Here is a 57,671-nt window from a genome sequence, read left to right as displayed (position 1 = left end):
CACGCAGCACGTCGCCGGCCGGCGACGCCGCGGCGGAGGCGACGGTGTGTATGGAGGCGGCCGTGTGTGCGGAGTCGGCGGACAGCGCCGGGGCGGTGGCCGTCATGGGGACGGCTCCCAGGTCCAGTTCAGGATCTCCGGCAGGTCCAGGCCGTGCAGGCCGATGTAGCGGTCGTGCTCGACGAGCTTGTCCTGCATCAGCTGCCTGAGGTACTCGCCCCGGTCCCCGAGACCGGGTACCCGGTCGATGACGTCCTGGACCAGGTGGAAGCGGTCCAGGCGGTTCTGTACGCGCATGTCGAAGGGTGTGGTGATCGTGCCCTCCTCCACATAGCCGCGCACGTGCAGGTTGCGGTTGGTCCGGCTGTAGGTGAGCCGGTGGATGAGCCAGGGGTAGCCGTGGAAGGCGAAGATGATGTGTTTGTCCCTGGTGAACAGCGAGTCGTATTCGGCCTCGGTGAGGCCGTGCGGGTGGCTCGCCGCGGGCTGGAGCTTCATGAGGTCCACGACGTTCACCACGCGGACCTTCAGTTCCGGCAGGTGTTCGCGCAGGATCGACACCGCGGCCAGGACCTCCAGCGTGGGAGTGTCCCCGCAGCAGGCCAGCACGACGTCCGGCTCGGTACCCTGGTCGTTGCTCGCCCACTGCCAGACCCCGGCTCCCTTCACGCAGTGCCGGGCCGCATCCTCGATGGAGAGCCACTGGGGCATCGCGCGCTTGCCCGCGACGATGACGTTGACGTAGTGCCGGCTGCGCAGGCAGTGGTCGGCGACGGACAGCAGGGTGTTGGCGTCCGGCGGCAGGTAGACGCGGACGATGTCGGCCTTCTTGTTGACGACGTGGTCCAGGAAGCCCGGGTCCTGGTGGGTGAAGCCGTTGTGGTCCTGCTGCCAGACGTGCGAGGTGAGCAGGTAGTTGAGCGAGGCGATGTCCCGGCGCCAGGGCAGCCCGGCGGTGACCTTCAGCCATTTGGCGTGCTGGTTGAACATCGAGTCGACGATGTGGACGAACGCCTCGTAGCAGTTGAACAGGCCGTGGCGGCCGGTGAGGAGGTAGCCCTCCAGCCAGCCCTGGCTCTGGTGCTCGCTGAGCATCGAGTCCAGGACCCGTCCGGACGGTGCCAGGAACTCGTCGTTCGGCAGGGTCCGTGCGTTCCACTGCCGGTCGGTCACCTCGAAGACCGCGCCCAGGAGATTGGACAGGGTCTCGTCCGGGCCGAAGATCCGGAAGTTGCGCCGGTCGGTGTTGAGGGCGATCACACTCCTGAGGAACTGGCCCAGGACGGCCGTGTCCTGGGCGTCGACGGCGCCGGGGGCGGGCACGTCCACGGCGTGCACCCGGAAGTCCGGCATCCGCAGGTCGCGCAGCAGCAGACCGCCGTTGGCGCGGGGGTTGGCGCCCATCCGCCGGTCGCCCTTCGGCGCCAGCTCGGCCAGCTCCGGCAGGAGCCGGCCGTCGGCGTCGAACAGCTCCTGCGGCCGGTAGCCGAGCAGCCAGCTCTCCAGCCGGGCCAGGTGCTCGAAGTGGGCGGCGTCCACCAGCAGCGGCACCTGGTGCGAGCGGAAGGTGCCCTCGTTCGCCAGTCCGTCGACGGTCTTCGGCCCGGTCCAGCCCTTGGGCGAGCGCAGGACGATCATCGGCCAGCGCGGCCGGGTCCGGTCGCCGGTGTCGCGGGCGGTGTTCTGATTGCGCCGGATGCCCTCGATCGCCTCGTCCACCGCGGCGGCCATCAGCCGGTGCATCTCGGCGGGCTCGTCGCCCTCGACGAACAGCGGTTCCCAGCCGCAGCCGCGGAGGAACTGCTCCAGCTCCTCGTGCTCGATGCGCGCCAGGATCGTCGGATTGCTGATCTTGTAGCCGTTCAGGTGCAGGATCGGCAGGACCGCGCCGTCCCCGACCGGATCGAGGAACTTGGTGGAGTGCCACGCGGTCGCCAGCGGACCGGTCTCGGCCTCGCCGTCGCCGACGACGCAGGCGACGATCAGGTCCGGGCTGTCGAACACCGCCCCGAAGGCGTGGCTCAGCGAATAGCCCAACTCCCCGCCCTCGTGGATCGACCCCGGCGTGGTCGGCGCGACGTGGCTGGAGATCCCGCCGGGGAACGAGAACTGCTTGAACAGCTTCTTCAGCCCGGCCTCGTCCTCGCTCACATCGGGATAGACCTCGCTGTAGCTGCCTTCCAGATAGGTGTTGGCCACCAGCGCCGGGCCGCCGTGACCGGGGCCGGCGACGTAGATCATGTCCAGGTCGTACTCCTTGATGGCCCGGTTCAGGTGGACGTAGATGAAGTTCTGGCCCGGCGTCGTGCCCCAGTGCCCGACCACCAGGGGTTTGACGTGGGACAGCTCCAGCGGACGGCGCAGCAGGGGGTTGTCGTAGAGGTAGAGCTGGCCGACCGAGAGATAGTTGGCGGCGCGCCAGTAGGCGTCCATGGCGTCCAGGAGTTCCGTGGACGGGGCCGTGGTGCTCATGCGTCATCCTGATTCGGTAGGGCTGACGCCGCCTCGCGGGCCAGGAAGGAGCCGAGCTCGCCGATGGTGCTCATCAACGGGGCCGGGAAGACGACCGTGGTGTTCTTGTCGACGCCGATCTCCACCAGGCTCTGCAGGTTGCGCAGCTGGAGCGCGAGCGGGTGGGCCATCATGATGTCGGCGGCGGTGCCCAGGGCGTCGGCGGCCAGCGCCTCGCCCTCGGCGGCGATGATCTTCGCGCGCTTCTCCCGCTCCGCCTCGGCCTGGCGGGCCATGGCCCGTTTCATGCTGTCGGGCAGCTGGATGTCCTTCAGCTCCACCAGCGTGACCACGACGCCCCACTCGACCGTGGCGACGTCGAGGATCTCGCGGATGTTGACGTTGATGCGGTCGGTCTCCGACAGGGTCTCGTCCAGCGTGTGCTGCCCGACGACCTTCCGCAGCGTGGTCTGGGCGATCTGGTTGATGGCCGACTGCACGTTCTCGATCGCCACCACCGACTTCTCGGCGTCCACGACCCGGTAGTAGGCGACCGCCGAAACGTCGACGCTGACGTTGTCGCGAGTGATGATGCCCTGGGACTGGATCGGCATGGTGACGATCCGCAGGCTCACCCGGTGCAGGATGTCGATGACCGGCACGATGACCTTGAGCCCGGCGCCCTTGACCCCGACGACGCGCCCGAGGCGGAACAGGACCGCCTGCTCGTATTGCTTGACGACCTTGACGGCGAGCGCCAGATACAGCACCGCCAGAACGACGACGATGACGGCGATCCAGGCGAACAACATGAGTGGAGTCCTTATGTGCATACTGCGGGAACGAGCCGGTCGGGGAGGGGAGTGAGTGCGGTCCGGCTGCGACGGAGCCGGCGGACGAGTTCGTCCACGCCCCAGACGACGACCGGGAACGGGGCGACGACGGCCAGTTGCGCCGGGCTCAACGCCGCTGTCCCGAAGACGTGCTGCAGCGGCGGCGCGTAGATCACCGCCGCGGTGAACAGCAGCTCGAAGGCCAGCCCCCACAGCAGCAGGGGGTTGGATCGCAGGCCGACGGCGAACAGCGAGGCGCGGTCGGTGCGGGCCGCGAAGGCCGTGCCGATCTGGCAGGCGACGATGCCCGCGAACGTGATCGTCGTGGCCTGGAGATAGGCATGGTGCAGTGGAGTGCCGCCGCCGGTCGGGTCGCCGGAGTGCCACCCTGCCCACCACAGGGTGAAGAAGAACGCTGCCATCACCAGCGCCGCCGAGACCGATCCGAGCAGGGCCCAGGCGCGGAAGAGCAGCGCGCGGTCGACGAACTTGCGGACGTTGTCGAACACCCGCCGCCCGGCGTCGACCGTGACGACGATGGTGGCGAAGTCGTCGTCGGTCAGCACCATCGTCGCGGCTTCCCGGGCGACGTCGGTCCCGGATCTGCCCATCGCCACGCCGATGTCCGCGTGCCGCAGCGCCGGGGCGTCGTTGACACCGTCACCGGTCATCGCCACCACCTCGCCGCGGGTGCGCAGCGCCTCACAGATCCGGAGCTTCGCCTCGGGGGACGCGCGGGCGAACACGATCTCGCCGGCTTCAGCGAGCACCGCGTCCAGCCCGGCGTCGGTCAGCCGGTCCAACTCCTGCCCCGTCACGATGCGGCCGCCCTCGCCTCCGATACCGACCTGCCGGGCGATCTCAGCCTCCAACGCGCCTTTCGTGTGGCCGGCGGCGGTGTCGCCGTCCACGTCGATGGTCGACATCCGCTTCAGGCGTGCGTCGGCGGTCGTGCAGGCTGCCGCGGCTTGGGTGAGTGCGCGGGCCCGCGGATCGTCGACCGGAGCCGTGGCTTCGAGTTCGGCGCCGGTCAGCCAGAGCTTGGTGACGCGCATCCGGTTCTCGGTGAGCGTTCCGGTCTTGTCGGTGCAGATCACAGTGGTCGATCCGAGCGTTTCCACCGCGGACAGCCGCTTGACGACAGCGCCTTGCCGCGCGAGTTCGCGTACTCCGCCGGCCAGCGCCAGGGTGATCCACGTCGCCCGCCGCACCTGACGCTCCAGCGGGCTCCGCTCGGTATCCACACGCTGGGACAACGCCGCGATATGTCCCAACTCGGTGTGCATGCCGGTGCGGGCCACCACCGCGGTCGCCTCGCCGCCGGTGCACGTGGAGCCGCTGAAGACCAGATCGTGCGCCTCCAGCAGCGGACCGGGTACCGCGGCCGCCTGCCCGGAGCGGCTCACCGGCTCCGACTCGCCGGTCAGCGACGACAGGTCCAGCAGGACGTCCCCGTCGATGATCCGCGCGTCCGCGCTGACCCGGTCGCCCTCGGCGACGACCAGCACGTCGCCGGGAACCAGGTCCCGGGCCGCGATCTCGCCGCGCACCCCGTCGCGCACCACTTTCGTCGTCGCGGGCAGGAACGCCGCGAGCGCCTCGACCGCGCGCTCGGCCTGCATCTCCTGCACGAACGCGAACCCGGCGTTCAGCAGGATCACGGCCACCACCGCGATCGATAGCGCCGACGTGCCGCCCACCCGCGCCAGCACCGCCGCGACCGCCAACAGGATCGCCAGCGGCTGGGTGAACTGATCGAGCAACTCCCGTGGCCACCGCCAGCCGCCGCGACGAGCCAACTCGTTCGCGCCGTACACCAACCGGCGCCGCGCGGCTTCGCGTTCTGACAGCCCCTTCGGCGAGGTACGCAGATCCCGGAAGAGCTCGGCCAGCGGCCGGCGCTCATCGACGCTCTCGGCCGTGTCGTTGTCGTCAGGTACGGCCTGGTTGTCGACGGGTGTCGTCGCGGTGGCGGTCATTGTCGCTCTCCTCGGGGCTGACCATGGCGGGGTGTCTGACCGATCAGCGAGGCGAGCCGGCCAGGACGGCGCGGGCGTGTGCGGCGTGGTCCGCGGACACCAGGACTTCGAACCGGCCGGGGACGATGGCGCTCTGCGCTTGGACGTAGGCCGGGTAGGAACCCAGTGACGCCTGCTCACCGGGAGCTCGGGCGCGGGTGTTCCGCATGCCGGCTGAGGTACTGGTGTTGATCATGAACGGCTCCAGGCGTCGTCGGGGTTCGAGCTGTGCGGTGCGGTCTTCGAGCCCTGCGAACCCGTCGACTCCGACGGCGGTGCGCGAGGCTTCTTCGCCGGTCTGATCTGATATGACGGCTGGATGAGCAGCACGTCGTACGCGGATCGCTCGCAGCTACCTCCGCGCAGCCGCCTGAGGTGTACAGGGACGCGTTGCGCTGACGCCCGGGAACGGGGCCTCAGCGGTGATGGGCGGCGCGACCGTAGACACGGCGGCGATCGCATGAAGAGCGGGGTGACGGCGAAGTCTCGCCGACCGCAGGGGTCTTGCTCAGTCGCGACACCATGCGTTGCTGGTGCGCTGATAGAAGGCGACGGATAGACGGTCACCGGGGACCTGAGCGACAACGCCATCCTACGCCGCTCGCCACCACCTGTAACCGCCGACGATGCCGACCTGTCGGATGCCATTCGAGATCCATGCTTGGTCCGGCCCTGCCTACCGGTCGCGGGTCGCACGTTTGGTCCACGCGTTCCGGGTACAGAGGGGCGAGGAAGAACATCGGAGAGCCTCCGCACCGGAGCGTTCGCCCGCCTTGAGGCTGCCGCTGCGGGGTCTGATGAACCGCGCTACACAAAGGAGCGAACGCGCACGTTCGCTGCCGCCGTCCTCGTTGTGAACGTCGCGATCATGGCGCCCGGTGCCGTGGTCGGATTCAACAGCCCTGGTCAGGAGGCGCAACTACCGACCATGGCCGAGGCATACCTGGCGGTCGGGTCCACCCGGCGGGCCGCCCGCATCGCTGCGGGTGCCACCCGCCGCGCCAGGTCCGTCGGCCACGCCCTGCCTCTCGCCGACGCATTGCGGATCCGAGCGCTCGCTGTAGCGAGGTCACAGGACAGATCGACAGCGAAGAACAGCGTAGAGGAGGCCTTGGGCCTCGACTCGACGACCAAGGGATTAAGAGCGCTGCTCCGGGAACCGGAGGTCAGCCCATCGCCATCTGTGGCGGCGGTGACGGTTGTGGCTCTGGAACGAGGCGTTCAGACTGCCTTGTTTGAACATGGCTTGAGATTCGTGCGGGTTGAAAATGCCGGAGGTTCAAACCGTGACAGCAGCGTCAGCGGACTCTTTGCCTGCAAGAAAGACTCAGAGGCTTGAACTCGTCTCCGAGTTCAAGCCTCTGACCTGCGACGTTACCGTCGAGGTACTCCGTCGCTACTCGAACCGCCCAGATCTCTACGGACCCCTATCTGACGTGGTCAAACGCATCGATGCGAATGATCAAGGCGACGAACCAGGGGTTCAATCAACCGGCACCGGAACCGGTCTGACCCCCGTCCGGCAACGAGTGGACGTAGACCTATCCAAGATCGTAGAGAGCTTCCGCTCTGGTGTCGTCATCCATGAGTTGGCCGCCCAATTCGGCGTCGGTCCCACCACCGTGAAGCGCATCCTCAGGGAGGCAGGCGCACGACGGATGGACGTGAATCAGGACGAGATCGTCGAGAGCTTCCTGTCCGGAGTCATCATCCGAGAGCTAGCCGAGCATCACGGCATTAGCGTCGCGACGGTCAAACGAGTCTTGCGGAAGCACGGAGTGGGGAAGAAGAACCGAAGATAAGGGGCTCCGCAATCGTAGCCCATCATCTATGCCCGCTCGCGAAGACACCACCATCCATCGATCACGGTTCAAGTGAGTCAGGGACGACGACCCGCTCAGTCGGCCGCCGTCCAACAAAATAGATTAACCAAATCTGCCAACTCGGGGGCAGCTCAACCCGACACAACTGGCTTATGGACTTGACCGCCACCAGGTCACCGACCTCGGGAATGCGCAGTGGGCTTCGCTTGGCGTCAATGGGCAGGCAAGCATGCTAATTAAAATGAATAGCTAAATGTAGAGAGGAATGCATACGCCCAAACGATGAACGCACAGCTCAATATAAGCCAGCCCATATTAGCCAAACGTAGCGTGTGAGAAACTCGCCTAAATCGATTTAAGGTGCTAAAGCTCAGCAAGGCGGAAAGCAGGCAAAGGATCCAGGATGCCATCATCGCGAAACTATGCGCCGCACCGGATGCTGCCGTGTCGGTAGCTGTCCCGATGATGGCAAGCGCTCCGAAGACGCTTGGCAGCCAGCTGATATATTTCGCATACTTCATAGGCATGTCCATTTTAATGGATTGACTGCCTTTGATCAACGCTATTAACTCTATCGGTCAAGGTCAAATAGAGAATTGGGCGTCAGCCCCGGCCGCTTCTGAGCAAAACTGCTCAGGTGGCCGAGGACTGACGCCCACCGAAAGAGGGGCTCCCTTCCGGTTACTGGTCAGCCGACGCGAGTAGCGTCGTCTGATTATTTAGATGCCGACTACAGGTGGCCCTGCTGGAGCACCGCCTGGTAGATGGCATTCTGCCCGGCCGGGGTCGGGTGGAATGGCGCGGGGTTGTTGCCCCCGGAGTAGTTGATGGACGGCCCGTACATCCACGGGTCGTTCGAGCACCACTGGTGGCCCGCCATCACGTTGCTCAGATCGATCAGGCTAACGTTCAGGTTCGGGTCGTTGGCCTGAGCGTAGTTGACCTCGCTGTTGATGTTGGCGTTGAGGCTTGTGAGCGCGTTTACCAGCCACGTTTGCTGCGGTGATTCAATTCCAACACCGGGGAACGTATTACCCAGGTGACCGCCGTCGGTGTCGACGCAGTTGCCGATGAACGCACTCTGGAACGGGTCGTAGTAGTTCGTGACCAGCACCCGCAGGGTCTGACCAGACGGCAAGTCCTGTCCGGCACGCCGATTCAGCTCAGCGAGCGCGGACCGGAGATCGGCCTGCTCGATTCCGAGCTGAGAGCTCAACAGGCCGGAGTCGTCTGATGAACCGCATTTCGCACCAGGCAGGTAGCACTGCGTGACCCAGTTCGCGAAGGTGACATCGTTCGCCCCGATGGTGAGGGTGACGACGGTCGGGTTGTGGCTGTCGAACGTCGAGTTCACCGGTTCGCAGTCGGAGCACAAGCCTCCGAGCTGCGTGGGCGTGAAGCCGTCGGCGAAGTTCTCGTTGTCGAGGATGCCGCCGCTTTCGAGGCCGCTGTTTTGCAGCACCGATGCTCCGGAGCAGGCCATGTTGTAGACCTGATAGCCGTTGGCCTGAAGCAGGCGGCTGTAGGCGTAGTCCGTCTGATGGCAGTCCTGGTAGTTGGCTCCTGTTGCCGAAGTGGTGTCCGTCCAGGTCGGAGCGTTGGGGTTGCTCTGGAACCACTCAGCGGTGGTCGGGTTCCAGATGAAGCCGTAGTTGATGCCTTCACCGGCGGCCACGCTGTCGCCGAGTGCGACCAGGTTGCCTTTGCTGGCGACCGGACCCAGCCCGGATACCTTGACGACCTTGTTTTGGCTGGGAAGCGAGACATAGAGGTTGTCGGCTCCGTCGAAGGCCATACCGCCTTCGGTGGTACCGACGCCAACCACGTCGCGCATGTAGCCGGAGGTGTCGACCTTGCGGATGACGCCATTACTGACGCCGCCGAAGTAGACCTCGCCGATACTGCTGACGGCGATAGGCCCTTGGGTGCTGATACCGGCGTTGACTGCCAGCCCACCAGAGCCGTAGTCGCTCCAGCTTCCGCTGCCGGCCACCTTGTGCAGCTGCATGCGCGACTCGCTCAGGTCGATCCGGAAGATGACCGGACCGCGCCAACCGGGCGCCATGTCGAAGAAGTAGATCGAGCCACGAGAGAAGCTCACGAACTGGGGAAAGATGCAGGCTCCGAGAGCGGCCGCACCATCGCTGGCGTAGTAGTTGCAGGTAGCGCCGCCGGACATCCCGGCGATGGTTGTAACCTGCTTGGTCGCGGGATTCCACGCCTTAAGGCTGTTGCCCTCCCCGAAGTAGACGGTGCCGTCGTCGCCGACGGTCGCGCTGTTCGCGTTGACGCTGACACCAAAGCCGTCGCCGTCGCCCGGGGAATAGTTCCCCGTGACTTTGCCAGCCACGTGCGCCTGCACGCCGGTGTTCCATGCCTGGTCCAGCCAGCCACCGTCGTTGAAGTAGGCGGAACCACCAGGGGCGGCGGCGAGCCACGTGGGATTGCACATGCCGAAGTCGAGACTCCAGGTGTTCCCAACGTTGTTGGCACTGCACACGCTGCCGCTACCGACTGCGGTGCTGATGGTCCCGCTTGTGGTCACCTTGCGGATACGAAGGTTGCCAGCGTCGACAACGTAGACGTTGCCGGCGCTGTCCGTAGCGAGGCCCTTGGGCTGGTTCAGCTGGGCGCTGGTTGCTGCTCCGCCGTCGCCGCTGAAGCCAGCCGTTCCCGTACCAGCGAAGGCGCTGATGGTGGGAGTGGTAGCCGAAGCTGGCGATGAGGCCAGGACTGGCACGATGGTTGACGCCACCAGTATGAGTGCGGCGCTGACTGCGCGCCATCTGTGGTCGTGAGGTTTCACGACACATCCCTTCAATAGAAGAACGTCCAGTGCGGAATTGCACGTGGACTTAAGCGAATATGAGGGAATATCGAGTGAATGTAAACACCTTGATTTCTTGCTAAGCTAGAAGCCTCTCTTTACGATTGGGGATTCCCTCAGAGCTTGTTCGCTCCCGAAACCATCCCGTTCGTGGTCGATGGTCGGTGCGAAGACCGACCATCGACCGACCACCCAGCTTGTCCCTCTGCTCCTGATCAGCTGTTCTCAGTACACTGCGTTTGCCAGGCACAGCCAGAGGGGGCAGACGTGTGAGCACCGAAGAGACCAGGTCAGAGGCAGACGCCGTACTTCCTGAGCAGCGGGTCGGTACAGCCCTGCGGGAAGCTCGCGAGTCAAAAGGCGTCTCACTCCGAGCACTATCGAAGAAGCTGGGCTACCACTCGCACACCACCTTGTCGGGGTACGAGCGGGGTTCGGTCATGCCGCCCGAACACGTCGTTCAGGGTTATGAGCGTCTGCTCGACTTGGAAGTGGGGGCGCTGACGGATGTGCTCGAAGCCGCCTGCATTGAGCAGCATGGGGACGCTTGGACTAAACGACGCGCTCATATACCGATCTCGTTTGATGAGCCAGAACCGAAAGCCCAGGGTCATCAGAGGGTTGTGACGGGCAAGCGAGCCATAATCGTCGGTGGCATCTTGGCTCTCCTTCTCGCCGGAGGTATGAGCGTCTTGCTCTTTCGTCACCAGCAACAGCCAGGCCAACTCGCGCCAGACGGCAGCGATCCCGTCGCAACCAACTGTGCTGTCGGTGCTGTCAGTTCTTACACCGTGACCGTCTACGATCCACCGCAGCGTGAGGCGGGCGTATTCGAGCTCCGTTCAAACGCAAAGTGCGGTACGAGCTGGGGTCGGTTCACCCAGTCGCAGCCGTTGCCCGCTACGCCACCCTTGGTGTTCGAGATTGACATGTTCCGCCCAGCCGACGGCAAATCGGATCACTTCTCCATCGCCTACGACGGGACCCATCCGACCTACTACGGCGACATGCTGATTAGTCGCGGGGCGTGCGTCTACGCAACCCTGACGCTGACGCGTGGAGGAATAAGCCTCCCACCCGTCCGGACTGAATGCATGAAGGCCAGTGAGTAGAGGTGGCTTACTGAGATAACGGCTAGCGACCCGTTCCCCCATGCCCCACAGTAGGAGCAGCCTCACTCAGACTCTCGCCCTATCGCAGCCGTGGTCGAGCCGGCACCCATGCGATCAAGAAACGGTGTACTTAGATGGACGACCAGCCTCAGCCCGACGTCGCCAGCGATGACGAGGACGCACCTCGTGGCGTTCTCAACGGGATCATGCATGATGCGGCCATCGCTGGGATCGAGCAGGGCATGAGCATGGAGGATGCCGTCAGCGCCGCTACCGAGGCGTTGATGAACGCCCTGCCTGGGCTGGTCGACACCACGTCAGCGTCACTTCACCAGGGCAAGCCCGGCCTCGTCAGCTACCTCAACGAGGAGCGCGCGAAGCTCGTTGACGTCATCGAGACGCAGTGGGGTTCGGCCCTCATCACCTACGAGGCGGCAGCTTATGTCTCGTATGAGCTCGGAGCCAGCATTCGCCAGGCGTACAACGAAGACAAAGATAGTGGGGACACGGCGGCCGAGGTCGGGTTCTTGCTGCACGGGCGAGCCTGCACCGTGGCGGGCGAAGTGCTTTGCCTCATGCGCAACGGCTACAGCGACGGTGCTATCGCTCGTCAGCGGACGCTCCACGAGATCGCGGTGGTCATGAGCGTCATCATGGACAACCCGGGACTGGACCTAGCGGAACGCTATCTCGACTACTCATTCGTTGAGCAGTGGAAAGACATGGAGGAGTACCAACAACACGCGGAGGCCCTGGGACGTGCGCCGTTTAGCGACAGCGAAGTCGCTGCGCTCAAGCAACAATACGACGGCGTCCTCACGCGTTGGGGAGCTCAGTTCCACAAACGTCACCAATGGGCGGCGCCGCTCTTTGCGAACAGCAAGAGCATCGAGTTCGGACAGCTTGAGGACCTGGCGGGGCTTGGACATCTCAAGCCGTTTTACCGGCTGTCGAATCACTATGTGCATGCCGGGCCGCGGAGTGCTGTGCTCAACCTGTACAACGTGCGCGGCAGGAGGTCGATTGGGGCAGGTGCGCGGGCCGACACCGACATCGGTGAAGTTGGTCACGGCGCGCTGACCAGCTTGCTCCAATGCACCGTGCCGCTTATCGCGCGGGACGGCGTGGTGTCGAACGATCCTGACACGCTGCTTGCGATCAAGTGTATGCAGCGTCTCGTTGACGATGCAGGGACAGCGTTTCAGCGCTCAGCACTGCGCAGGTAGGCGGCGACCGGGGACCACGAAGGCAGTAGGGCCACGCTAGACCAGCGGCTCAGACTAATCCGCCGCCGCCGGCCAGCGTCTACAGGTCCGAGAGCTTCACGCACTGCCGGTCTCCTGAGGTGGAAACGGTATCTCCACCAAGACCGCCCTGCCGTACTGGTCGCCGAATACGCTCCAGGTGCTTGCAAGCGCCGCTACGATAGCCAGTCCGCCGCCGGCCGTGACGTTGTCTTCGGCTACGGGGAGCACCTGGGGCGTCGTCAGACTGCCCGCATCGTCGACGCGGACTTGCCAGCGATTGGTGAAGGCCGCGAGGTGGATGGTGAACGTGCCGCCCGGCTCGCCACTGGCTGTATGGAGAATGGCGTTAGCAGCCAGCTCTGAGACGATTTGGACGACATCCTCATGACCTGGCGTCTTCTGGAGCATCCCTGCTGTGAGTTGCCTGATCTCATGGAGGTAGATAGGCATTCCCGGATACGACGCGGACCAATACGACATCGTTAGCCCTCCGCCTGGAGCCGGGCGGCAATGATGGCCTCGAATCGGACCCGGTCTTCGGCGGTCACGCTGGTGCAGTCACGGCCGTCTTCGCAGCCGTATACGTCTTGGACGATGTCCCACTCAGGCTCGATCACCTCAAAGCGCTGACCCTCAAGCTCGACGGTGCGGTTCCCCTCCAGCACGCGGCGCTTCGCCGTGGCGACAGTCAGCGGATTGAGCCCGACACCATGGCGGCTCAGCGCCTGGATGATCTCGGGCACCGTCCCTCTGGTGATAGGGAGCGAGCCGTGTTCCTCGTTCGTCACGCTGCCACCTCCGCCCAGACGACCTTGCCGGAGGTGCCGGCACCGCGGGGCGTGTAGACGCCCCAAGCCGCCGCCAGCGCTTCGACGAGCAACAGGCCACGGCCGGTCTCGTCCATATCCTCGGCGTGCTGCACAACCGGTCGCTGAGGATCCCTGTCCCAGACGTCGAGGCGAACCGTCCCGTCTCCAGCACGCACCATTACGAACAGCACTGCCACGTTCTCCGCCGGGAGTGGGACTGGCGGTCCATCCACACGGCCGGTGGCTCTGGTCCCGTTCGTCACGAGTTCGGAGACGATCAACAGAGCCGTCTCGGCGGTGGTCTGCGAGATTCCGGCGACGTAGCTGGCCTGGGCGACGAACGCTCGCGCCACCCCGGGAGCCGTCGGCAAGGCGGCCAAACGCAGAGTCCGACGGACGATGAATGGAGATGGTTGAGCCGGGCAGTTCGGCGCCGGGGAATGGGCCGGTCGGCGATGCATCAAGAGATGAGCATCAAGGGCCGGATGTGAATGGCCTTCGGTCATGACGGTCTCCGGGGGTGAGATCACGTTGTCGTGTCCCACCGTCCCGGCCGGGGTGTCTCACCGATATGACGATCCGCGTATCGGCCGTATACACCCCTGTCATGCGTTCCTGGGATACGGTCTGACCAGGCGCAATACACTTCCCGTGACGACGTCGACACGGGCCGGTCAGGGGACGATCCCACATGAATAGACCACAGGTGCGGTACTGCGGTTCGTGCGGCACTCGGCTTGCTCGTGATAACTCAGACGTCCTATGTGCGGCCTGTTTGAAGCAGCGGCGCGAACTGGCCGAGCGGGCGCCGGTCGTGCCGTCCGACTTCTGGGCCATCGACCAAATGCGTGACGCACTGGCCAGTTGGCACATGGGCCGCGTGATTGCCGCCTTCCGCAACCACCCCTTCCACGGCCGACCTCTGCCCCAAGCGGTGGTGGCCGGCTGGGTGGGCATCTCACAGGTGCAGCTGTCGCGTATCGAGACGGGACCGGCACTGAAGGACCTCGACCGCCTGATGCAGTGGGCGCGAATCTTGCAGGTTCCCACAGAGTCGTTGTGGTTCAAGCTGCCGGAGGCACCAGCCGCCCCGGTGCCGGCGCCCGCGGTGCCGATGCAGTTCGGCTCCAGATCCGAAGCTGAGCGTGAGCACAGCGACGGCGGGGATCTGCCCGCCATGCAAGCCTTTCGCCTGGCGGATCGTCAGGTAGGCGGCGGTCACTTGTATGCGAACGTCGTGCGCTACCTCGAACGCTCCGTTGCCCCGCGGCTGTTCGGCATGAGTCGAAGTTCTGAGGTGAACGTCTTTAGCGCGGCAGCTGCCCTCACCGAGATGGCCGGCTGGATGGCCCACGATGTTGGCAGAGACGAGCTGGCTCGGCAGCACTTCGACCGAGCTCGGTCGCTGGCCGCGGCCAGCGCTGACGTTGAACTGGAAGCGCACATCCTTGCCAGCCTCAGCCACCTGGCGTACGAGCAACACGACCTAGCAGAAGCCGTAGGTCTGGCCCGGACCGGGCAGCAAAGAGCTACTCAGGGGCCGACCAGTCCCGTCGTTGCCGCGAGGTTGTTCGCGATGGAGGCTCGGGGACTGGCCGCCCGGGGCGAACGGCAGAGCTGCGTCCAGGTGCTCGACCAAGCCCGCGTCACGCTCGCCGCTGCCCCGGGCGGGCAGGTGCCTTCGGTCTGGGTGAGCGCATTCGACCCGGCAGCTCTCGCCAGCGAGGCTGCCGACTGCTTCCGTCAGTTGGGCGTGCTGGATGAAGCCGAGCGAGAAGCCCGAGAAGCCGTAGCGCTGCGGTCCGGCGACCGTGCTCGGAGCCGGGCGCTCGGGCAACTGACGCTGGCCGAGATCCACGTCGCACAGGGGCGCTATGACGAAGCCTGTGCGGTGGGCTCTGAGGTGCTTGACGCCACCGGCGGCTTGAGTTCGGTGCGAGTGCTTCGGCAGTTGACTCAACTGCAAACCCGTCTTGCACCGGTCGCATCCACGGCGACGACGGACTTTGCTGGACGGCTTGGCGCTGCTCTGGGCGAGCGAGCGTGGTGGTACACCTGGGCTCAGGATGTAACAGACAGCGAAAGAGAGCCCGGCAACCATGGTGGACCAGAACGACCCTGAAGCCTGGAACGCGTACCTGGCGGAAGGCAATGCCAAGCAGGCCCGCAAGCGGGTGGCAGCGGACGTCATCTTCCGCGACGCCGAAGGGCGCGTCCTGCTCGTAGACCCGACGTACAAGCCGGACTGGGACGTGCCGGGCGGCATGGCAGAAGCCAACGAGCCGCCCCGGGCCGCAGCCCGCCGTGAGGTCAAAGAAGAACTCAGCCTCGACATTGAGCCGGGCGCTCTGCTGTGTGTCGACTGGGTGGCTCCTCACGGCCCGTGGGACGACACGCTGGTGTTCGTCTTTGACGGCGGTGAGCTGACGGCCGAGCAGCAAGCCAAGCTTCGTCTTGGCGATGGTGAGCTTGCTGAGTTTCGGTTTTGCCGGCCGGACGAGGCAGCAGAGCTGCTGCGGCCGTATGTGTGGCGGCGGATCTCGGCGGCCCTCGATGGGCTCAGGGAAGGCACGGGCCGCTATTTGGAGGAGGGGCGGTAAACGAGAACTAGACATTGTGGCTACCGCCTCAACTCTTCTCACCTTCTGGGTATTGACCTGTTGCTTTCAAAAAGCTTTTGAACTCGTCCATTATTGCATCTTGGGCGTGAGCGTATGAGTCTACCTGCTTGTTCTCGCGATGCTCTTGGGGCGTCTTACTGTTGCGCCAGTTTTGACGGACCGCCAGGCTTGCATTATGCCTAGGAAACTTGAGCTCACTCCGAGAGACCGCCGCCAGCCAGGTTGCCCAGCGTTCTATAAATTCACTCAGATTGCCGACTTCAAGCGGGGTAAATGGCCAGACGATGTGCCAACCTTCCGAACTTCGGGATGGATCGAATTGAAACATACGGCCTTGTCTATCGGCCCAAGGCGCTAAAGCCGTGGGCCAGCTTTGACCACGGCCAGTCCATGCACCTTCATAGAAGTGTGCCATATGCCAAAAGGCCGTCTCATACCATCGGTATACACCTTCTTCTTGGGCATCGCAGAACCAAAGGGAATGAGTTCGCCCTCCCTTCCAGCCTCCGCCCACTGATATAGCACCGCACGCTATAACATCGAACGGAATGTCATCGTATCTCAAATACATCCGCCAGTTATTTCTATTAGGAACTGAAACGCCTTGCATGCTAATGCTGGACGCATTGAGTGTCAGCGTCCAACTATAATCTGAGTGATCTTGTGACGTCGGAGTCACCGCCGAAAGGATTGCTTCTTTAAGTTCGTTGCCGATCTGCTCGAACTGTCTGCGCGCAATAGGCAAGAGTGACTCTCGAAGCTCTTCTTTGGTGAGGGCTTCTGATTGCTGCCGCGCAGTCATCGCGGCTTGCTGGCCTACTACCTCAAAGTTTGCCGCGTGAAGGTCCGCAAGTCCTTTACTCAACGGAGTAGATGGCTTGAGTCGTTCGAGATTACGCAAGACGTCCTGCGCTGTTGGCCTGGTCCCCGGCACCTTAAAAAGGCATTGCTCGATGAGCGCAGCCAATGCTGGAGAAACGGCGGTTAGACGTGGCGGGTCATCATGGAGATGCTGCTCCCTGAACTCAGGACCTGGGAACGGTCGGACGCCCGCTAGCAGCTCGTGAGTGACAACACCGAGCGCATAGACATCTGCGGCCGGAGTCGCGGTTTCCTCTCGCCACTGTTCTGGAGCCATGTAGGGTCGGGTCGTACTGTACTTCCTGGTGTCAGTCGCCGTCGTAGCATCCGTGTAACGAGAAATTCCAAAGTCGGTGAGGCACCAGGCTCCTTTGTGGAGCAGGATATTTTCCGGCTTGAGGTCACGGTGGACCACCCCCCTGTCGGCCAGGTGCGCGAGGGCGGTCGTTAGATTTGCGAGGACGGGGAGCGCTTCGGCTTCGCTGAGGGGACCACCGCGCTCTGCCAAGTACCGGCGCAGCGACTTGTCTGCTAGGGGCATGAGCAGCGCCCAGTGAGTTGCGGTTTCGCCAGTTCCAAGGATCGGTAGAACGTTGGGCGTGTCTCGGAGATCGTCAGAAAACAGCAGCTCGCGGTCTGCCCCCGGGTCCTTAGGCACCAGCTTGATGGCAGCGATCTGGCCGTTTGATTCGGCCATGTGGACCTCACCGAAGCCACCCGACCCGATGAGCGGACCCAAGTTCCAAGCCTGACCCATAATGGTGATCGCTTGCCCACTCATGGCGTCTCCGTCTCATCGGCAGCTGGGCGCTACTTAGGCTGATTGACTAGCTAAAATCGTGTTTAGACTTCGGTGTCTTCAGGATGTTGACGGACTCGTACCGTCGCCGGTTTGCGACCTCGTGGAGACGATCGAAGTTGGTACCTAGAAGTTCTTCGAGCTCTTCGCGTGTGGTGGACGAACCTTCGAGAATGGCGAGCAAGAGATGGACGTCTGTCACTGCCGCGGAACCGTCGAAGAGCACCAAGTCTTGAGCACGCTGCACTTCAGGGCGCTCCACCCAGACGAAGGGCTTGAACCGAGCAGGTGGTATCGAAGTGAGGATGCTTGCGCTCTGGGCAACCCAAGCTTGCACGCGGCCGGCTAGTCCCGGCTTCACCTCGTCGAAGCACGCAGCAACGTCGCCATCTGGAAGCTCGATGAGTGCATGGAGTGAGTCCGTCGTGTAGTAACGACGGCCCTTTGCGGCACAGGAGGCGCGAGCCGCGTCGAGCGCTTCCTGGACAAGACCCGACAGAGGGATGTCTCGAGCTTGGCGGGGGAACTGGAGGGGTTCCGTACCGTCCACCGTTGCTGTTCGCTCGATGGTCGTTGGCGTTGCCCGACCGTTCGGCTCAGCGGACGCCGGCAGCGTCGCGGCCGGAACACTTCTGAACGGCCGCTCCCAGTCTTGGAGGCGGTTCTTACGGTCGATCTCGTCCTTCAGAAGGCGTGAGAGGTCTATGCGCCCGCCGTACCATTGCTTGCGGGCCGTGTCGAGTGGTGAGTTGCTGACCTGCTTGGGGTGTTTGGCGAGCCAACCGATGCCACAGTCGGTGAGCCGTTGATCTAGCGATGTCTCGCTGCTCCAAGCAGCTACTTTTCGAGCATAGTCAGGCCCGAGGTCATGCTCTTCGCCTGTAACGATCCGCAGTGACGCACGAAGGGCTGGTTGCCGTTTTGGGTCTACGTGCTGTGTCAGCCTTCGAACGATGTTAATGAGAGTGTGGGCTCGATCTAATGGCGTCCACTCATCAGAGACTCGAAGTAGCTTGAGCAGACTGTCGTGCAGCATGATGAGTTCCACCGACAGGCCCCCTTGCTGAGCTATAGCGTTGAGAGCCCGCCGAATCTCCGGCGATTCAGCTGTTTTCTTCTTGCCCTCAGCTATAGCGATCTCTACGCTCCCCAGATCATGAAAAGCCTAAGCGCCCAGCCGGATTGTACTCCGGCCGGGCGCTGATGAGGGTGTGGGCGACCACGCAGGTAGGGGCTAACCCTTACCGGTGTAGGTGGCCATGATGAACTCGAACGTCTCGCGCGAGAGGCACGACCAGTCGTCTGAGATGGTCATGGCGTGATCCTCTTCCGAGTAGGGCTCCGTGCGCCTCTCGCCCTTCTCCGGGCCGTCACCGAAGTTCGGATCCCAGTCGCAGGCGACGACATGGAGCCATTCGGGGTCGCGAGCCGCGTCTGCGAGGATCACGGCGACGGCTCGAAGCCACATGTCGCAGGGGTACGGGAACTCGTTGGTCGCGGCGCTGTTGATCAGGAAGGCAGTCATTGCCTCCTGGAGCGTCGGATAGGTCCACGGCTGCCAGTCCTCTTCCCAGAAGCATGTCATGTCGTCTTCGCGGCTCTGGCCTACGAGTTCTTCCTGCAAATGCGCGTACTCGCTGTCGATGTGATCAAGCGTCTTGGAGCCGAACCGGGTTCCGTACCTGGGACGGACTCGACCATCGATCGCGCGGCCCCGGACGAAGAACCAGAACCGGTCGGCGATGTCACGCTCGAAGCTTTTCATGAACTGCACCTCTTCCAATCGTCGTGTGCGTCTGGGGATAGCCGCACGCGGAATTGGAAGAGTCAACTAGTTTATAACACAAAATAGCTTAAAGATCAAGGCTCTGCGTTTCTCGTGCCACCTAGCTGCCAGGTGACTGCCACCCCTTTACCTCTTGCTTGCCAGTTGACTGCCATGGGGGGAGTTGTGAAAAGAAGTCCTTAGCAACAAGTCGCTCCGTGGCATAGCTGCAAAGCTCGACCACGGCAGACCGTTAAGAGAAGGGACTTCTAGATCATGACCTACGAACTCAACCGGCGGCCGGACTACCGCCCGATCAGACGCAGTAGTGACGCGTCTCTATCGCCCGTGCAGCGGATTATGGCCTTGCGCTCCGAGGCTCTGGTCGACCAGGCCCGCATCGTGGCGGAAGCCGCCAGTGAACAGCTCCAGGTTCATCAGCGCACTGACGCGGCCTACGACTTGGCAGCGCACCTGGCGGTTCGGGCACGGCACATGAACGCCTTCATCCGCGACACCGGCGACGACCCCGACTTGCACCTGCTCCACTCGTACATCAAGGGAGCTTCCACCGAAGCCATCATCAACCTCATCCGGGGCACCGACTAGTGGCCGCTGTACTCGTTATCGTCCTGGCGATAGCCGCTATCGTCGCCGCCGTCGCGTTGGCCGCAGCGCCGTTTGATCCGCCGTCAGGCCCCTGGAACCCGACCTGGGACTCGGCGGACCGTGACGCGCGTGCCGTCCGTGACTTCGAGGCGACCGAGGAACAATTCCGAGACCTTATCGATGAGCTATACGACCTGGGAGAGCGCATCGCAGGCCGGCGCCAGGACCGGTCGTGAGCGGCCCCAAGCTCCCCACCAACCTCATCGGGTTGTTGTGGCTGGCACGGCGCCTTAGCCGGGAGGCGGACGGCAGGACGGGCAGTCCGGCGCGGGTGCTCCTGCGACTGTCGTTCATCTGCTTCGGGCTCGGCTTGTTCGGAAACTTGCTGTGGCATGCGCTTCTCGCCCTGCCGACCGGCCTGTGGATCATCGTCGGGGTGGGGCTCGCCATCCGGGTTACGCGCTGGTTCCTTCGGCGCTACCAGTAACAGCGCCCTGCTCTTCTCGCCGCCAATCAGGCGGCAAGCAATCATCCAAGATAGATCGAAAGGGGGCCGATATGTCGTGCCCAGAAGGACCCGAGGTCGCATGGCGGGCCGGTTCGAGGAGCGAGACCGGCGCGAGCGTGACAAGGAACTGAGGCAGTTGCGCCGGGAGCTTCGTCGCCTGTGGCGGCAGCGTCAGCAAGCTCAGACCGACGGCTCGTCCAAGACCATCCCGCCAGGACTCAGCGAGAGCCCGGATGCCTAACGGGGAAGCGGTCACCCACCAGAAGGATTGGTGGGTGACCGCAGGTCTCGCAGTGTCGGCCGCAAGTGCGGCGGTATCGAGCTTCGCTGGTCTCCATGGCCTGGCTCTCGTGGCCGGCTGGCCTCCTCGCATGGCTCCGCTGCTTCCGATCACCATCGACTCGTTGGCAGCGGTAGCAACACGCATATGGCTTGCGCCGGGTACCTGTTCGGCCCGAGCCCGACGCTTCGCCCGCGCCAACTCGGTAGGTGCCCTCGGCCTGTCCCTCATGGGGAATGCGATCTTCCATCTCATCGCCACGGGCCTACTGGTGGCGAACTGGATGGTCGTCGTGGCGGTCGGCGCAGTCCCGGCTCTCGTCCTCGGGCTCGTCTCGCATCTGGCCGTGCTTCGCGCTGAGGTCGACCCCGCGGGGCCGGCGCCGAACCCAAGCCGACCTGAGGCCGGACCGAGTACGGACTCGGGACGGGTCGAAACTGGACCCAAGAACATCCAGCCGTACCGAACGGACGAACAGCTGACCGAGGCTGCCCGCGCGGCCAACGGGCAATACCGCCTCAGTCACGGCGGCCGTCCCATCCCACGCGACGAACTCCGGCGGACGTTGCGCGTTGGCGGCGGCAAGGCGACGGAGCTGCTGCGCCGTCTCAAGGCCGAGGACGCGAAGGCAGCGGAGGTGAACCCACCTGCGTAGCGCCTGAATCGAGGTCGCCGGGCTTTTCCCCAGGTGACGACCACGCTCGGCAAAACGCTTTACCTGGTGAAGCTCCCAGGCAAGCGGAGACGTGTTCGGGAAATATTCGGGTGTTTGCCTGGAGATGGAGCATGTCAGCTCCCGTATAACTACTACATGACGAGCGGCGTTCTTGCCTCTGTGGAGGCAAAATCCGGGAGCCGGTTTTTTGTTGCCAAACGCCGGGACGCAGCTCGATAGAGAAACATCACCGAAGGGAGAAACGAGAACCATGAATCAGTACACGAACTCAAGCCAGCGAACGGAGGTGCACCCCACCTCGGAGACGGCCTCTTGACGGCCCCACGTAACACCATCCTGACCGGCGACGCCCTCACCCGGTTGCGGGAGCTACCAGCCTCAAGTGTGGACTGCGTCGTCACCAGTCCGCCTTACTACAACGTGCGTGACTATGGGCACAAGGGTCAGCTCGGACAAGAGCTCACCATCCACGGCTGGGTGGCAGATCTCCGGGACGTCATGCGCGAAGTGGGCCGCGTGCTCACCCCGACCGGTTCCTTGTGGCTCAACCTCGGCGACTCGTTTAGTCGGCACCCGAAGTACGGTGCTCCGGTTAAGGGGCTGCTTCTCGCCCCCGAACGCCTACTCATGGCGCTGGACGGCGATGGGTGGATCGTCCGAGGCAAGGTGATATGGGCCAAGACGAACCCTATGCCCAGCTCGGTGACAGACCGGCTCTCGCTGACCCACGAGGTGGTCTACTTCCTCGTCCGTCAGAAGAGCTACTTCTTTGACCTGGACGCCATTCGGGAGCTCCACCGCTCCAAGTGGGCAATCCGGGAACGCACGACGCCGGAGTCATCGGGGTGGGCCGGGCCGTTGGCCGCCTCGCGCAGTGGCTTGCGAAAGGCTCGGCCTGCCGGAACACCCGGCCACCGCTTGGGCAAAAATCCGGGGGACGTGTGGCAGATCGCCACCCGTGGTTATAAGGGAGCGCACTTCGCCACCTTCCCACCCGAACTCGTGCGGCGGCCGATTCTGGCCGGATGTCCGGCGGTCGTCTGCACGGCCTGCGGAGCGGGACAAAAGCAGGGCGCGGGAACGCTCCCATGCGACTGCCACGCGCCGGCACGACGCGGCTTGGTCCTTGATCCCTTCTTTGGCACCGGTACCACCGGCGAGATGGCACGAGAGCTGGGCCGCGACTATCTGGGCATCGAGCTCAATCCGGAGTATGTGCGGATGGCGCAAGACCGGCTCGGTATCCAGCCGGAGGCACTGCCTCAGGCGATGGAGCCGCCGACCGCTCCGGAGGCCCAGGCGGCATGACGGGCCGGGTCGCTCGCCGGTGTCATGCGGCTGCTTTCTACATCTCAACAAGGGATGGGCAGCCGCAATAGCACCGGAGAGGAACGCTCCATGACCGAAGGAAGCTCGGCAGGTCCGCAGAGCGTGAAGACGCTCGGCGTGGCCCTGCCGGACGATCTGCACTCGCAGTTCGCGCTTGTAGCCGGACTGGAAGGCCTGAGCCTGAAGGACGCAGTGCTCGCCGCAGTCCGCGAGTACATCTCGTCCCGGCGTGAGGCGCTGGCCGAGAAGGCTACCCAGGCCTTGGCCGACATCGAGAAGGAGGCCGCGCTCAAGCGCGACGCTCTGCAATCGCTGTTCGGCACCACGGCCAGTGCGGAGGCGCCGAAGTCGGACGCCGACGCGGCCAAGCCGACGACTCGGCGTAAGGCCGAGTAGCCGCCGCTAAAGCTTCAGCGGCACTCGGGGGGGAAGGGGCGGCAGCTCGCTGCTCCTTCTCCCCACTCAACCTCACCAACACGAACGAACGATCAACGTAACAAGAGGAGACCCCATGACATGGCCAAGCAGTACCGCATCCGCATCACTGGAAAACAACGGGAGACCATCGACATCGACCTGATGACGCAGCTCGTCATCATGCTGGGCCGTCAGTTGGCGGCCGAAGCCGCCGAGGAAGAAGACCTCCAAAAGCGGTATGACCGCTCAGTCAAAGCAGCGGAGGCGGCTCGCGCCGAGACCGCCGAATGATCGCGCTCCTCATCCTCCTGTTTGGCGGAGGCGGCCTCATCGGCATCATCACCGCAGCGCGGATGCTGGAAGCGCAAGCCTGGCGAAACTCCCTCGTGGCCTACCGGCTGTCGCTTCCCCAAGGCCTGTCCCCGGATGATGTGGCGACGTGGCTTGGACATGTCGTCAGCGGCACGCACGCCCGGCGCTTCGGCCTGATCCCGCCGCCGCCCGCCGCGCTCGAAGTCGTGGCGACGGCCGATGGCATTCGACACATGCTGCTCCTGCCAGAACGCACCTACGGGACGGTGCTCGCGGGACTCCGAGCCGCTATGCCTGGGGTCCGATTCGAGCAGGACGACGACTACCTGTCACACCGGCCGGCGCTGACCATGGCGACTGAAGCCCGGCTTACCAGTCTCTTGCGGCCCCTGGCTCACGACCGCGCGCAGGCTGCCAGCACGGCGCTGCTCGCCGCCTTGTCGCCGCTATCGGGGCGCGACACCGTGGTGTTGCAGTGGATATTCGTCGGCTCGGTGCAGCCCCGTCCGACCAGCCCTCGGGACGGTGCGTACTCGGTGCTGGCCGCCCTCGGTGGCAGTAGCCATCCGGCCCCCGATGCGGAAAAAGCTGCGGCCGAACGTCGAAAACATGCGGAACCGATGCTGGCGGCTACGTTGCGACTCGGGGTAGCGGCCTCGACGAGGCCGCGCACGACGCAGATTTTCGGCTGGGTCTGGGGCACGCTGAGGGGCCTGAACACGCCGGGCGTGTCGGTGGTGCGCCGGATGCTGCCAGAAGCGACGGTAGTTCGGCGTATAGCTCAGCTGTCGGTGCCCATCGCGCACTGGCCAATGTTTTTGAACGTCCGCGAGCTGACCGGGCTCCTTGGCCTGCCGCTCGGCGAAGTGGCGTTGCCCGGCCTGCCCCGGGCATCTGCCCGGCAGTTGCCGCCGCCGGTGACGGTGCCCGGGAGCGGATCGGTCGTAGCTCTGAGCACCTACCCCGGTATGACGGGCCGACCGCTCGCGATTGCGACGGCCGACCGGCTGCGCCACACCTGGGTCATTGGGCCAACGGGTGTGGGCAAGTCCACGCTGCTGGCCGGGCAGATCATCCAGGACATCGAGATGGGTCGCTCCGTGGTCGTGATCGACCCCAAGGGCGGCGACCTCATAACCGACGTCCTCGACCGTGTGCCGGACCGCCGCCGCAGCGATGTCATCGTGATCGACCCGAGCGCCACCGACCAGCCGGTGGGCCTCAACCTGCTGGACATGGCGCGCGGTGAACATGCCGGAGAGCTCGCCGTGGACAATCTGGTCCACCTTATGGGGAGTCTCTGGCACAGCTCATGGGGACCCCGCACCAGCGATGTACTGCGCAACGCGCTCCTGACCCTCACCCATACCCGGGCCGCGGACGGCAGCAAGTTCACGCTCGTGGAGCTGCCAGAACTCTTGCTCAACCCGAGCTTCCGCCGGTTCGTTCTGAGCCAGCCGGGCGTGCCGCCGACGGTGCGGCCGTTCTGGGAAGCCTTCGAGGCCATGTCGGACGGCGAGCGTGCCCAAGTCATCGGGCCGAGCCTCAACAAGCTCCGCAGCTTGACCACCCGGACGGCCCTGCGCCTGATGCTGGGCCAGAGCGCTGGGATACGGATTGATGAGGTGTTCACGCGCCGGCGGATCGTGCTGGTATCGCTGCCCGCTGGCATCATCGGCAGCGAAACCGCCACCCTCATCGGCTCGCTGGTGCTCGCTGCCCTCTGGCAAGCCACCCTTGCCCGTGTGGCCGTCCCGGCGGGCCTGCGCCACCCCGTGATGGTGTATCTCGACGAGTTCCAGAACATCGTCCGGCTGCCGCTCGATCTGGCCGACATGCTGGCCCAGGCACGGGGCCTCGGCGTCGGGCTGATCCTGGCCCATCAGTACTTGGGGCAGCTGACCGACGACATCCGCACCGCCGTCCTCGGCACGGCCCGCACTCAGATCTGCTTTCAGGTCGAGTACGACGATGCCAAGACCCTGGCTCACCGCTTTGCGCCGCTGACGCAGGCAGATCTTTCGGGCCTTCCTGCCTACGAGATCGCCATGCGGCCCTGCGTCGGTGGCGCGACGCTCGGACCCGTGACGGGTAAGACGCTGCCGCTCCCTCCTGTCACGACCGACGGTGCCGCCTTGGCCGCAGAAGCACGGCAGCGCTTGGGGCGGCCTCGGACTGAGGTGGAAGCAGCGATTGCCGCCCGCATCGCCGGACCTACCCGAACCCGGACTGGCCGTCAGACGACAGGCGGCGAAGCATGAGCGCTATTGACATCGGCGTTGTTGTCGAGCGCCTCCTCGGGGGGTCCTGACGTGGTGAAACGAGCCATTAACGCCAACGAAGCTCCACCCCCTCCCCGAGTTCGTTCTCGGGCTGGAGCCGCCCGGCCCGGCCGCTCCCCACTCACCTCAGGCGGCGGCGCTACCCGAACCACAAGCACAGACGTGGAATGGGCCGCTTCTCGGATGAGCGCTCGGGACTGGCACGTTCTGGAGGAGGTCAACCGGCTGCGCGTCGCCACTGGCGAGCAGCTAGAGCGGTTGTGCTTCTCAGGAGTGCAGGCTGGGCGCAGCCGGACCGTCACGCGCTCGCGGGTACTAGCGCGACTCGTCTCCTGGCGCGTGCTTGCCCCCATGGGTCGCCGCGTCGGAGGACGGGAGAAGGGCTCCACCGTCCAGGTGTTCGCCCTCGACAGTGTCGGGCAACGATTGCTGCGGGAGCAGCAATTCGCAGATGACGTACCAGTGCGGGTCCGCCGACCGGGGCCGCTCGGAGCCCTCAGCCAGCGCCACTTGCTCGCGGTCAGTGAGCTATATGTGGAGCTGGTCGAACGTGCCCGCGCCTGCGACTTCGCGGTCGCCACGTTCAAGGCCGAGCCGGGAGCCTGGTGGCCCAATGGCGCGGGCGGCTGGCTCAAGCCCGACGCTTACGCGGTACTGGAGCGCGACGGAGCCCGCGATCATTGGTGGCTTGAGGTGGATCTCGCCACCGAGAGCCTGCCGACCGTCCGCGCCAAGCTCTCGTACTACACGGCGTTCCACGAGCGAGGCGGCCGGGGGCCGGCGGGAGTGACGCCATGGCTGTTGGTCTCGACCACTACTGAGCGGCGACGGGATGCGATTGCCCGGCTGGCGGGGCAGTTGCCGGGAGCGGCCGAGTTCGTGCGGGTCACGCTCAGTACGGAGGCTGCACAACTAATGTATTCGGTTCTTCGTGAATGATGGCGATCTCGCGCATGATCTTGTTTCGGGGCCCTCCAATTTCATGATCTTATCGATACAATGACAATGAAGGAAAACGGCATATTTTGGCTGCGAAGAGCCACAAACGGCAAGCTTAGAGGAGGACGAACAAGATGAACGCTCAGCGAGAAAAAACTTCCAGATTGACAGTCGTCACCGGGCGGACCGGCCGCAAGCGAGCCGTGCTCTACCTGCGGGTATCGACGCCCAGCCAGGTCAACACCGACTACGACCCCGAAGGGATATCGATTCCCGCTCAACGGGAGGCCTGCGAACGTCGAGCTGACGAGCTGGGGGCGGACATTGTCGAAACATACGTCGAGCCTGGCCGCTCGGCTACCACTACTGAGGGTCGGCCGAGATTCCAGGAGATGATGGCTCGCATCAAAGCTGAGCAGGATGTGGATTACGTCATCGTCTATGCCCGCTCCCGCATTCACCGCAACAGCATCGACGCCGCTATCACCAAGCGCGACCTGCGCAAGGCCGGGGCCGCCATCGTCTCGATCATGGACTACACCGAAGACACTGCCATCGGCGACCTGGTCGCCACCGTGCTCGACGGTGTCAACGAGTACCAGTCCAAGGCCTCCGGCGCTGACATCCGCTACAAGATGGGCCAGAAGGCCAAGCTCGGCGGCACCATCACCAAGGCCCCTATTGGCTACCTCAACCAACACATCGAGTTCGAGGGTCGCGAGGTCGCCATCGTCGTCAAGGACGACGAACGAGCGCCCTACCTCCTGCAAGGCTTCGAGCTCTACGCCACCGGCCAGTACACGGCTGCTGAAGTTCTTGGCGCCCTCACGGCAGCCGGGCTGCGAACCAGGCCCACCAGGAAGGCACCGGCTCAGCCTTTGGCCTTGAGCCGCTTCTACGACATCCTGGCCGACCGCTACTACCTCGGGATCATCGAGCACCAGGGCGAGGAGTATCCGGGCCGCCATGACGCCCTCGTTACCCCCGAGCTGTTCGACCGTGTCCAGCGTGTCCTTGCCCTCCACGGAGGCGGCGGCACCAGGCAACGCACCCATAACCACTACCTCAAAGGCACCTTGTGGTGCGGGCGCTGCGGCAAGCGCTTCATCGTCATGCCGGGACGTGGCAACGGCGGCACCTACTTCTACTTCATCTGCCGGGGCCGCCAAGACAAGAATTGCACTCAGCCCTACGTCCGGATCGAAGCGATCGAGGCGGCCGTCACGCGCCACTACGCCGCCGTGGCTCTCACCGATGACTTCCGCGACCGTCTGCGTCACCAACTGGATGACGCCCTTCTCGGCGACCTCGCAGGCCTCAGCTCCCTGAAGAAACGGCTCACGGCGAGACTGGCTGAACTCGACACCAAGGAAGACCAGTACCTCGACCTCGTCGGCGACCCCGGCTGGCCGAAGGAGAAGCTTCGCCGCAAGGTCGAAGCCATTCGCACCGAACGGGAGGAGATCGCGACCCAACTCGCCGACACCTCCAGCCGTCTCACCGCCGGGCGGGCCTTCTTCCTCGCAGCTCTCGAACTCTTGCGTGACCCCCAAGGCTTCTACGAGCGCGCCGGTACCAGCCTGAAGCGAGCTATGAACAAGGTCATATTTCCCAAGCTGTTCGTGGATGGGGAAGAGATCGCAGACCACCAGTTGGGCGAGGCTGTGCGAGACGTCGTCCAGGCTCAGGCGCTCGTCTCCCGCCTGACCCAGCAGGCCACGACCACGGGCCAGACGGCGAGAGCGAACCCTCAAAACACCAGCAGCCCCGTCCCGAAGGACGAGGCTACGTGGTCTGCGGCATCCGTAACGGACCTGCTTGCCGTGGTCCATTTGGACCACGGTTCAAGTAGAACCGTTCTGGTCGGGCTGACAGGATTTGAACCTGCGACCCCTTGACCCCCAGGTCTATGTGTTAGTCGTTGCCGCACGTCATGCACACAATGCCCCTTCCGTCGGCCAGGCGTAGCGGGTATTTACCCGCAGGTCGTTCATGATCGCGCATCCCGTGTGGCCCCCAAGTGGCCCCCAAACGTCGGGCTCCGCGTGACCTGCAAAGTCCGTTGTGAACATGCTTCGATGTTGCCGATCATGGTCAACTTCGGCAACTCGGCAACGATGAGGGCTCCGGTGGCGGGCCGGTACGATCGCGCATGCCGAAAGAGGCATCGCAGCCGGTACTACGCAGTCGATCCTCCGTGGGAGACCGAGGACTTCCGGTTCGAGTCTGTTGCGGAGGGTTGCGTAGTCAGGGTGCGGCTAAGGCGGCGCCGAACCTGATGCGGATGCTGGGTCGATCGGGGCGACTCGCGGTGACGGGTGGGGCAGTGGTTGCTCATCTGGTCAGGGGCATGCAGCGGTTGCGAGATTCAATCGGCCGTGGAAACCGCACCACATCGGGGGCGCCACGCGGGACACCCGGCAGTAGCTGCGGCGGACTCGGAGCACGCTCCTGGGAGGCAACAGCAGGCCGCTGCTGCGGAAGTGGGTGAACGCTGCTGGCGCACGCACCGGTACCTGCTTTGGCTGTGACAGCACCGATTCTGTGCCGATCATGGGCTTGGGCTCCGTAGGCTGCCGCCATGGCGGAGGAGAGGCGTGGGCGGCGGTACTTGGCGCCGGCGGTTGGGGCCCTGTTGGTCGCGGTGGTAGTGGTGGCCCTTGTTTGGTATTTCGGCCGCCGCGATCGCTGGGACTGGGGCGACGTTCCCACGTGGGTTGGTGCCGTAGCCACGGTGATGGCGCTGGGCGCGGCTGGTGTCGCTGCGTTCTTCGCTGCGGGGCAGTTGAGAATACTGCGCGATCAAGTGAAGTTGCAGGACCAAACGCTGAAGCTTCAGGCGGAACAGCTGATGGCCGATCGGAAGGAAGCGGATAGGCGGGCGGAGCAGGAGCTTAAACTGCTGAAAGTTGCAGCTCGTCGCCAGGCAGAGCTAGTTGTGGTGAAGTCAAATCGAGTACATGTATTTCTCGATAACGCGCCATACAATATGATGGTTGCGGTCCAAATTGATAATGAATCTCCTAGACCTGTTCGCAATATCGTTGCCCGTGTCGACATAAAGCCATACTCGCGGAAGCCCTATGGTTGGTGCGACGTCGCAAAAATGGCTGGCGCGGCAACTGTCCATAGATCTCCGTTGTCTCCGTTGTCCACTATCAGAGCGGCTGAAGGTGTCGCTCTGATTTTTCCCGTTCAACAATTGAACGTTGGTAACGGGAGTCAGGTCTTCGCGGTGTGGGATCTTGATCCGGACGAGCGCATTTCTGACACGATGCTTCCGGGTGTTCAAATGTCTGATCCGTTGATCGACTTTGTCGTTCGCTTCACCGATGATGCGGTGCAGCACTGGGAGCTTACGGGTGATATGCAGCTGACGCAGATCCCCGACCGTAATGACTGGTGACTCCGACTCTGTCGCGAGTAGTGTCGGTACGTGCCCGATCGGAATTTCTGGCACGGATGCCCCGTCGCCTAAGGCTGTTCGCGACATGCGGTACAAGGCGATTTCTGCGAATCGTATCCGCCAGCTCAACGCATGGAGTCGTACGAAAACTGGAGTGGTTGTCGCACCCCGGTGGTGTACTTGAGAGGTGCGTGAGCAGGAATTCGATGAAACGGCAGCACTCGGCGAGTCCAACGCTGAGGCGATCGAGCTGACGCGGCGGCATTGTCGGCATGCCCGCTTGCAACTGGTCGGCGGTAGCAGCTACGCCGGGTCGTTGCTCGGCGTGCCGCTCGGCCTATTTGAGATCCGCTGTGAGCATGCTCCACCGCCGCAGGTCCAGAGCCCGCGGGCTACTGACCTGGCCGTCGACTTTTGCCTGGCCAACTGCACGAACTGCGTGCACCGTGACGGGACCGGTGAGCTGCCCAACCTCGCCACGGTGTCAGCGGAATGGGCAACCGCCGAGCAGGCACGGGAGGACGCGGCGCGTCGCGCCGCCGAGGAGCGTGCCGCACGCTGCAGGACGCGCGGTGAACGCCGCCGTCGGCTGCTGGCCGGCGAGGGCCATGTGGTGCGGGACCTGGGTGAAGCTCTGGACCGCATCGACCACTCCGAGCCGCGCACGGGACCGCTGACCGCGCATGAGCAGCAGGCGGTTCGCTATGTCTTGGACTCTGCCAGGGCTGCCCCTGAACTGTTTCGCCCCGTGCTGGTCGACAGCCTGGTCGAGCTGGCCGTGGACACCGCCGATCCCGTTGCTCTTGAGGCTCTGCGTGCCTTGGTTCGCGCTGGTCGGTGTCCGCCTCGCCAAGCCGTCGGCGTCGCCGTCGCGGTGCTGGGGGAGTACCGCTCGGTCGAGGCGGGGCGGCTTTTCGCGCTGCTGGAGCCGGACTTGAGCGCGGCAGATCTGACAGACGTCATCGGCGGCCTCATCGAGCTGGCGTCGGGCGAAGATCACGGGCCGTGGGCCGTGCCGGTATCGGTGGATGGCCTGCTGGCTGCGTCTCGTGTCGACCTTCCCGCGGTGACCGAACAGATCATGACTTACTTGGCCAGCGACGATGAGCAAAATCGCCAGGCCGGTGCCGAAGCGGCAACTGCACTGCTCGTCGTCGACGCCTCCCGGATCATGGCCCTCGGGCCGCCACTGGCGGCGAGTATTCGCGGAGAGGATGCCGGCTACGCCGGAACTCCTCATCCTGCTGGCGCTGCCCTTCGGGCATTGGCGGAAGGGTGGCGCCACGACCCGGAGTTGACTCGGCGGATCGTCGAGACCGTGGCCGCTGTAACGAGTCAGCCGGCGCGCGCGCAGCTGGCCCGGGTGCCCTGGTTCCTGCAACGGTTCCGGGAGCCTTGGGACGCCACCCCTGAAGCGACATCACAGGCCATTGCGTTCGTCGTTCTGCGCGCCGGCGGTGACTGGGGCGAGGAGCCCGCAGACCGCAGTGCCGATCATCTGCAAACACTTGCGCGCGAGATCCCTGATGCCGTCGCCGCCCACGTCGCTGGGATTCTCGGTGCAGTCTTAAGGCTGTCGGAACCACAAGCGGACGCGGTAACTATCGCCGCGTCAGACGAGCGTCCTCGGTTCTTGCAGGAGATGGAGAGCTTTGGGCGCTGGATGCAGCGTAATGCGCGCCGGCGCAGGCTCGCCGGGGCGATCGGTCTGTGTGCAGCTGCGAACCCTGATGCAGTCCTCACAGCGGCCCAGGCTCTGTTCGCTGCGGCCACTGGTGAGGAGGAGCGGGATCGAACGACCCGTGTGGCGATGTTGGACGTGCTGGAGTCGGCGGTAGCCGCCGAGACGCTCCGTGACGTATTGCCGATCACGTACTCAGCCCTGTGCGATGGCGCCCCGCTGGTCCGGTGCGCGGGCATCAGCCTGTGGGCGGCGTGTGCGCGGGTCGCCGACCAACTCCCCGCCGAGTTGGCCGAGTTGTCTGTCGCGCTGCTTGACGACAGCTACGTCATCGTCCACCGGGCCATGCTGGAGAAGATCCCCCAGCTCCGCATGCCTGGGGAGTTGGCACCACGGCTGCTACGCAGCGTTGCTCAGTGGATCGTCACCTATGCCCAGCCGCAGGCGAACCGGCACCCAGAGGTGCTTGCGTCAGCCCTATGGTCGCTGAGGTCACTGGCCTTTCAGCAACCTGACGAGACGCTGACTACGCAATGGTTGTCCTTCGCGCTCGGATACGTCGATCGTTGCTCCGCCTATGACCGGGAACGGCTGCTCACCGCGTGGTGGCCCGACGAGCTACAGGACCAACCGGTCTGGACACGCGCAGCCCTGGCCACTGCGGCCAGTCCTGATCTGATCGACGACTACAACGCCCGCCGTGAACCCGTCCTACAAGCCCTTTTCGACCGACCGCGCGTGCTCGCGGGCATCCCGTTCGCTGACATTGAGCAGCTGAGCACGGTGCACGGTTCCGCGCGCTGGCGGCGTGCCCTTGAACCGGTCGAGCTCCTGCAGGCCGCCGGCCGGTGGGCCGATGCCGCCACCCTTGCCAGGCGGATCGAGATCGAGCAACCACCTGGCGCGGAAGGAGCGCCGGGTCGAGCGTTCTCTGGTGTCGTCGCCCGCGGTGCCGAACTCGCCGAAGCGCTTGCCGACGGGGCGGCGGACGGCGCGCGGTTGCCGACGCTGGCCGCAGCAGTGGACACGGCCGTCACCGCGCTGGAGCGGTCGTTCCCGGAAGCAACGGGGGACGGCCAGATCGGTGCTGTTGTCGACACGACACGAACCGCGGCGACAGTCGCGGCGGTGCTTCGTACGTCGACTACCCCCGAACCGACCGTGATTGCCGAGGTGCTGGATACGGCGGCCGGACGACTCCGTGCAGCGCCCGCCGCCCACGCCAGCGGTTCCCAGCGCGCGGTAGTCGCGAGTGCCTGGGAGATCGCGGCGCTTCTACTCCGGTATGACGCCGCACTTCGCATCGCCGACCCGACGACGCTTCTGTTGCTGCAAGCAGCACAGCGGCGTGCCCATATCCTGCGGTCCGAACTGGAGGCGGCGCCAGACACGGAACCGGGTAGTCTCCGCGAAATCCTGACCGCAGTCGAAGCGGCCGCCGATGCCGCGACGGCCGAGGCGGCGTGGCAGAGCCTCGCCGCCATCCCCGTGCCGGTTTCACTCGTTGGCACCAGCCTGATTCCCGAGCAGTTCGCGTCCAGAGCTCCGAGTATGCCCTCGGCTCCACCGCCACGAGCCGTGTGCGTGGCCACCATGCACGACGTTCCCATCACCGATGTCCTCGTCGTACGACCCGGCGAGATCTATCACCTGGGCATGACTGTCCGGCTGTTGGATGTGCCCGACTGGGCTGAGCGGTGCATCGTCGAGCCGGTCACCACTCTCGGTCGAGATGCGCTGACCCTTCCGCGCTACGAGTTTGAAATCGTCGACGGTGCTGTAGACGATGTCGGAGTCATGTTGAACGGCGAGGCGCCATTGCACTGTAGCGTTGAGCAGGCGATCATGGCTTCGCCACTGGACTGCCCGGTGCAGGTGCGACTGATCGGTGAAGGTCGTGAGGAGCGCATCGAGGTGGCGGGCCTAAGCCGCCTCGAGCTACGGCCGTTCGATCCGAGCCGAGACGCCCTCACCGATCATGAGCAGACCGACGGCCGGCTCCTGTCGATGTTCGCCGCACTCGACGCGCCGATGTTTGATGCGGAAGACGTACGGGCGTTCTGTCGGTTCTTTTCTGCTTGCGTACGTGCGGCCCAGACCATCATGTTCAAGAAGGTCTTCCAGCGCGGCACCAGGGTCACCGAGGCCCAGTTCCACGACGAGCTGGAGCGCTGGTTGCTCGCCGACCCCGAGATCGACGGTCGGCTGACCCGCCGTGATCGGGTCGCGGGCGGATTCGACGACCTCCTCCATGACGACATCATCGCCGAGCTGAAGGTCTCGCGCGGCAATCCGATCACCGTCGACGACTGTGCCCGCTACGTCGGGCAGCCGACCCAGTACGGCGTCGGCCGTGGCAGCCAACTGTCGGTCCTGGTCGTACTCGATCACAGCCGCAAGGCCGCGCCTCCCGGGGTCATCGACAACTACATTGACTGGTTGAAGCCGCGGCTTCATGGTTTGGCCGATCCGCGGTACCCGGCCTTGGTCGGCGTGTTGATCATCAACACGAACCTGCCCGTCCCAAGCCAATGGTCTCGTCGCTCGGTCGAAGTCGAACGTGTTCCGGCTCCGCAGGGGCCAGGCCAGTAGATCTGGCCCTGTCGGGACTCGCCGAATCTCCGAAGGTTCCACTGGAAGCGTTCAAAATCGACACGTGTGCAATCCGTGCAACGAAATCTGGCCGCGGTGCGGATCTGGTGCAACCCTTCTCAATGTCCTGCACTGCCGACGACACGGAGGGCACCATGGCACTGCGGTTCATCGCGATCGATCCGGACACCGACGATGATGGCTCACCCACCATCTGGGAGGACGAGAACGGGGATTTGATCATTCAGTCCTATCGTGCGGACGCCGCCACTCTGGCCGCGTGCGTCGAGGCGGGGTCGAGTCCTGGACACTCCACTGACGTTCCGCCACACGAGACGGTCATCCGGCTTCCTGCCAGGATGCGCCAGTTCCTTGCCCAGCCCTAGCCACCGTGGGAGAGACGACCTGTGACGCTGATCCGGGACCACCTGGGCAAGGCAACCGCGGCGGCCCTGCACGTGGAGATGCGCGACGCCTACGGCGTGGCGACAGAGTCTCAGGTGTGGGCGGCGTGGCAGGCTGCCGGCGGCGGGACGAGGGCGACGGACGAGGAGCGAAGCCGCCGGGCGGGCTGGCTCAATGCAGTGGCTGAGGCGACCGAACGAGGCGTGAAGGTGCGCCGTGTGCGGATCGTTTCGGTCCCCGTGTCGCTCTACAGCCGGTTCCTCTATGCAGGTACGGGGCTGAACATCGAGGCTGGCGAAGAGGTTCGCTGGCTGCCGCGTCCGCTGGCTTCGGACATCGCATTGCCTGGTAACGACTTCTGGCTGTTCGACGACGCCACGGCTGTGTTCAACCTGTTCGATGGCGACGGTGGGTGGTGTGAACCCGGATTCGAGCAGCGCACCGAGCCTTCGGTCGTTGAGCTGTGCTCCAGCGCGTTCGCGGCGGCGTGGACGCGGGCTACCCAGCACGACCAGTTCGTTATCTGACCGTCTCCACATGCCGCCGCTTCCATCCACCAGCGCTCAGGCTGCGCGCAGAGCGCTCGCTGACCGCCTGAAAGAGATCATGAAGGACGCACGCCTCAACGGCCGTGCGTTGGCGGCGGCGTGTGGATGGCATCCGGCAAAGGTGTCTCGGATCCGGAACGCCATCACGCCGCCGTCTGAGGACGACATCAGGGCGTGGTGTGCTGCCTGCGATGCTGAAGAGCAAGTCGGAGACTTGCTGGCTGCGCACTCTGCGGCCGCCTCGGCGTACGTGACGTGGAAGAGGCTTCATCGAGGTGGGATGCGTCAGGTGCAGGTCGACGGGCTGGCCCTCTACCTGCGCACCAAGCACCTGCGCTTCTACTCCTCGAACGTCGTGCCTGCGCTGCTCCAGACACCCGCCTACGCGACGGCGCTGATCGGAACGATTTCCGAGTTCCGTCGACTGCCGGACGATGTAGAGGCCTCCGTGGCGGCGCGCATGGAGCGCTCGCGGGTGCTTCGCGAAGGCGATCACCGCATTGTGATTCTGCTGGAGGAGGCTGTCCTGCGAACCGTGATCGGTTCGGCGGAGGTGATGGCGGAGCAGTTGGGGGTGCTGCTGGGGGTTCTCGGGAAGCCGTATGTGGCTCTCGGGGTGATTCCGTTCGGGGCCGTGCGTGAGATGTGGCCGACGGAGTCCTTCTACATGTTCGACGGGGAACTGGTGAAGGAGGAGACCCTGTCGGCGTCGATCAGTGTCACCGCGCCGTCGGACTTGGACGTGTACGAACGGGCCTTCCGGCGACTGGCGGGCATGGCGGCCTACGGTCCCGATGCCCGCCGGCTGATTGCACGAGCCATCGAGGTGTTGTAAAAAGCCCCGCGCAACTCGTGCAACTTCGCTGGCTGCCCGGCCTGTACGCCTGGCACCGTCAGAACCATGACGCCCTCTACATCCAGCCCCTACGCCATTGATACCGAAATCGTCGGCACGGTCGTGGAGCGCACTCCGCGAGAGCAAGTTGGGCCGTCCGGTTGGATGGTGCGTTGCATCTGTGGCTACAAAGCCGGCCCCTACACGGTCGGCCTGGTTCAGCACGCCAACGAGATCCGTGATCAGCACGAGGCCGGGTGCTTGTGGCCGAAGGCGGCGTCGTGACCGCCGCCGCAACGGTGGGTGACCGCATCGACATGGGCGATGGCCGTGTGGGCATCGTCGTGGAAGTCCGCGGCGCGAACCTCTATACCGTCTCTTGGAGCGGTGGGGCGCGGTCATTGGTCGCGCCCGACAACCGTGCCCGCATCGAGCCCGGATACTTCGCCCGACTCGTTGAGGAGGCTGCGGCGGCGACGCGTGCGGCTCGCTCGCAGGCAGCGCAGCGTGGATGGGCGATTCGCCGGGCGTGCGCGGTCGGCGTTTCCGCGGCGACGGGCTGCTGAGGGCTGACAGGCTAGCCAGCATGCGAGAGAGGATCTGGACCTTCATCGGTCGCCACGCCGGGGGCGTGCAGTGGCGCATCTTGTGGGTCACCCAGTCGAAGTTCATCGTCGGGGTCTCCGGTCTGGTCCGGGACTCCGAAGGTCGCGTGCTCCTGATCAAGGGCCGCATGTGGAAGCCTTCGCGACCGTGGGGCCTGGTCACCGGCTACGCCGAGTCTGGTGAGCGGTGGGAAGACACCGTCGTGCGGGAGGCGCACGAGGAGACCGGCTACGAGGTCAAAGTCGAGCCGGGCCCGGTACTCCTGGTCACCGGCTTCAAGCTGCGCGCCGAAGTCGCGTTCCTGGCTGAGTTCGTCGGCGGGACCTATCGGCCCGACCCCAAAGAGGTGCTCGACGCACAGTTCTTCGAGCTCGACGCACTTCCCGACGGGCTGTTGCCCGCGCACAGAGACCTGATCGACCAACATCGCCATTGGTTCATGAAGGGGGACGACGTTGACCGTGCTCACGCCGAACGAGCACCTGACCGGATCAACCCGCCAGAAGCGCGAGATCTATGACCGCCTGGCCCGCTTCCGGGCCGACCCGCGCCACACGCTCCGGCTCGCCGAGCGCTACCCACGCCTGGCCTTCGGCACGATGGACGCACTGGTGGGTACGCTGTCTGGCCGGGACCTCGAGGTGTTCGAGGCCGGCGTCGAGAAGGCGCGTGATCGTCTGGCCGGCCTCGGCCAGACGATGCTCCTGCCGCTGGAGCGCGTGTTCATCGCCGTCTCCGCTACCACCCCCGCGTACGGCGGGTTCCACCACCGGCTGCTTCCGTACCGCGCGCCCGACGACATCCAGGCTCCGGGGTACCGCTACGTTCAAGCAGCAGCGGTCATCAGCCGATATGGGGACCTGCACACCACTGCACCGACGGCCTGCACCCCAGGAATCATCGGACTGGACCTGCTCCACGCGTACATCCATGACACCTTCCACTACCTCACCTACCGGTCGTTCCGCCTCGGTACCAACGGCATTCACCGCAACCAGCACGGGATCAACTTCCGGCGGGAGTCCGGCCAGACTTACTCCGCTCGCGACCCTCAAGACTCTGCGAGCACGCGGAACCTCGGCATTATCATGGAGGGCGCTTTCGATCGCGAGGCAGCCGCGATCGCCCGCGACGCGACGTTGGCTGCCGGTCTCGCTGCGCCGGTTGACGGCACCGATGCCGCAGCATTCCTGGACGCGATCGGCGCTCGTGAGCCGATCGCGGGCGATATGCCATATCTGGCCTCGATGAGCGCCTACGCAGGCCTCGTAACCAAACCCTACGCAGCGTTCTTGAACGACATCGGTGGCCCTGAAACGGCCGAACTGCACCACCTGACCATCCGAGCGACTCTCGACGGGAACTTAGGACTGCTCCAGGCTTGGCTTGACCAGCGCTATGGACCTGGCGAATTCGCCGCGCTCTTTCGTAGCGGCGCCTACGTCGTCGCTACGTAACTCGCTTGCTGTTCCGGCTCCGCGGCCACGGGCGCCGTGAATCCCCAGCGTGCTCGATCGGGCCCTTCGCGTGGTGATGTTGGAGCCGTCCCGTGAAGGCAAGGCGGCTGATACGGACGGGCGCCATTGACGAACGCCACAGGTGTCGCAATGATGACCAAATAGGTAAGTCAGGGTTCTGACTTCAAAGACGGGGGCCGCCGCGTATGGGCGGTACCGGAGCGCACAGGGGGGACTGTGGCGCAGCCATACCTGGAGAGTGACATCGACGGTGTCACCGTTCTGATCGAGACCACGGACTCACCGTCGGGAATCACGAATACCGCTGGAAGGGGTAGGTCCGTCGAGGCGGTTGCTGACGCTTTCGCTGCTAGTCAGCAGGCGATCGAGCGTATCGCGGCTCAGGTCGCTGCTACCGGCGCGCGTATCGCCGCCAAGGTGTCGGCTCCGGAGCAGATGGAAATACAGTTCGGGATCAAGTTCTCCGCAAACGGCCACGTCATCCTCGCCGGCATCGGTGCCGAGGCCACGTTGAATGTCAAACTCACATACGCCCGCGCTGGTGTCAGCGGATCCGTGGTGACCGGCACGAGCGCGGCAGCGGTGGCAGAGCCAGAGGCTCGGGAAGACCGTGACTGAGCGGGGTGGTCGTGACCGGCGGGACTACGTGGGAATCGTCGGCGATAGCGCGGGCAATCCGGTTGGTACCTGCTTTCAGGTAGCCGAAGGAATACTGGTCACAGCTTGGCATGTCATCGAACAGACATGGGGCCGCGACAGTGGGATTGCGCTGGACGTCGGTGGCCCGCGCGAGGCCGGTGCTCCTGAAGGGTCCAGGACGGTCAGCATCAGGCCGATGCCTCCGGGCGAGCCGTCCTTCACCGCCGAGGTGGTGGCCGCCGACCGCGAGAACGACCTGGCTGTACTTCGTAGCAGCAATTGCCTCAAGGCCAGCGTCGAGTTGCTTGCGGCCTCCGACAAGCAGGCTTCAGGGACTGCCTTCACCACCATCGGCTATGCCGACCACGTCGGCGTCGGCGAGTTCAAGTACCGGACCCTGAAGGGCAGCGTCAACGGTCTGGACCAGAAGCCTGACAACGTGGTGATGCTGGGTTGCCAACTTCCGATGGCGACCACGGGGTTCAGCGGCGCGCCGCTCTTGCGCGCTGGTGACGACGCCGTCATCGGAGTCCAGACCAGCATGTTCAAGAAGAAGTTGGGCGACACCGCCGACGTCAGTGCTGCAGAACTGTGCTGGGCTGCGCGAGTTGAGATTCTCATGGGTCTGCTCGCTGGCCACGCCGACCCACCTTACGACAGCAGTGATCGAGATCGCGCTCCCGATCCGACGCTGTGGATGGGCGCGAGCAGCCGCAACCGCGATCAGGCTTGGGCGGATCAGCGTTGGGTCGAGTCCTCGGCGTGGACGCCGTGCTTTGAGACCGGCGCGGCTGCCCTCATCGACATGCGGATCGTGGTTGTTGCCGCTGCCGACGGCGTCGGTGCGACCACCTTTGCCGAGCGCCTGCTTGCTTCGCATGGGCGCATCGACATCGACACGATCAGTCATCTGCAGCTGCCGGATATCGGCGAGCTTCAGCCTAAACATCTGCCGCTCGCCGTGCGCACGGGATACGTCTTGGACCTGCGCGATCCTTCACGTGATACACCCAGCAGCGAACTGCTGGCATCCTTACGCGGTTATGCCGCGGAGCTCGCCGGACGCCATTCACAACTGGTGATCACCATGAGTGAGCAGATCTGGCGTCGGTGCGCCGCTGAAGCCCCCAGCGAGGTCGCCGTCATCCATCTGAAGGAAAGCCCAGACGCGGCGAAGATCGTAGCCGCACACCTGGCCCAAGCCGATGCTCAACTGGTCGCAGTCGCCAACGACAAGGCTGTCACTGACCTACTCGCCGGGCGCACTGCTGCCCGAGCAGGTGTCGCTGTCAAGCAGATCCTTGCCGAGGCAGCACGCTATTCGCGGGTGGTGTCGGCCCATGATGGGACACCGCAGTTCACGGATCATGCTCTGCGGACCATCGCCGAGTCCGTGGCCGTACAGCTGGACGACTACGAGGAACACCTGAACGCGCTCTTCGCCGCACCTGGTGCGGTTGGAGCGCTCAGCCCCGACGGCCGCGTGCGGCTGTTGGCCGTGTGCCTAGAGGGTTCAGCCCAACTGGGAGACCTGAACGCGCTCGCTACCGATCTCGCGACTGATATGGGCCGTCCGTCCTCCGAGGCGCTGACGGCAGAGACTGCTTGGCAGCACTTGTCCGAGCCCGGGCTGCACGCAGATCTTGCCGCGATGGACGCCAGGGTGAACGCCGACGGCAGCGTCACCTTGATCGAACCGGGGCGTGCGGCCGCGATCGTGCGCTACGTGTGGAAGTCCTATGACGACACCCGCGTCCCTATGGCGCGCTGGATCGTCCGGCGCGCCGGGACGGATTCGCGGCGGACAATCCAGGCGGTGGATTGGCTGTGCGAACTCGTCATCGGCTTGCAGGACCAAGACTTCGTATCGAAGTACCTGGTGGACATCGTCACCGAATATGGACGCCACGATCTCCTGCAACAAGTCATGGCCAGAGCCGTCACGGACCCGCACCTGAGGCGCAGCAGTGAGGCGCTGCTATACACGTGGGCCGGCCAGCCCAGAATGCACCCGACGGTGCATGCGGTGTGCCGAGGCATGCTCACCGGCGACCGTCGCGAGGTGGCGCTGACCCGGCTACGCCGCACAGCCGACCATGGGGACAACCCTGGCCGTTCCCAGCCTCCTACCCGTTCTGCCGGGTCGGCGACGCCCGAAACTTTGGCGAACTTGTTGGAGATCCTTGCTGAGGCCGCCGCTGACCCGGACTTGTCGGTGTGGTTTCGGCATACCGCGGAGGCCTGGTTCCGCGCACGGCCGCGCAAGCCCTCCTCGGTGGTGGCCTTCGCGGCCTTGCTGTCCGCTGACCGAGAAGACATCCCCTGGTTGTGCACAGTCGACGAAGACGACCCGGCGGTCTCCGACACGTTCGCAGAACTGCTACGTGCCCTGGACGAGGCTGAGTGGGCGCGCCGACCGCTGACCGACTGCGTCACCAGCTGTAGTGGGCACGACGAATGGTATGTCGCCATGGTACGTAGGTTGACAAAAGCAGTCGGTGCGATGGGGGCGGCATTCGCGTTGTTCACGTCTGCTGGCAGCCTTGCTCAGGCCGCCGTCGATGCAGGCCGCGACCTGGTTAAGGACCTCAATGAGGCCTACGAGCAGGAACGTCGGGCTCGGCGGGCGCTGCGAGCCTCGGCGATGCAAGCGTGACCAGGTCTTGGCGCGTCCGCCGGTCTCGCTCGGTGACCGTCGAGATGATCCTGCCATCCGCAACCGACGGGTACGAGTTCACCGCGGTTGTCGCAGGCACCTGGCGGCCTGGGCGTAGGCGGCATAGCAATCCTGAGGCCGTTGTGCGAACTGATCTTTATGCGGCCACATGGCTCGTCGCCGCGAGCCATGATGCCGATCAGGCCCAGGTAGCGGAAGACGAGATGAACTCCGCCATCGGCGCTGGCCTGAACAGCCCACACGGCTACTATCGGGACCTCGTCGCGACGATACGTCTAAAAATCGATGGCGATGGCGCCGAGGCTGCAGCTGCCTTGCGCGCTGATCAGCGCCGGGTAAGGCAGCTGCAGCAGCTCAAGTCGCTGCTGTATAGCGACCCGACACTGATGCTCATCGATCACGTGGAACGGCACCCTGAACTGACGGACCCGTCACAAATGGCGGCGAGGCTGGACGGCTATCGAGCCCTGGCAGACCAGTTGGTACAGCACGATGACTGGTGGAGACCCATTGCTGCGGCGTGGAACGCTCTCGCGGTGAGGGCGAACACGAATCCGGCGGCTGCTCGCATGGTCCAGGACTCCATCATTGAAGTCATCGAGGAACTGGCCCGGTCGTTGCCCGGCGCCAGCCGTAAGGGATGGGCCGCCGGGGCAGAGGCTGATGAGGCTTGAGAAAACCCATACACATGCGAGACCTGACCCAGATGTTCGAGCTCGAAGCCCGACACGGAGGCGCCGATGGATAAGCCGAGGACATGGCGCCGCCCCGAATCCTCTCGGGTCCGATGCGCGGTCTTCTTCGAGGCAGTTTGTCGGCCGTAGACGGCCGCCGAAAGCGCTGGCCGGATCGCGGCCTCGCCGGCGGGTGCACCCATCAGCTCGAGCGTAAGTGAATCACGCCGAACGTCGCCGGGAGACATCGCGAAGACTTTTCGCGAAGAGGTCGTCCGTGACAGCCGGATAGCTCCATTGCCCCGCTCTCGATGCTGGACGCGACCGCTTGGGCTGGCGCCGTCGACGACTACGTCGATGCGATGGGTCTGGCTGTTGGGCCGCATGCTGTCGGACCCCGAACATTTCTACCGCTCGTACACGACCCTGGAGATCGACTGCCTGATGAACGACCGACCCCGCACCGAGACCGGCGTGCGTGCCCGCGAGATGAACCTCTACCGGCGCTACTTCGACCTGGTCGCCTCAGGCCGCAAGACCATCGAGATCCGCGTCCAGTACCCCAACCTGCGCAGCCTGGCCGCCGGCGACCACATCCGCTTCATCTGCGGCACCGACGACGTCCTGACACGCGTTAAACGCGTCGCCCGCTACGCCTCTTTCGAGTAGATGCTCGACACCGGGGGCCCGGCACGGGTCAACCCCGACAGCCCGCGTGAGCAGCAACTCGCCAACATCCGCAGGATCTACGGCCCGGAGAAGGAGGCCCTAGGAGTTCTGGCCATCGAGATCGAACTTGTCTGACGGCAGTCAACCTACGGACTGCTTTGGCGCCTTGCCGGGACGCCGAGCGTCTCACCAAGGCATCAAGATATTTGGCGGGACTGCACTACTGACCTTCAAGGGGTGATGTCGGCCGACTGGTGGAAGTCCCACGAGACCGAAGGGGTCAAAGCTTCGGCAGGCGTTGATCAGGCGTTGGATAGCGTCCGGTCTCTAGTCTGAAGATGTAAGCGCGAAGGTCAGCTTCGAGCCCGGTCTCAAGGTAGCTAAGGAATTGTCGTAATCCCTGAGCTGCGTCGCCGGACTCGTTATCGTCCTCGGTGTCCAACCTGTTCAGGCTCGCAAACAAGCTGTCGACTACGCGGTCTCGGTTCTGCCACCAGGAGCGGACAGCGTCAGGGCTCCAGTGCTCGTCCCCGTTGCTCGCGTATCCCGCGAACGGGTCTTCCTGGGCTGCCAGTACCAGGCCCGCGACCTCGTCCGTGTCGCGTGGTTGGCGGAAGACATACTCCGAGAAGTACTTGCCGCCGTAGATCACGTTGTGTGGCGCGTGCAGCCGACCTGTCCAGCAGTTGTCGGTCACACCAGTGTAGAACGGCCCGGGCACGTTCAGATCGCCCAGGTCGTCCCACCGGTCGAAGAAGTATTCACGATCCGCATCGGACAGAACGCTGACGGGGTCCCATGCAGCTCCGTTGGATTCCACATCGAACAGGCTACCGATCCTGCTGATGTGGTCATGACGGTTCGGTCCGGATGACCAGCCTGGTACCGACAAGTGCCCCGTCGATGAGCCAGGGCCGGTACTGGATTTCGCGCAGTCTGCGGCGGACGGCGGCGTTCAATTGCTCGGGGGCGATGAAGGCGGTGTTAGCCAGGTCTCGGCGCCCAGATGAGCACGATCGGGCCGCTCCTGGGCCTATGGGACGACTGGATGGTGCGTGCAGACCGCACGAGCAACTCGATGCTGCTCCGATTGTGTGACGCGGCCGCCCTGCTCCAGCTCTACGCCGAATCGCAAGAGACCGACTGGCTCTGGGAAGTGGTTGGCGCGCCAACTGGCGAGCTTCGGGCGGGTCCTCTGGACTGCAGCAGCGCGCTGAGACTCGCTCGGCAGCTCAGCCGCATGTCGGCTCCTGTTGAGTCAAGCCGTGACGACATCGTGGCGAAACTCGTTCTTGCGGCAGTAGGGGATGCCCGTGCGCTCCGAGACCTGGATTCCTACGAGGACTTGCCTGAAGTGATGAGAACCGACGAGGTCCGTGTTGTGGCCGCCGAGCGTGCACGGCACATTTTGCAGGACGAGGTTCAGCAGCTTGAGTTTGACGGTTACACCGCTTCAGCCCTTCGGGAAGTTGTGGTCGAGCTGACACAACGTGCCGACTGGTATGGCGTAGAGGTCGATGTCGCGCCGCTCTTGGACTACATCGATGAACTGTGAGCTGGCTTGCTTGCCTCCTGCGGGAACAGCGAACCGCTGGTGGAACTGCGATCAGCTGCCAGACCGCGGCCAGCGTCCGCTGCGGATGATGTTGGTAGAGATCAGAGACTCGTCGAGTTTCGCGATGATGACGTCGGCGGACTCGTCAGGGGTTTGATGGGAGGTGTCGAGCCACAGGCCGAGGCGCGGCGTCTCGTTCGCGAGGACTTCACGAAGCCAGTCAAAGCTGCCGTTCTCGGCGGTGTACGCGGTCTTCTCTCGCTCCCGGTCGCGGTCACGGATGACCTCGGGGCCGGGATTCAGCACGACGAGGTGGAACTGGTCGCACGGCACCAGGCCGGGCAGTTCGTCAAGCAACGGCCCGAGGACGTTGTCGTTGAAGACAACGTCGAAGCCTGCTTGCAGGTAGACGTGGGCGACTGCGAGTGAAGCCTGATAGCGCAGCCGAAGTTGCCGCAACGCCTCTTCGCTTGGATCACGTGCCATATCGACGTAGCCGCTGACAACCATCGCGCGGATCGTGTCGCCATCGACGACCACTGCCCGAGTGGAGCGCTGCGCCAGCGCTGCGGCGACTGTGGTCTTGCCCGACGCCGGGATCCCGGTGACGACGATCAAACGAGCCATGGTTCGGTACGGTATCGGCCGGGCAGCGCAGTCCCCACGTATTTTCTGCGCTTTCGCTGGTCACCGCCGATACCGTACCGGCCGATTATGAGCCGGTCGCCTGGTACCTGTGGACCGCGGCTTCGGCGAGGTGCACCGCAGTGCGGTCCGTGGCCCGCTGGACGCTCGGCGTCGGCAACACGGGCACGCCTGCCACGGCGGAGACAACTGTCCTGGCAAGCTTGCAAAAGATCAGTTACCGAAGATGGGACGGTGAAGCATGGCGCATGTGTGGGTGGCCACCGAGGAGCGCGACAAGCTTCTGCGTTTTGATCGGATCGTCGAATTCGTCGACCGGGACGGCGTCAGTCTCGCCGTCCGGACTCAGGACGACCCCGCCGACCTCCGCGATGTTGTCAGGACAGCCGAGCCGCTCGGTGAGGGCATCCTCGCTCGTACGTTCCTCACGATGGCGGCCGAGGCCGGGCGGATGCTGCGAACGAACGGACATGATGTCGTTTTCGCTGCTGTGATCGAAGACGGTGCGTTGCGGTGGAGTATCGAGCCTCCTCAGGTTGGTGTCGGCCGGCACCTGCAGGAAACCACCTGGCCACCCCGCCGGGCGGTCGTGACAGCGGCAGACCAGGCGGTGTCGGCCGCGCGTTGACGTGGTCGAGGGATTCTCCACCTGGGCCATACCGGCTGGCGCCGTACCTAGCCCGATATCGCATGATCGGTGACGAACATCGGGATCTGGTACCCACTGACCGGCGGCAGACACGTCTGTGGGCTGCAAGCGGCGTAGCCGATGAGGACCGTGGCCTGGCCGGCGCCGTCGATGGTGACGGGGAGGTCGACTGTCACCGGGCCGTCGGGGTAGACGGGCAAGGTCAGGTCTGTGCCTGCCAAGGGCAGCGTGGTCACTGTGGTCTCGGCGCTCTCCGGGCCGGCTGCGTGCAGCACGCCTTGCGTCGTGACGCTGGTCGGTCGGCCGACGCCCTGGATCCCGTTCGGTGGAAGATCGATGCTGTACAGGTGGAAGCCTGGGCGGTCGGGTGTGAACGTGACCGCGAGGCTGGCGCGGGTCGCGGTCCGGTCCTTGACGTTCACCACTACTATCACGCCGGATTCGGAGAATTGCGCGACGCGCGAGGTGCCGCTGTGGCTTCCCTCCCGATGGAGTGCCAGGTACCCCGTGCCGGCTGCGAGTGTCAGGGCCGCGGCGCTGGACGCGATCGCGACACGAGAGGGCTTCACAGGGCCCACTTCTTCAGGAACGTCAGGAAGGACCCTGAGTCGAAGCTGGGATTACCGCTCTTGTCGGTGTCGACGCGGGTGGTTCCGGTGGGGCTCAGGACGATGATCACGGGCAGGCCGTAGCCGCCGGAGTTGTTGGGCGCGTACTGCCCGAGCAAGCCCATGTTGGCGTCGACGTCCACGTCGACCTGTACCAGGTGGTAGGAGGACGCCAGTTCGGCTCGGACCCGCGGGGTGTGGAAGGCGGCGTCCATAGCGACGCAGTTGCCGCACCAGCTGGCGCCGAAGTCCAGGAGGACTTCGCGGCCGTCGGCCCTGGCCGCGGCGCGTGCGGCGTCGATCTCGGCTTTCGCGTTCGCGGTGGGGGAGTAGCCGAAAGATGTCGGAGCGGTTCCGGGCGTCGGCGTGCTCTGAGGGGCTGAGGGGGCGGTGGTGGATTTCGCCCGGGCCGGTGAAGAAGTCGTCCTATGCGTTGGTGGAGTAGCCGTAGGGCGTGCTGTCGGCGTCGACGACGTGAAGGTCGTGACCGTGATCGGTGTCGGTGTGGACGGCTGCGAGGTGGTCGCGGTGTCGGTGGTCTGCGAGGAAGCGTCAGACCCGGCCGCCGCCGGCTGCGGTGTGGCGGTGGAGGCGCAGCCTGCAAGTGCGATGGCGAGTGCGCTGATGGTGAGGGCTGTCATGGTCTTGCGCATCGGAGAACTCCTTGAAGAGCCGCGTCGATCCGGCACGTGCTGGCCGGTTCGTGGTCCACAAGGGGGACTCGCGGGAGCGCAGCAGGTCACATTTTTCGTCGAGTCGCGGCCGGGCACTTCAAGCGTCGGCGGCTGTGTCGCGCAGGGGCGCGACACAGCCGCCGGAGCAATCGGTACGAGTTATTGCCCGGGTTCTCAGGACCTGGCTAGCAGCCGGGTCCGCCGAGTTGGAAGGACGTCGCGGTGGCGTATCCGTAGTTGTAGTAGTTCGGATCGGTCGCGGTGACTGTGAAGTAGGGCTGGTCGCTGGTGCCGTAGATCTGGTAGTTGGAGATCGAGGAGGCTCCGCCGCTGCTGCCGTAGGCTCCGTCGCCCATCTGGGCGCAGCTGGGCTGTGAGTCCGCGGCGACTTCACCGAAGGCGGAGACCGTCTGGGCGGTTGTGAAGGCTCCGCCCCATTCCGACCCTGGGAAGTACCCGAATGGGACGTTGTTGTAGTAGGCCCACCAGTTGCCGCTGTAGTTGATCAGGGCGAAGCTGGCGGAGGTGCCGGACGGCAGAGCCATGCCGGCTCGTACCGTCGAGGAGACCTGGACGAAGCCGCAGCCGTTGTAGCAGGTGGGTTGGCCGTTGATCCAGTGGAAGACGAACAAGTGCGGCTGGTAGTCGCCGTTGGTGCCGGGGTCGACGGTCCATCCGATTTCGATGGTGTCGGCGGTGGTGGTGCCGCCGGTCGTCTGCAGGGAGAGTTCCTGGAGCGAGTGGCCGTTCGCGGGGATGCCGGCCGGGGCGGCGACGGACATGGTGACCGTGGCGCCGGTGGTATTCGTGTACTGCCGTCCGGTGACGTAGCTGAAGCAGGATCCGTACCAGCACTGCGCGGCGCTCGCGCTGTCGGCGGGCAGGAGGACCGTCGCGCCGAGCGTGGCGGCCGAGAGCAGGGCAGCGGCTATTCGTGCCCGGTAGCGGCTGGGGGCTTTCTTCACGAGCATGGGGATGCCTCCGGTGGCGTCAGGGCGCGGGGCGCGCCCGATGGAGGAGCTGATCGATGATCGCCGTGCCGCCCGCGGTCAGGCCGTCGTGTTCGTGTTCGTCGGTGACGTGGACGCTCAGCGAGCGGATGGCTGCGGCGGTGGCGAGGGATTGCCGGGTGTCGACGTACAGGTCGTCCTGGTAGACCACGGCGAAGACCGGCACGTCGTTCTTGGCTAACAGGGCGCTGTCATACAGCGGGCCGAAGTTCTCGTAGTCGGCCAGCGCGTGCGCGAGGTCGCGCAGCGGACGCAGCGCCGGATCGGTGCGGAAGTGCCAGGCGTGGACCGTCTCGCCGGTGAACAGGATCGGCGCGGCCGTCCGCGACAACGCACTGTCCGCATGAAAGCGCGGGAAGTCTCGGCGCACGCGGTCGGCGGCCCACGCTGTCGGCGCCAGGTGTTGGGCGTAGCAGGCTTCCTGCAGCAAGGCGTACAACGGCCGTTGAGCGAACGAGAGGGCTGCCTGGACCTGGTACTGGAAGCCGTCTGACAGCTCTCGGCCGTACGCGGTGTCGCAGAAGGCGTCTTCGAGCAGGTAGTGCAGTCGCTCGGCGCCGTCGCCGGTGCCGAGCAGGATGCCGAGGGACTGGAACGCCTCGACGGTGAGCAAGGTGCCGTCTGGCAGCACGGTCTCGTTGTCGACGAGGTGTACTGCGATGGCGCGCGCTGGTTCCACGTCTCCGGGGTACCGGTGGTAGAACAGCGCGTTCTTGTCTTCCATCCGCGGGTAGGCGGTGCGGTAGACATGATCGGCGTCGCCGTCCAGGCTCGGCAGACCGCCGGTGATGAACACCTCGGCCAGGCCTTCCGGCGCCAGGGACAGGTAGCTGACGGCGCAGAATCCGCCGAAGCTCTGGCCTAGCACGCTCCAGGGCGCGCCGCCGGTGAGGCGGTGCCGGATGAGCTCGGCGTCGCCGACGATCGAGTCCGCTCGGAAGCAGGCGAGGTATTCGGCTTGTTGCCGAACGTCGCCTCGGGTGGGCAGGGTTTGCCGCGTGGCGGGCGTGGAGCGCCCGGTGCCGCGCTGGTCGAGCAGCAGCACCCGGTAGTCCTTGATGGCGCGGCTGATCCAGCCGCAGGCCACGTCGGCCTGAAACGGACGCGGGGATCGGTAGCCCGGTCCGCCCTGCAGGTACAGCAGCCACGGCCGCTGCTCCGAAGCGGCGTGGTCGGCCGAGACTTCCCGGGCGTAGACCTCGATCTGTTCGCCGTGCGGGCGATCGTGGTCCAACGGAACGGCGAACCAGTGGTCGGTCATCCGGATCCCGGAGAGCACAGTGCCCCACCCCCTGTAGTTAAATGAAGAGATAACTCCATTTAGGTTGCTGGTTAAGCTAGGGCACGACCTCGGCCGGCGCAAGACCCCGCGCCTGTCTCGTGGTAGGAGTGCTGTGAGCAATGGGAAACAGGGACGAGGAGGACGGCGCCATGCCCTTGTCCGGCGAAGGCCAACAGAGCCCGGACCAGATCGGACCACGCCTGCAGCAGCTGCGCACACAGCGCCGCATGACGCAGCGAGCCCTGGCAGAGCCCGGATATACCGCCGCCTACGTGTCCACGCTGGAGGCAGGCAAGGGCAACCCGTCGGACGCGGCGCTGCGCTACTTCGCCGAACGCTTGGCCGTGAGCTACGAGGAACTGGCCAACGGCGTTCCCGCCGGATTGCGCACCGCGATCCGCGACGGCCTCGCCGAAGCGAACAGCGTCATGAACGCCGGCCGGGGCACCGAGGCCGAGGCGTTGTTGTCCGCCCTTCTCGACCGATGTGCCGACCACGAACTGCTCGACCTGACCGCCGAGCTGCGCACGACACTGGGAACGTTCCTGCTGCGCCGCGGCGAGTTGGCCGCGGGGCGCGAGCAGTTCGAACAGGCCGAAGCGCTTCTGGCGGAGGAGCCGCTGCCGGCCCGGGTCCGTGCCATCCGCGGCCGAGCCACGGCCCACTACCTGGAAGGCGACGTCCGCTACTCCTGCTACCTGCTCGAGACCACCATCAGCGAACTGAACGGCGGCGGTCTGCCGGACCCGTCTTCGCTGGTGCTGCTCTACGCCGCGGTGATCGGCCCCTACCTGGAACTCGGGGCGCACGAGCGGGCCACCAAGGCCGCGACCCTGGCGCTCGACCTGGCGCCGCGCGTCGCCGACCCGTTGGCGGTCGCGGCCCTGCACCGCTCGGTGGCCCGAACCCTCGCCTCGCGCGGCCGGTACGCCGACGCCGAGACCGCGCTGATCAAAGCGCAGGAGGTGTACCAGCAGTGGGAGATCCGAGCCGAGCTCGCGCAGTGCCACTGGATGCGCGGCTACCTGCACGCCCAGCGGGACCGCCTCGTGGATGCCGAGAGCGAGCTGCGCCTCGCCGCCGAGCTGCTCCGTGCCGCCGACGCCACGTTCTACGCCGTGCAGGTCGAGGTCGAACTCGCCGACGTCCGCTGGCGTCTCGGTCATGCCGAGGAGGCCGAACAACTCCTCACCCGACTGCTGGCGAGCCTGGGTCCCGGCCACGGCGCGGTCCACGCCGCGGCGGCGCACCGCCTGCTCGGACTGATCCGAGAGCGCGACGACGACCTGGACGCCGCTGAGAGGCACTATCGCACCGCGATCGGACTCCAACAGGAAGCCGACGTCACCGGCGACCTGGCCGACACGTCCCGACTGCTCGGCGACCTCCTCGATCGCCAAGGCCGCACCCGGGAGGCGATTGATGCCTACCGCAACGGGCTCGCCCGGCTCACCGGCCCCGGCACTACGACACTCGGTGCCGGACCACTCCCGCCGCCGACCATCCCAGCGACCGATGTCGCGCACTCGGCCATCGACTCAGGATCTGCGGACTGAGAACATGCGCGGGTTGGCCGCCGAAACCAGAAAACCAGTCGGCCGGTGCACGCTCGACAGCGCGTGCACCGGCCGGCTTCTCAGAGGTCGTACGAGACGGTCAAGCCTGGCACGAACCCTACGATTGGTAGACCTCGAACTCTGACACCTGGCCGAACGGCGAGCCGGTGTTACCTGTGATCGTCAACCGCAGGTACCGCGCGCTGGTCATGGTGGGCGGCGGCTTCAGTGCTCTGGTTCAGTGCGAGATTCGTCGTGTTGGAGGCGGTCGCGGTACCGGACAGCACCACGGTCAGCGGGGAGTTCGCGGCGTCGCTTTCGACCGTCAACGAGCCGGTGACGTCGCCCGCGGTGCCGGGGGTGAACGTGACGCCGACGGTGCAGGTCCCGCCCGGAGCCAGCGACACGCAGTTGTTGGTCTGCGCGAACTGCGCGGTGGTGGCGACCGCGGAGACGCCAGCCGGGATGGTCCCGGTGTTCGTGATCGTCACCGCCGTCGGCGCGCTGGCCGAGCCGACGGTCGTGGCGGCGAACGCCACGCTGGCGGGGTTGGCGGACAGCGTCGCGACGGCACCGGTGCCGGACAGGGCGATGGTCGTCGGGCCGTTGCTCGCGTTGCTCGCGATGGTCAGCGTGCCGGTGCGGGTACCGACGGCCGACGGATGGAATGTGACGAGGGCTACGCAGTCGGCGCCCGGTGCGAGGGCGGTGCCACAGGTCGGGCTGACAGTGAAGTCGCCGGACGCGGTGATCGGCGACAGCGCGGCCGGGCCGGTTCCGGTGTTGGTCAGCGTGACCGCCTGCCAGTCGCTGTTGGTGGTGACGGCGGTCGGGGCGAAGGCCAGCGAGGTCGGCACGGCCGACAGCGTCGCCGGTCCCGTGCCGGAGACCGTCGGGTAGACCTCGAAGGACGACACCTGGCCGGCCGGCCAGTGGGTGTTCGCGGTGATGTTCAGCCGCAGGTACCGGACGGTCGTCGGGCCGAAGAGGATGTCGACCGAGTTGCCGGTGGCGGGATCGAAGGTGTAGTCGGCCGAGGCGACGACGGTGGTGAAGTTCGTGCCGTCGGTGGAGCCCAGGACCGAGAGGGTCTGCGTCCGGGTGGCCCACGACGTCTGCGGCGGCAGCCGCAGCTTCACCTTGCCCACCGATGTCGCCGTACCCAGGTCGACCTGCAACCACTGCGGGAAGGTGTGGTTCACGCCGGCCCAGTAGCTGTACGTGCTGGGGTCGGTGGCGTTGCCGGGGTTGTGGTGGAGCGCCGAACCGGACGCCGTGGCCGGCTTGCCCGCCGCGACATTCGTGGTGCCGACGACGGCGGTGCCGGTGCCGGTGAGCGGGACGGCGATGGCGCCCTGGCCGTCGTCGCCGGTGATCAGGTAGGTCGCGGACTGCGCGCCGACGGCGGTCGGGCTGAACGTCACGCTCTGCTCGATGATGTCGCCAGGTGCGAGCTGCTGGCCCTCCGAGATCGGCGAGGTGGTGTTGAACAGGCCGACCGGCGGCGCGGCCTTGGTGATCGTCAGGGGGATGTTGCCGGTGTTGGCGATGTCGAAGACCTGCGTCGCGGTCTGCCCGACCGTCACCGAACCGAACGCGACCGGCTGCGGGGTGATGGTCAGATGGGACGCGCCGACGACCGAGGTGCCGGTCAGCGGCACGCTGACCGAGCCGGCGTTGCTTGCCACCACCAGCGTTCCGGTCTGGTCGCCGGCCGCCGTCGGCGCGTAGGTCACCGTGACCGACACCGATGCGCCGGCCGCGAGGGTCGATCCGTTGGCGGGCAGACCGGTCGCGGTGAACGGCGCGGTCGGCACGGTGGAACCGGTGATGGTCACCGCGGACGTGCCGGTGTTGGCGATGCTCACGCTCAGCGTCTTGGTCGCGCCGGTCGGCACGGTGTCGAAGGACAGGGTGGACGGCGTCGCGCCGAGCCCGGGCTGGGTACCGTTGCCGTGCAGGTTCAACGGCACGGCGCCGCCGTCCGTGACGATCTGCAGTGTGTCGTCGGCGCCTCCGGCCGCCGTCGGGGTGAACTTGACCGGCACGGACAACGTCTGGCCCTTGGCCAGGGTGACCGGCAGGGCCGGCGGGGTCACGCCGAACGGAGCCGACGTGGTGATCGCCGAGATGGTCACCGTCCGGGTCGCGGTCACGGTCACCGTCGCGTTCGCGGTGGTGCCCACCGCCACGTTGCCGAAATCGGTCGGGGAACCGGTCAACGACGAGGTCGTGGGTCGGCCGAAGCCATGGACGTGGCCGTCGCGGGTGCCCACATAGACGCGGTTGCCGTCGGTGGCCGGCACCGCGAACTTCGACGCCGTGCCGATCGGAACCGAGTAGCGCAGATTGAGCTGACCGTTCACGGGCACCGCATCATACGCGCGCAGCTGCCCGTTGGTGCCCTTCGAGCCGTCGCTGTAGACCACCCACACGAGGGCCGATCCCGAGGTGTCACCGGTGGAGGTGACCACCGGCGAGCCGGACGTGTATCCGAACGTGGACGCGCTGGTGCCGGCCGAGCTGAGGACCGGCAGGCCGTTGCCGTTGACGCCGTACTTGAAGGCGCGCAGGAATGCCGCGTTCTCCACCTCGTACACGTAGCCGCCGTCGCCGCCCCAGAACGCCGGGTGGCCCCAGACCCCCCGGTACGGTCCGGCCGGCGGACCGACCGAGGCGTCGCCGCCGCCCGGACCCTGCGCAGTGCCGCCGAGGTTGTCGCGGTCCAGCAGGTACACCCGGCCGTCCTTGCCGGTCTGCACCAGCAGGTGCGGGTGCGCCGGGGTTCCGAAGCCGGCCGGCAGCGCCATCGGGCCGCCGGAGCCGAGGTCGGTGTCGTTCCGGTCCAGTTGGGCGTTGTTGGACGGGCTGAAGAAGTCCCGTGCGGTCAGTGAGCCGTCGCCGTTGACCTGGAGCCGGACCACCGACTCCGCGAGGTGGCCGGGCGGCGAGGTGCCGGGCCCGGGGGGCGGCGACACCCCGTTGCCGGTGCTCAGAATGATCCGGCCCGGGCCGTCGGAGACCAGGCCGCCGCCGGACTGCCAGTTGCCGGCGCCGCCGCTGGACGAACCGGACTCTGTGGACCACAGCGTGGTCATCTTCGGCGTCGTCGTGCTGAACCCGGCGACGTACCCGACGTAGGGCCCGTAGTCGCAGTGGCTGCCGAAGCCCGCGTACACGACGCCGTCGAGGAGCAGCAGCCCGGGGCGCTGGGCGGCGGTCTTCGTGTTGAACGGGTGGCCCGGACTGTTGGTCGGCGTGCCCTGGACGGTGACCGGCCAGCCGGGGCGCTCGACGCCGGTCGCCGGGTTGACCGAGTGGAGGTAGAAGCGCGGGTTGTTAGCGGTGGGCCCGTCGTTGACCTTGGCGATGAAGTAGACGGCGTTGCTCGCCGGGTCGTAGACCGGCGTGCCGGTTATCCCTATGTTGGGTACCAGATCGCCGCAGCCGATGGCCGAGGCAGGCCAGGCCGCGCCGACGCTGCGCGACCAAACTATGGCGCCGGTCGCGGCGTTCAGCCCGTAGATCCAGTTGTTCTCGGTGGCCGTGATGACGGTGCCGCTCACCACGATCGGCTGTGCGTAGACCTGTCCGTCGACCGCGGTCGAGAACAACTGGCCGAAGTCCGGAGCGGACACCGACGAGGGCTCGAGCCCTGGCTCGTTCTGGTCCCATCCGGTGCGCAGCGTGTTGCCGGAGACTGTGGTGTCGTCGGCATGGGCGAGGCCGGACAGCGAGACCGACGCGGTCAACAGCAGTAATCCCGGTATCAGACCGGCGAGTAGTCGGCGCACATGTGTATTGAGACGCATGACCTTCCATCCCTTGAAGGATTACACATCACGGATGCATGCCGCGATCGCCCTTTCAGGCAGATTAATGCGGCATGCAAGATACGTTCGAAACCGTAGCCGTGCCGTGTTTCCATGGGATTGCAAGGATTCTGAGTATGTGACTATCCCATAAAGCGGGAATCTTATATCAAGGAGATTCTGTAAGTGCTTTGCAATGCCGTGAGGCGAGATCCTGCGCTCTGCGAGCCGGCTGTCAACGCGAGAGGCTCACGGTCGTGTCGACGGCGTTCTCGTCGCCGCCGGAAATCTCGATGCTCGCCGGTGAAGGTTCGCCCTGCCGACAGGCGAGGGCTGTTGCGGGTGCGAGCTCCTCAAAGGGCGCTCGACCGACAGCCCGACCAGCGATGGACCGACCAGCAAGCGTTCGACGGGTACGAGGTCTTCCGCAGCGTTCGTGCAGTCTCCGCATTCGCGCATGTGGCGAGCGATGCGTTTGCGCCACAGGAGAGTGGGTGTGCCCGGCCAGCCGACGGTCGCGGCGACCAGTCCGAAGCAGCCGGGTGTCATGGCCAGGGCTCTGACGATGCGGCGTGCCGTGTCCAGCCGTGACTTCACGCGCCCGATCTGCACGGTGACCAGATGTGGATCCAGCCCGCGTATCGAGACCATCTCCGTCCGGCTCAGCCGGCCGGCCTCGACCTGCCACCACAGGGACAGCAGTTCACGGTCATCGTCGTCGAGCCAGACAGTGGCCGTGGCGGCCTCCCTGCGCTGGCTGCTCATCACCAGTTCCCAAACGGCCAGATCGGAGAAGTCGGATCCGGGGTCGGCGACGCCGTCGAACGCCTCCGTCGGCCGGAGCTCTGGTTGCAGCCGTCGGTGGTGCTTGCGGATCTGGTTCATCGTGATGGCGACCAGCCAGGAACGGAATGTCTCGGGGCTGCGCAAGCCCGGGAGCGCGCGTACGACGTTCAGCATTGTTTCCTGCACCGTGTCGTCGACGTCGGGAGCGCGCGTCAAGGCCCGGTCGACGATGGCGTGGACGAGTGGGAGGTACTTGGCGACCAGGAGCTCGAGCGCAACCTCGTCCCCACTCCGGGCCGCCGCCACGAGACGCACGTCGGCTTCCGTGGTCATCAGGGGCGGACTCCTAGTTTCAGTGAATGCGGCGTCGGGCATCCGTGTCGGCCGGCGATGAGCCGCGTCGGCTGATTCACTGAAGCCTCCGTCACGAGGCATGCGGAAACGCCAACGAACCGCTAACGAAATGCGATGCGGCAGTTCAGGCCGGGTGCGCGGGCGTGGAAGCGCCGATCATCATCGGATCGGGGGCGACGTGTCGGCGAGGGTTTGCGCGCACTCCTGGCAGGGCTGGTCGCTCGGTCGTCCGCAGCCGACGGCGATGCGGGTCGCGATGTCATCGGCCGGAACGCCCTCCTGGGCCGAGTAGGTCGCGGCGATTCGCCACTGGACGCAGGCTGCTGACCTCTCGCCGCGCTCGGCGAGAAGGTCGCCGATGAGAAGCCGGCTGTCTCGGGCGACCGGCGGGTATTGCTCGCGGCTTCCTTCCTCGGCGGTCTCGCGCGCGACGTCCATGGCGTCATCGTCGCGGCCGAGGGCGCGCAGGGCATAGGCGTAGACGAGCTTCGCGTCCAGCAACCCGATGGAGTCCCCACGCGTCGCTTCACCGCCGGCCGCGACGACGGTCAGCCAGGCCTGGAGAACCTGTTGCGCTTCCCGGGCCGATTTCAGTGCGTTGTCGGCGTCGCCGATCTGCAGCTGCGTGTAGGCCAGGTTGGTCAGCGACCCGGCGATGTTCGGCACGTCGCCGAGCTGGCGGGCGACATCCAACGCCTCCTGGAGGTACCGAATACCCTCGTGCGGGTCGCCGTCTTCCACCAGTGCCCACGCCAGGTTCGAGCAGACCGTCAACCGCAGTCTCGGATCGTCGTCGCCGTCGAGGGCTGCCAGGGCTCGTTTCCCCTGAGCCACGGCCTCGGCGTGCCGACCTAGTATCGCCAATGTGATGCAGTGGCCTTCGTACAGCTTCGGCCATCGGCGTGCGATGCCCGCCGCCTCGGCGGATTTCAAGGCTGCGGCGAGCAGCTTCTCCATCTCGGCGGTTCCGAAGCCGGCCTTGATGTAGAGCCTGCCGAGGTTCTCTGTGACCGCGCAGGCCTGCTCCAGCAGCGGGCCGTCGAGTGCTGACAGCGTGAGTTCGCGGATGTCGGACTCCTCGGTCCGGAACCACTGCAACGTCGCCGGTGCTGATCCGAGCTCGGGCAGTCCTCCGGCCGGTGGGTTCGTGGGCGTGTGGGCCGGCCGGAGAGTGGAACTGCTCAGCGATTGGAACGCCGATGCGGTAGCCGCCAGGTAGTAATCCAGCAGTCGGGACAGCGCGGCGTCACGCTCGGCTGGTACCAGTTGTTCCGCCGCGTGCTTGGCGTGCAGTCGGATCAGGTCGTGCCGCGAATAGCGCCCGGTGTCAGCGTCCTGATCAGCCAGATGGGCTGCGGCGAGCGTGGCAAGATGCTCGCGCCCGGCGGACAGGGTGACGCCGGCGAGCGCGGACGTTGCGAACACGTCGATGCCGCGTCCGGGCAGGACGCCGAGCAGCCGGTGGAGCTGCGCGGCAGAGTCCGGCAGTGCGGCGCAGCTGGAATCCAGCGCCGCCTGAACGCTGAGCGACCCGTCCGTGGACAAGGCCGAAAGCCGGAACCGCTCATCGGCGAGTTCATCGGCGAGCGCCGAGACCGGCCAGCGTGGCCGAGTGGCCAGGCGTGCCGCAGCGATCCGCAATGCCAGAGGCAGACCTTCACAGAGCTCGACCACCCGGGTCGCGGCTTCCGGCTCAGCGGTGAGGCGGTCGGCCCCGGTGATCGCGGCCAGTACGTCGAAGCCGTTGTCGTGCGGCAGCGGTTCCAGGGTGAGCACCGCGGCGCCCTGACCGGCTACCAGATCCGTCAGCCGCCGTCGGCTGGTGACGATCGCCAGACAGGACTGCCGCGCCGGCAGCAGCGGCGCGACCTGGGCCAGGTCGCGTGCACTCTCCAAGACCACAGCGGCGCGCAGTCTGCTCAGCGTCTGTTGATAGAGCTCGGCACGGACGGCCGGAGTGTCGGGGATCGCCGAGTCTGGCACGCCCAGAGATCTGAGCAGCACGGCCAGAG

Annotated in this window: 49 protein-coding genes and 1 pseudogene (2 of these 50 cut by a window edge); 29 read left to right on the top strand and 21 right to left on the bottom strand. The window is 65.4% G+C overall.

Annotated features, from left to right (window positions below):
• The 5 genes in view from mgtA to GWK61_RS02435 are tightly spaced (at most 43 nt apart) and all read right to left on the bottom strand, a layout consistent with a single transcriptional unit that may run on beyond the window.
• Positions 1-106: the beginning of a magnesium-translocating P-type ATPase gene (gene mgtA / locus GWK61_RS02455; RefSeq protein ID WP_194904420.1), read on the bottom strand. The gene continues 2,594 nt to the left of window position 1, outside the view; the window shows 106 of its 2,700 coding nt (coding positions 1-106); its start codon is at positions 104-106; its stop codon lies off the left edge, out of view.
• Positions 103-2,472 (bottom strand): phosphoketolase family protein, encoded by a 2,370-nt coding sequence (locus GWK61_RS02450; protein WP_194904418.1) that lies wholly within the window; start codon positions 2,470-2,472, stop codon positions 103-105. Before GWK61_RS02450 ends, mgtA begins: the two co-directional genes overlap by 4 nt.
• Positions 2,469-3,263, bottom strand: coding sequence for a slipin family protein (locus tag GWK61_RS02445; RefSeq protein WP_194904416.1), 795 nt, complete (start codon positions 3,261-3,263; stop codon positions 2,469-2,471). The genes GWK61_RS02450 and GWK61_RS02445 overlap by 4 nt, the downstream gene beginning before the upstream one ends.
• Before the next feature lie 11 nt (positions 3,264-3,274).
• Entirely contained in the window at positions 3,275-5,263 is a 1,989-nt protein-coding gene (locus tag GWK61_RS59235) for a cation-translocating P-type ATPase (protein ID WP_194904414.1), read from the bottom strand.
• 43 nt (positions 5,264-5,306) lie between these two features.
• The gene (locus GWK61_RS02435; RefSeq protein ID WP_194904412.1) at positions 5,307-5,498 is read right to left on the bottom strand and encodes a hypothetical protein; all 192 of its coding nucleotides are present in this window, start codon (positions 5,496-5,498) and stop codon (positions 5,307-5,309) included.
• A gap of 1,090 nt (positions 5,499-6,588) precedes the next feature.
• On the opposite strand from GWK61_RS02435, the gene GWK61_RS02430 reads away from it, so the two are divergent.
• Entirely contained in the window at positions 6,589-7,104 is a 516-nt protein-coding gene (locus tag GWK61_RS02430; RefSeq protein ID WP_194904411.1) for a hypothetical protein, read from the top strand.
• Between the two features lie 751 nt (positions 7,105-7,855).
• Here the strand turns inward: GWK61_RS02430 and GWK61_RS55940 are convergent.
• Positions 7,856-9,880 (bottom strand): NHL domain-containing protein, encoded by a 2,025-nt coding sequence (locus GWK61_RS55940; protein ID WP_323747379.1) that lies wholly within the window; start codon positions 9,878-9,880, stop codon positions 7,856-7,858.
• A 341-nt stretch (positions 9,881-10,221) separates the two neighbouring features.
• On the opposite strand from GWK61_RS55940, the gene GWK61_RS02420 reads away from it, so the two are divergent.
• A complete protein-coding gene (locus GWK61_RS02420) occupies positions 10,222-11,064 on the top strand; it encodes a helix-turn-helix domain-containing protein (RefSeq protein ID WP_194904409.1) in 843 nt (280 codons plus the stop codon).
• Between the two features lie 134 nt (positions 11,065-11,198).
• A complete protein-coding gene (locus tag GWK61_RS02415; protein ID WP_194904407.1) occupies positions 11,199-12,290 on the top strand; it encodes a DUF5677 domain-containing protein in 1,092 nt (363 codons plus the stop codon).
• Between the two features lie 96 nt (positions 12,291-12,386).
• On the opposite strand, the gene GWK61_RS02410 is transcribed toward GWK61_RS02415, so the two are convergent.
• From GWK61_RS02410 to GWK61_RS02400, 3 genes are read right to left on the bottom strand one after another with little or no spacing between them, the layout of a single operon-like run.
• Entirely contained in the window at positions 12,387-12,761 is a 375-nt protein-coding gene (locus GWK61_RS02410; RefSeq protein ID WP_194904405.1) for an ATP-binding protein, read from the bottom strand.
• A gap of 32 nt (positions 12,762-12,793) precedes the next feature.
• Positions 12,794-13,099 (bottom strand): hypothetical protein, encoded by a 306-nt coding sequence (locus GWK61_RS02405; RefSeq protein WP_194904403.1) that lies wholly within the window; start codon positions 13,097-13,099, stop codon positions 12,794-12,796.
• On the bottom strand, positions 13,096-13,581 hold the full coding sequence (locus GWK61_RS02400) for an ATP-binding protein (RefSeq protein ID WP_323747380.1): 486 nt from the start codon (positions 13,579-13,581) through the stop codon (positions 13,096-13,098). The genes GWK61_RS02405 and GWK61_RS02400 overlap by 4 nt, the downstream gene beginning before the upstream one ends.
• 314 nt (positions 13,582-13,895) lie before the next feature.
• On the opposite strand from GWK61_RS02400, the gene GWK61_RS02395 reads away from it, so the two are divergent.
• On the top strand, positions 13,896-15,242 hold the full coding sequence (locus GWK61_RS02395; protein ID WP_194904398.1) for a helix-turn-helix domain-containing protein: 1,347 nt from the start codon (positions 13,896-13,898) through the stop codon (positions 15,240-15,242).
• Complete coding sequence (locus GWK61_RS02390) at positions 15,220-15,720, top strand: NUDIX domain-containing protein (protein ID WP_194904396.1); 501 nt, start codon at positions 15,220-15,222, stop codon at positions 15,718-15,720. Before GWK61_RS02395 ends, GWK61_RS02390 begins: the two co-directional genes overlap by 23 nt.
• A 28-nt stretch (positions 15,721-15,748) precedes the next feature.
• Here GWK61_RS02390 and GWK61_RS02385 read toward each other — a convergent pair whose 3' ends face one another.
• From GWK61_RS02385 to GWK61_RS02375, 3 genes are all read right to left on the bottom strand, one after another.
• On the bottom strand, positions 15,749-17,383 hold the full coding sequence (locus GWK61_RS02385; protein WP_194904393.1) for a serine/threonine-protein kinase: 1,635 nt from the start codon (positions 17,381-17,383) through the stop codon (positions 15,749-15,751).
• A 46-nt stretch (positions 17,384-17,429) separates the two neighbouring features.
• Positions 17,430-18,449, bottom strand: a complete 1,020-nt coding sequence (locus GWK61_RS02380) for a hypothetical protein (protein ID WP_194904391.1) — start codon at positions 18,447-18,449, stop codon at positions 17,430-17,432.
• A gap of 186 nt (positions 18,450-18,635) precedes the next feature.
• The gene (locus GWK61_RS02375) at positions 18,636-19,166 is read right to left on the bottom strand and encodes a hypothetical protein (RefSeq protein ID WP_194904389.1); all 531 of its coding nucleotides are present in this window, start codon (positions 19,164-19,166) and stop codon (positions 18,636-18,638) included.
• A gap of 276 nt (positions 19,167-19,442) precedes the next feature.
• On the opposite strand from GWK61_RS02375, the gene GWK61_RS02370 reads away from it, so the two are divergent.
• The 21 genes and pseudogenes from GWK61_RS02370 (at position 19,443) to GWK61_RS60515 (ending at position 42,863) form a co-directional block, all read left to right on the top strand.
• Positions 19,443-19,775, top strand: coding sequence for a hypothetical protein (locus GWK61_RS02370; protein ID WP_194904387.1), 333 nt, complete (start codon positions 19,443-19,445; stop codon positions 19,773-19,775).
• A gap of 232 nt (positions 19,776-20,007) precedes the next feature.
• Positions 20,008-20,262 carry a hypothetical protein gene (locus GWK61_RS02365; protein ID WP_194904385.1) on the top strand — a complete coding sequence of 85 codons (255 nt, stop codon included), beginning with the start codon at positions 20,008-20,010 and terminating at the stop codon, positions 20,260-20,262.
• Between the two features lie 254 nt (positions 20,263-20,516).
• Entirely contained in the window at positions 20,517-21,218 is a 702-nt protein-coding gene (locus GWK61_RS02360) for a DUF2637 domain-containing protein (protein ID WP_194904383.1), read from the top strand.
• Positions 21,219-21,623: 405 nt separating this feature from the next.
• Positions 21,624-22,547 carry a DNA-methyltransferase gene (locus GWK61_RS02355; protein WP_323747378.1) on the top strand — a complete coding sequence of 308 codons (924 nt, stop codon included), beginning with the start codon at positions 21,624-21,626 and terminating at the stop codon, positions 22,545-22,547.
• Positions 22,548-22,637: 90 nt separating this feature from the next.
• Complete coding sequence (locus tag GWK61_RS02350; protein WP_194904379.1) at positions 22,638-22,964, top strand: hypothetical protein; 327 nt, start codon at positions 22,638-22,640, stop codon at positions 22,962-22,964.
• Positions 22,965-23,084: 120 nt separating this feature from the next.
• The gene (locus tag GWK61_RS02345) at positions 23,085-23,276 is read left to right on the top strand and encodes a hypothetical protein (protein WP_194904377.1); all 192 of its coding nucleotides are present in this window, start codon (positions 23,085-23,087) and stop codon (positions 23,274-23,276) included.
• Entirely contained in the window at positions 23,273-25,558 is a 2,286-nt protein-coding gene (locus GWK61_RS02340; protein ID WP_194904376.1) for a type IV secretory system conjugative DNA transfer family protein, read from the top strand. The genes GWK61_RS02345 and GWK61_RS02340 overlap by 4 nt, the downstream gene beginning before the upstream one ends.
• A 204-nt stretch (positions 25,559-25,762) precedes the next feature.
• Positions 25,763-26,518 (top strand): replication-relaxation family protein, encoded by a 756-nt coding sequence (locus GWK61_RS02335; protein ID WP_194904374.1) that lies wholly within the window; start codon positions 25,763-25,765, stop codon positions 26,516-26,518.
• A gap of 134 nt (positions 26,519-26,652) precedes the next feature.
• Positions 26,653-28,416: a recombinase family protein gene (locus GWK61_RS02330; RefSeq protein WP_194904372.1), complete on the top strand. Its 1,764-nt coding sequence runs from the start codon at positions 26,653-26,655 to the stop codon at positions 28,414-28,416.
• 737 nt (positions 28,417-29,153) lie between these two features.
• Positions 29,154-29,924: a hypothetical protein gene (locus GWK61_RS02325; RefSeq protein WP_194904370.1), complete on the top strand. Its 771-nt coding sequence runs from the start codon at positions 29,154-29,156 to the stop codon at positions 29,922-29,924.
• 187 nt (positions 29,925-30,111) lie between these two features.
• On the top strand, positions 30,112-34,197 hold the full coding sequence (locus GWK61_RS02320; RefSeq protein ID WP_194904368.1) for a hypothetical protein: 4,086 nt from the start codon (positions 30,112-30,114) through the stop codon (positions 34,195-34,197).
• Between the two features lie 155 nt (positions 34,198-34,352).
• Positions 34,353-34,583 (top strand): hypothetical protein, encoded by a 231-nt coding sequence (locus GWK61_RS02315; protein ID WP_194904366.1) that lies wholly within the window; start codon positions 34,353-34,355, stop codon positions 34,581-34,583.
• A 21-nt stretch (positions 34,584-34,604) separates the two neighbouring features.
• Entirely contained in the window at positions 34,605-35,129 is a 525-nt protein-coding gene (locus GWK61_RS02310) for a DUF6879 family protein (RefSeq protein ID WP_194904364.1), read from the top strand.
• Positions 35,130-35,139: 10 nt separating this feature from the next.
• Positions 35,140-35,985, top strand: a complete 846-nt coding sequence (locus tag GWK61_RS02305) for a helix-turn-helix domain-containing protein (protein WP_194904361.1) — start codon at positions 35,140-35,142, stop codon at positions 35,983-35,985.
• A gap of 281 nt (positions 35,986-36,266) precedes the next feature.
• On the top strand, positions 36,267-36,551 hold the full coding sequence (locus tag GWK61_RS02300) for a hypothetical protein (protein WP_194904359.1): 285 nt from the start codon (positions 36,267-36,269) through the stop codon (positions 36,549-36,551).
• The gene (locus tag GWK61_RS02295) at positions 36,497-37,111 is read left to right on the top strand and encodes an NUDIX domain-containing protein (RefSeq protein WP_228561621.1); all 615 of its coding nucleotides are present in this window, start codon (positions 36,497-36,499) and stop codon (positions 37,109-37,111) included. Before GWK61_RS02300 ends, GWK61_RS02295 begins: the two co-directional genes overlap by 55 nt.
• Positions 37,047-38,048, top strand: a complete 1,002-nt coding sequence (locus tag GWK61_RS02290; protein WP_194904357.1) for a hypothetical protein — start codon at positions 37,047-37,049, stop codon at positions 38,046-38,048. Before GWK61_RS02295 ends, GWK61_RS02290 begins: the two co-directional genes overlap by 65 nt.
• A gap of 237 nt (positions 38,049-38,285) precedes the next feature.
• Positions 38,286-38,687: a CU044_2847 family protein gene (locus GWK61_RS02285; RefSeq protein WP_194904355.1), complete on the top strand. Its 402-nt coding sequence runs from the start codon at positions 38,286-38,288 to the stop codon at positions 38,685-38,687.
• Entirely contained in the window at positions 38,680-41,364 is a 2,685-nt protein-coding gene (locus GWK61_RS02280) for a S1 family peptidase (RefSeq protein WP_194904353.1), read from the top strand. Before GWK61_RS02285 ends, GWK61_RS02280 begins: the two co-directional genes overlap by 8 nt.
• Before the next feature lie 32 nt (positions 41,365-41,396).
• Complete coding sequence (locus GWK61_RS02275) at positions 41,397-42,059, top strand: hypothetical protein (protein WP_194904351.1); 663 nt, start codon at positions 41,397-41,399, stop codon at positions 42,057-42,059.
• A gap of 444 nt (positions 42,060-42,503) precedes the next feature.
• Positions 42,504-42,863 (top strand): annotated as a pseudogene (locus GWK61_RS60515) (ASCH domain-containing protein).
• A 145-nt stretch (positions 42,864-43,008) separates the two neighbouring features.
• On the opposite strand, the gene GWK61_RS02265 reads toward GWK61_RS60515, so the two are convergent.
• Positions 43,009-43,548: a hypothetical protein gene (locus GWK61_RS02265; RefSeq protein ID WP_194904348.1), complete on the bottom strand. Its 540-nt coding sequence runs from the start codon at positions 43,546-43,548 to the stop codon at positions 43,009-43,011.
• Positions 43,549-43,734: 186 nt separating this feature from the next.
• Between GWK61_RS02265 and GWK61_RS02260 the strand changes: the two genes are divergently transcribed.
• Positions 43,735-44,283, top strand: a complete 549-nt coding sequence (locus tag GWK61_RS02260) for a hypothetical protein (protein ID WP_194904346.1) — start codon at positions 43,735-43,737, stop codon at positions 44,281-44,283.
• Between the two features lie 51 nt (positions 44,284-44,334).
• Here GWK61_RS02260 and GWK61_RS02255 read toward each other — a convergent pair whose 3' ends face one another.
• Complete coding sequence (locus GWK61_RS02255) at positions 44,335-44,910, bottom strand: AAA family ATPase (protein ID WP_194904344.1); 576 nt, start codon at positions 44,908-44,910, stop codon at positions 44,335-44,337.
• A gap of 259 nt (positions 44,911-45,169) precedes the next feature.
• On the opposite strand from GWK61_RS02255, the gene GWK61_RS02250 reads away from it, so the two are divergent.
• Positions 45,170-45,556 carry a hypothetical protein gene (locus GWK61_RS02250; protein ID WP_194904343.1) on the top strand — a complete coding sequence of 129 codons (387 nt, stop codon included), beginning with the start codon at positions 45,170-45,172 and terminating at the stop codon, positions 45,554-45,556.
• A 47-nt stretch (positions 45,557-45,603) separates the two neighbouring features.
• On the opposite strand, the gene GWK61_RS02245 is transcribed toward GWK61_RS02250, so the two are convergent.
• The 4 genes from GWK61_RS02245 to GWK61_RS02230 form a co-directional block, all read right to left on the bottom strand.
• Positions 45,604-46,146: a hypothetical protein gene (locus tag GWK61_RS02245; RefSeq protein WP_194904341.1), complete on the bottom strand. Its 543-nt coding sequence runs from the start codon at positions 46,144-46,146 to the stop codon at positions 45,604-45,606.
• A complete protein-coding gene (locus GWK61_RS02240) occupies positions 46,143-46,838 on the bottom strand; it encodes a thioredoxin family protein (protein ID WP_194904340.1) in 696 nt (231 codons plus the stop codon). Before GWK61_RS02240 ends, GWK61_RS02245 begins: the two co-directional genes overlap by 4 nt.
• A gap of 206 nt (positions 46,839-47,044) precedes the next feature.
• Positions 47,045-47,830 carry a neprosin family prolyl endopeptidase gene (locus tag GWK61_RS02235; protein ID WP_194904338.1) on the bottom strand — a complete coding sequence of 262 codons (786 nt, stop codon included), beginning with the start codon at positions 47,828-47,830 and terminating at the stop codon, positions 47,045-47,047.
• Positions 47,831-47,849: 19 nt separating this feature from the next.
• Entirely contained in the window at positions 47,850-49,130 is a 1,281-nt protein-coding gene (locus GWK61_RS02230; protein WP_194904446.1) for an alpha/beta fold hydrolase, read from the bottom strand.
• Between the two features lie 140 nt (positions 49,131-49,270).
• Here GWK61_RS02230 and GWK61_RS02225 point away from each other — a divergent pair, with 140 nt between their 5' ends.
• The gene (locus tag GWK61_RS02225) at positions 49,271-50,707 is read left to right on the top strand and encodes a helix-turn-helix domain-containing protein (RefSeq protein ID WP_228561619.1); all 1,437 of its coding nucleotides are present in this window, start codon (positions 49,271-49,273) and stop codon (positions 50,705-50,707) included.
• A gap of 170 nt (positions 50,708-50,877) precedes the next feature.
• On the opposite strand, the gene GWK61_RS02220 is transcribed toward GWK61_RS02225, so the two are convergent.
• The 3 genes from GWK61_RS02220 to GWK61_RS02210 form a co-directional block, all read right to left on the bottom strand.
• Positions 50,878-54,519, bottom strand: a complete 3,642-nt coding sequence (locus GWK61_RS02220) for a choice-of-anchor D domain-containing protein (RefSeq protein ID WP_194904336.1) — start codon at positions 54,517-54,519, stop codon at positions 50,878-50,880.
• A 249-nt stretch (positions 54,520-54,768) separates the two neighbouring features.
• Positions 54,769-55,680: an RNA polymerase sigma factor gene (locus GWK61_RS02215; RefSeq protein ID WP_194904334.1), complete on the bottom strand. Its 912-nt coding sequence runs from the start codon at positions 55,678-55,680 to the stop codon at positions 54,769-54,771.
• Positions 55,681-55,818: 138 nt separating this feature from the next.
• A protein-coding gene (locus tag GWK61_RS02210) for an AfsR/SARP family transcriptional regulator (RefSeq protein ID WP_194904332.1) crosses the window boundary here: on the bottom strand, positions 55,819-57,671 show its 3' portion. 1,018 nt of this gene lie beyond the right edge of the window; the window shows 1,853 of its 2,871 coding nt (coding positions 1,019-2,871); the start codon falls outside the window, past its right edge; it ends in the stop codon at positions 55,819-55,821.

The sequence above is a fragment of the Catenulispora rubra genome (genome assembly GCF_015356825.1).
Lineage (GTDB): Bacteria > Actinomycetota > Actinomycetes > Streptomycetales > Catenulisporaceae > Catenulispora > Catenulispora rubra.
The sequence above is the reverse complement of the archived record's forward strand: the minus strand, read 5'-3'. Positions and strand labels throughout refer to the sequence as shown.

What these genes read in the sequence shown, in the direction of transcription:
- GWK61_RS02410 (WP_194904405.1), bottom strand. Translation starts at nt 12,761, where the DNA reads ATGCCTATCTACCTCCATGAGATCAGGCAACTCACAGCAGGGATGCTC.
- GWK61_RS02415 (WP_194904407.1), top strand. Translation starts at nt 11,199, where the DNA reads ATGGACGACCAGCCTCAGCCCGACGTCGCCAGCGATGACGAGGACGCA.
- GWK61_RS02315 (WP_194904366.1), top strand. Translation starts at nt 34,353, where the DNA reads ATGGCACTGCGGTTCATCGCGATCGATCCGGACACCGACGATGATGGC.
- GWK61_RS02360 (WP_194904383.1), top strand. Translation starts at nt 20,517, where the DNA reads ATGCCTAACGGGGAAGCGGTCACCCACCAGAAGGATTGGTGGGTGACC.
- GWK61_RS02260 (WP_194904346.1), top strand. Translation starts at nt 43,735, where the DNA reads ATGAGCACGATCGGGCCGCTCCTGGGCCTATGGGACGACTGGATGGTG.
- GWK61_RS02400 (WP_323747380.1), bottom strand. Translation starts at nt 13,581, where the DNA reads ATGCATCGCCGACCGGCCCATTCCCCGGCGCCGAACTGCCCGGCTCAA.
- GWK61_RS02445 (WP_194904416.1), bottom strand. Translation starts at nt 3,263, where the DNA reads ATGTTGTTCGCCTGGATCGCCGTCATCGTCGTCGTTCTGGCGGTGCTG.
- GWK61_RS02435 (WP_194904412.1), bottom strand. Translation starts at nt 5,498, where the DNA reads ATGATCAACACCAGTACCTCAGCCGGCATGCGGAACACCCGCGCCCGA.
- GWK61_RS59235 (WP_194904414.1), bottom strand. Translation starts at nt 5,263, where the DNA reads ATGACCGCCACCGCGACGACACCCGTCGACAACCAGGCCGTACCTGAC.
- GWK61_RS02220 (WP_194904336.1), bottom strand. Translation starts at nt 54,519, where the DNA reads ATGCGTCTCAATACACATGTGCGCCGACTACTCGCCGGTCTGATACCG.
- GWK61_RS02240 (WP_194904340.1), bottom strand. Translation starts at nt 46,838, where the DNA reads ATGCGCAAGACCATGACAGCCCTCACCATCAGCGCACTCGCCATCGCA.
- GWK61_RS02250 (WP_194904343.1), top strand. Translation starts at nt 45,170, where the DNA reads ATGGCGCATGTGTGGGTGGCCACCGAGGAGCGCGACAAGCTTCTGCGT.
- GWK61_RS02345 (WP_194904377.1), top strand. Translation starts at nt 23,085, where the DNA reads ATGGCCAAGCAGTACCGCATCCGCATCACTGGAAAACAACGGGAGACC.
- GWK61_RS02340 (WP_194904376.1), top strand. Translation starts at nt 23,273, where the DNA reads ATGATCGCGCTCCTCATCCTCCTGTTTGGCGGAGGCGGCCTCATCGGC.
- GWK61_RS02385 (WP_194904393.1), bottom strand. Translation starts at nt 17,383, where the DNA reads ATGAGTGGGCAAGCGATCACCATTATGGGTCAGGCTTGGAACTTGGGT.
- GWK61_RS02390 (WP_194904396.1), top strand. Translation starts at nt 15,220, where the DNA reads ATGGTGGACCAGAACGACCCTGAAGCCTGGAACGCGTACCTGGCGGAA.
- GWK61_RS02215 (WP_194904334.1), bottom strand. Translation starts at nt 55,680, where the DNA reads ATGCCCGACGCCGCATTCACTGAAACTAGGAGTCCGCCCCTGATGACC.
- GWK61_RS02230 (WP_194904446.1), bottom strand. Translation starts at nt 49,130, where the DNA reads ATGACCGACCACTGGTTCGCCGTTCCGTTGGACCACGATCGCCCGCAC.
- GWK61_RS02295 (WP_228561621.1), top strand. Translation starts at nt 36,497, where the DNA reads ATGGGCGATTCGCCGGGCGTGCGCGGTCGGCGTTTCCGCGGCGACGGG.
- GWK61_RS02255 (WP_194904344.1), bottom strand. Translation starts at nt 44,910, where the DNA reads ATGGCTCGTTTGATCGTCGTCACCGGGATCCCGGCGTCGGGCAAGACC.
- GWK61_RS02235 (WP_194904338.1), bottom strand. Translation starts at nt 47,830, where the DNA reads ATGCTCGTGAAGAAAGCCCCCAGCCGCTACCGGGCACGAATAGCCGCT.
- GWK61_RS02450 (WP_194904418.1), bottom strand. Translation starts at nt 2,472, where the DNA reads ATGAGCACCACGGCCCCGTCCACGGAACTCCTGGACGCCATGGACGCC.
- GWK61_RS02370 (WP_194904387.1), top strand. Translation starts at nt 19,443, where the DNA reads ATGACCTACGAACTCAACCGGCGGCCGGACTACCGCCCGATCAGACGC.
- GWK61_RS02225 (WP_228561619.1), top strand. Translation starts at nt 49,271, where the DNA reads ATGGGAAACAGGGACGAGGAGGACGGCGCCATGCCCTTGTCCGGCGAA.
- GWK61_RS02305 (WP_194904361.1), top strand. Translation starts at nt 35,140, where the DNA reads ATGCCGCCGCTTCCATCCACCAGCGCTCAGGCTGCGCGCAGAGCGCTC.
- GWK61_RS02330 (WP_194904372.1), top strand. Translation starts at nt 26,653, where the DNA reads ATGAACGCTCAGCGAGAAAAAACTTCCAGATTGACAGTCGTCACCGGG.
- GWK61_RS02350 (WP_194904379.1), top strand. Translation starts at nt 22,638, where the DNA reads ATGACCGAAGGAAGCTCGGCAGGTCCGCAGAGCGTGAAGACGCTCGGC.
- GWK61_RS02375 (WP_194904389.1), bottom strand. Translation starts at nt 19,166, where the DNA reads ATGAAAAGCTTCGAGCGTGACATCGCCGACCGGTTCTGGTTCTTCGTC.
- GWK61_RS02335 (WP_194904374.1), top strand. Translation starts at nt 25,763, where the DNA reads ATGAGCGCTCGGGACTGGCACGTTCTGGAGGAGGTCAACCGGCTGCGC.